Below are 46,531 nucleotides of genomic sequence, written 5' to 3' on the forward strand. Positions count from 1 at the left end.
TACTGTGGGGGATCCTCGGCGAGAAACTGGGCTGGATGAAGGTAGTGCGCTGGTTTGGCTGCATCGGCATGGCGCTGTCGAGCCTGGCGTTTTACTACATCCCGCAGCACTTCGGGCATAACTTTGCCATGGCGCTGGTGCCGGCGATTGCGCTGGGGATTTTTGTGGCGGCGTTTGTGCCGATGGCGGCGGTCTTCCCGGCGCTGGAGCCGCAGCATAAAGGGGCGGCGATCTCGGTCTACAACCTGTCGGCGGGGCTGTCCAACTTCCTGGCGCCGGCGATTGCGGTGGTGCTGCTGCCGTACTTCAGCACGATTGGGGTGGTGGTGGCGTATACCGCGCTGTACGTGCTGGCCTTTTTCCTCTGCGCCTTTATTCGCGTCGAGCAGCCGGGCTTTACCCTGAAGCCTGTGGCTGCCCGCAAAAGCGTTGAGTTTTCCTGACACAGTTCCCGGGCTGACAGGCGAGTCCCGTCAGCCCGGTTTGAGGTAAAAGATGAGCATCAAAGCGGTAATTTTTGACATGGATGGCGTGATTATTGATTCAGAAGCCCTGTGGCGGCAGGCGCAACGGGAGGCGCTGGCCTGCTGGGGCGCAACGGTCAGCGAGGAGGAGTGTGAAACGCTGACGAAAGGTAGACGACTGGACGATATTGCCCGCGTGTGGTGTCGGCACTGCCGGCTGGCGATTGCGCCACAGCAGCTGGAGGCGCTCATTTTACAACGCATCGTTGGATTGATTGCCGTCAAAGGAGAGGCGATGGGCGGCGTCAACGAGACATTGGCGCATTTTCGTCGTCTGGGCTACCGGATTGCGCTGGCGACCTCCTCATCTCACCCGGTGATTTCCGCGGTACTCGATAAGCTCTCTCTGCGGTCCTGTTTTGATGTGATTTCCAGCGCCGATGATGAGGCGTGGGGCAAACCGCACCCGGCGGTCTACCTCTCGACTCTGGACAAACTGGGGCTGAGCGCCGGGGAGTGTCTGGTTATCGAGGACAGTTTTCATGGCTTTTGCGCGGCGCAGGCGGCGGGCATTGCCACGGTCGTGATTGCGCCTGACTGCCAGCATCCGCGTTTTGCCGCCGCCGTCGCCCGCCATCGCTCGTTACCGGAACTGCTGCAGACGCGCGCTGAGCCTGCCCTGGCTCTCGGATAACGACCTTATCGGTGAGCGCAGAAGCCCTGGAGATGTAAACGGTCTTTTAATCTCTTCGTTCTGCGCTCACTTTCCACCAGCTATTATTTCAGCAGAGCGCAGTCCGGCGGCAGGCGGCAGCGCAGGGCGCCAGGAAGAATTTCCATGCGGAAATGTTTACCGCTCAGCGGCTCGCCATCGAGGTTAAAGGTCATCTCGTGCGGCGCGGTGACTTCAAACCACGACGACACGCCGTCCACCAGGTTAGGGGAGTTGTCGGGATTCGCCAGGGTAGTAAACAGCGCGGGGAGCAGCTCTTCGCCGGTAAAAACCCGCAAATGCAGCAGACCGTCGTTAATCAGGGCCTGCGGGCAAAGCTGCTGACCGCCGCCGGCCTGACGACCATTACCGATACCAATAACCAGCGCGTTTCCGCACCAGCTAAAGTTTTCGCCGCGGATTTCGCAGCGGTCGGGTTTCAGGGTGTCCATACGCATCAGGCCATGAATCAGATAGGAGACGCCGCCGAGCGCGGCTTTGAGTTTCTCCGGCGTTTCGGTGGTAATCCGCGTGCCGAAGCCACCGGTCGCCATATTAATAAAGCCGGTTTTGTCATTCACCCGCGCCACGTCGATGGCGATATCGCGGCCGACGATCGCCAGTTTCAGGGCGCTGGCGAGATCTTGCGGGATCCCGACGCTGGTGGCGAAATCATTGGCGGTACCCAGCGGCAGGATACCGAGCGGCACCTGGCTCTCACGTTGGACCAGCGCCGTGGCGACTTCATTGATGGTGCCATCGCCGCCGCCGGCAATCACCGTCCCTACCTTAAGCTGCAGCGCTTCATCGACAAAACGGACGGCATCGCCTTTTTCCCAGGTCACACGGACATGGATGTCGACACCTTCCTCGCGCAACAGCGCGATTGCTTCGCGCAACTGCGGCTCGTTAGCTCCTTTGCCATTGAGAATCAGTAAGCTGGCTGGAAACACGGGCATAGTTATGGCTTCCTTTTTGTACAAGATGCAGAAAGTGTACCCCATGAAGGCGAGGATGGACATTTTGTAAAAGCGGACGGCGACGAGAAGGGGGGAACGCCCAGCGGCGTGAAAAAAATAAGCCCGCGTAAGGGAGATTACGCAGGCTAAGGAGGTGGTTCCTGGTACAGCTAGCATTTATGGGTTATGTTTTTCAGCAGGATGGATGATACCCGCTTCAAACGAAACGGTGTGTGATCCGTTTCTAATATCCGTGCATCCTGAAAAAATAACCCTGATAAACTAGTTACTATGCGGATTTCTGGTCGTCTGACCAGTAAAGTTGCGCATCAGCAGAGCATACTGCAGTTCCATCTCTTCCGGCACCGGTAACCATACTGTATAGCCATCGCCAGGGGCGACCGGCATCGCTTCGCCTTTGGCATTCACCATCTGTTCAAGGGTGAAGTTAACGTTGCCCTGCGGGGTCATCAGCTCAAGGCTGTCGCCGACGGAAAATTTATTCTTCACCGCCACGGCGGCCAGCTGGCCGTTGCGCTCGCCGGTAAATTCACCGACAAACTGCTGGCGCTCGGAGAGGGAATAACCGTACTCGTAGTTCTGATAATCGTCATGGGTATGACGACGCAGGAAACCTTCGGTGTAGCCGCGGTGGGCCAGCCCTTCCAGGGTTTCCAGCAGGCTTTCGTCAAACGGTTTACCCGCCGCGGCGTCATCGATAGCCTTGCGGTAAACCTGAGCGGTGCGCGCGCAGTAATAGAACGATTTGGTGCGGCCTTCGATTTTCAGCGAGTGCACGCCCATCTGCGTCAGACGCTCGACGTGCGCAATGGCGCGCAGGTCTTTGGAATTCATGATGTAGGTGCCGTGTTCATCTTCGAAGGCGGTCATGTATTCGCCAGGCCGTTTGGCCTCTTCAATCATAAACACCCGGTCGGTTGGCGCGCCGATCCCCAGCGTCGGTTCGACGGTCTTGACCGGAATCGGCTGATGCTGGTGGACGATATTGCCGACATCATCTTCTTTGCCTTCCTGGACGTTATATTCCCAGCGGCAGGCGTTGGTGCAGGTGCCCTGGTTCGGGTCGCGTTTGTTGATATATCCCGAGAGCAGGCAGCGGCCGGAATAGGCCATGCACAGGGCGCCGTGGACGAAAATCTCAAGCTCCATCTCCGGGACCTGGCTGCGGATTTCGCCGATTTCATCCAGCGACAGTTCGCGGGAAAGAATGACCCGGCTCAGCCCCATCTGCTGCCAGAATTTAACGGTCGCCCAGTTGACGGCGTTGGCCTGTACCGACAGATGAATCTGCATATCGGGGAAGTTTTCCCGTACCAGCATGATTAAACCCGGATCGGACATAATCAGTGCATCCGGCCCCATATCCACCACCGGCTTCAGATCGCGAATGAAGGTTTTCAGCTTGGCGTTGTGCGGCGCAATGTTGACGACCACGTAGAATTTTTTCCCCAGCTGATGAGCTTCATTAATGCCCTGCTGCAGGTTTTCATGGTTGAATTCGTTGTTGCGCACGCGCAGAGAGTAACGCGGCTGGCCAGCATAAACGGCGTCTGCGCCATAAGCGAAGGCGTAACGCATATTTTTCAGCGTTCCCGCCGGGGAAAGGAGTTCCGGTTTAAACATGATGTTCTCGTTCTGATGACAGGTCAGATTCGCCACACCTGATGCGGCGACTTGGGGAAGCACCGTTATGAACAGTGCCCACACATTAAGGGCGGGCATTGTAGCGCTGTGGGTAAGGAGAGTAAACCTTTCCCCTTACCCCAATCTGCCCTTGTGAAACGAGAAGGGGGCTTACGCCAGACGACAGGCGTCGGCCTCCCAGCGGTAGCCAACGCCGTAGACGGCGCGGATAAAGGACTGCTCGGCGTCCAGCGACTCCAGCTTACGCCGCAGGTTTTTGATATGGCTGTCGATCGTTCTGTCGGTCACCACCCGATAGTCATCATACAGGTGATTGAGCAGCTGCTCGCGGGAGAAAACCTTGCCCGGCTCCTGAGACAGCGTTTTCAGCAGACGAAATTCGGCAGGGGTCAGATCCAGCAGCTTATCGCGCCATGAGGCCTGAAAACGGCCCTCATCGACAATCAGCGGGCTTTCCGCATCCAGCGCCAGCAGATCCCGCCGCGGTCGGCAGCGGCGGAGGATCGTTTTCACCCTGGCGACAACTTCGCGCGGGCTGTAGGGCTTGCAGATATAGTCGTCGGCGCCGATCTCCAGTCCAAGCAGCCGATCGATTTCCTCAATTTTCGCCGTCACCATCACCACCGGAACGTCGGAAAAGCGACGGATCTCCCGGCACAGCGTCAGGCCATCGGTTCCCGGCAGCATCAGATCTAACAAAATCAAATGCGGCGGGGTCTGGCGAACGTAAGGCAGGACCTTGTCGCCGTGATTAATCAGCGTTGGCGCATAACCTGCTGCGAACAGATAGTCGAGCAGCAACTGACCCAGTTTGGGTTCATCTTCCACGACAAGAATGCGTGGGGTATTTTCATCAACAGGTAATTCACTCATACGTCTCTCGGTGTATCACGTTCCAGAGGTAACTCTACTTTAATGCTAACCCCGCCAAAAGGCGAATGGTCGGCCCGTAAGGTGCCGCCGTGGGCAGCCACAATGTTGACACAAATCGCCAGCCCCAGTCCGGAGCCGCCGCTGGCGCGGTTGCGCGAACCTTCGGCTCGATAAAAGCGCTCGCACAGCCGCTCCAGCTGTTGGTCGCTGACGCCCGGACCGCTGTCGGCAAAATCAAGGATGATGCGACGGCCAGTCTGGCTGGCGCTGATCAGCAGACGTCCGCCGCTATCGGTATAGCGGAGACTGTTTTCCAGCAGGTTGTTAAAAAGCTGCATCAGGCGATCGCCGTCGCCAAATACCGTCGCGTTTTCCGGAAGCGAAACGGCGATGGTCAGCCCCCGGCTGGCAAAGCGTTCACGGAAGGCGCCCGCCGCGACTTCCAGCAGCGTAATGATATCCACGGAGGTTTTTTGATAGGCCAATGCGCCTTCGTCGGACATTGATAGCTGGTGTAGATCGTCGACCAGTTTGGTCAGGGTGGCGACCTCCGCCTGTAGCGAGGTGACGGAATCCGGGGTGAATTTACGTACCCCGTCCTGAATCGCTTCCAGTTCGCCGCGCAGCACCGCCAGCGGGGTCCGCAGCTCATGCGAAATATCCGCCATCAGGTCGCGACGCATTTGCTGGTTGCGCTCCAGGGTGCTGGCGAGCTGGTTAAAATCCTGCGCCAGGCGGCCGAGTTCATCGCTGCTACTGACCGCCACGCGGGTGGTGAAATCTCCCGCCGCCAGGCGGTGGGTCCCTTCGACCAGACGTTTGACCGGCGCCAGCAGGCCGCGCGCCAGCGGGAACGTGGCCAGCGCCGCAAGGATCGTCGACAGGGCAACAATCAGCCAGCTGGTGCGCTTTTGCTGACGGTCAAAGTTAATATCGGTGTTGCGCGTCAGACGCTCGACCGGTGACGCGATAACCGCCCCCACCGACACGCCGTTCACCACAATGTTGCGACGGCTGCCATCTTCAGGCACCCGCTCGCGGGGGCCAACCAGCACCCGTCCTTTCTGATCAACAACCCAGAAAAGCGTGCGCCAGCCGTGCGGGGGCATATCCGGGCCGGGGCCGCGTGGACCGTTTGGCGGAGGACCATCCGGCGGGGGGCCATCGGTGTCAGGGGGGCCGAGGTCCAGACGGCCGTCAGGCATGCCGCCGGCGTTTGTTTTGCGCCCGCCGGGGAAGCGATCGTCGTTATCGCGATCGAACGACTTTAACAGCTGGAAAATAAACCGATCGTTATTGCGCAGAAATTTCCAGTTGCCGTGCAGGGCATACTGCTCGCTCAGCGCATCGCCCAGCATCGTCAGCCGCTGTTCATTTCCGCGCTTGATATAATCGATAAATCCGCGTTCAAAACTGATGCGCACCGCCCAGTGCATGCTGATGAGCAGCACGATGCAGGTGGCCAAAATAGCCAGGAACAGCTTGCCGGTAATACCGGGACGCCATAGCTTCACGGTTCACTCCTGTTATGTCGGGCGATAGCGGTATTGCTGGCAGTATCATCCGGAACGCGGGAAAAAAGGCATGCCGGCAGCGCGATAATCACCGCCATGCTCAGGTAGGTATAGAGAAAGACCTGATGGGTGGCGGCGGCATCGGCGCTGATATGCTGTTGACCGAACAGGCCGAGCAGCATCCCGGCGAGGGTCACGCCAATACTCATCGACAGCTGCATGACCATCGACAGCATGCTGTTGCCGCTGCTGGCGAGATCATCCGGCAAATCTTTCAGCGTCAGGGTATTCATTGATGAAAAGCGGCTGGAGTTGATCATCCCCTGCACAAACAGCACCACCGGCAGCAGCCAGTACCAGCCCGCCAGGGCGACGGCCATAAACAGCAGGCTAACCAGCGCGAGGCCCACGGTCGCCACCATTAAGACGCGGCGGTAGCCAAAGCGGTTCACTACCTGCACCACGATACGTTTCATACCCATACTGCCAAGCACCATCGGAATCATCATCATCCCGGCGTGAAACGGCGTAAAGCCAAGGCCAATTTGCAGGAATACCGGCGTCATAAAGGGCAACATACCGCTGCCGATGCGTCCGGCAAAGCTGCCGCCGAGCCCGAGAGAGAAGGTGCGGTTGCGAAACAGGTTCAGGCTGAACAGGGCGTTGTCGTTGCCCCGGGCGTACCATAAATAGAGCAGAATCGAGGCCACGCCAATGACCACCAGCGCGCTCAGCAGCAGCGGGGATATCCCCAGCCCTTTTTTACCGTCGAGCGCGAGGGTTAAGGTCGCCATCCCCAGCGCCAGCAGGATAAAGCCAAACATATCGAAGCGCCGGGTCTGCAGCGTGTAGTTCGGCATCAGCCACAAGGTGGCGATGGCGCCGATAATGCCCACCGGAATATTGATTAAGAAAATCCAGTGCCAGGAGGCGTATTCCACCAGCAGGCCGCCGAGTGCCGGACCAAGCAGCGGGCCGACCTGGCCGGGGAGCGTCACAAAGGTCATCGCCGCCATATACTGGGCGCGCGGAACGATTTTCATCACCGTCAGGCGACCGACAGGCACCATCATGGCGCCGCCGACGCCTTGCAGTACGCGGGCCAGCACCAACTGATCGAGGGTTGCCGCCTGGGCACAAAACAGCGACCCGAGCGTAAACAGAATGATGGCGCTAAAGAAGATATTGCGTACCCCCACCCGGTCCGCCAGCCAGCCGCTGGCGGGCAGCATAATCGCCACCGTCAGGACGTAGGAGACGATAACCATATGCATGTGCAGGGGGCTCTCCCCAAGGCTTTTAGCCATCGAGGGGAGGGCGGTATTAACGATAGTGGTGTCCAGCGACTGCATAAAGAAGCCGAAAGCCACTATCCATAATTGCCAGCGGACGCTGGAGGGCAGTTCTGTCATATTATTCGCTTACCGGTTGGCTGAGTTTTCGCGAAAAACGCAACCGCAGACGGTCAAAGAACAGATAGACCACCGGCGTCGTGTAGAGGGTTAACAGCTGACTCATCACCAGCCCGCCGACAATGGTGATCCCCAGCGGCTGACGCAGTTCCGAGCCGTCGCCGCCCGAGAGCACCAGCGGCAGCGCGCCAAACAGCGCCGCTAAGGTGGTCATCATTATCGGGCGGAAACGCAGCAGGCAGGCCTGGAAGATCGCCTCTTCCGGCGGCAGATTGCCGTTGCGCTGCGCCTCGAGGGCAAAGTCGACCATCATGATGGCGTTTTTCTTCACTATCCCAATTAATAGCATGATGCCGATCAGCGCAATCAGGCTAAACGGCGCGCCAAAGAGCTCCAGCGCCAGCAGTGCCCCCACCCCTGCCGAGGGGAGGGTGGAGAGAATCGTTAACGGATGCACATAGCTTTCGTAGAGGATCCCCAGCACGATATAGACCGTCGCAATGGCGGCCAGAATCAAAATAACCTGCGAATTCATGGTCTGCTGGAAGACCTGCGCGGTACCGGCATAGGAGCCCCGGACGCTGGAAGGCACTCCAAGCTGCGTCATCGCGCGGTTGATGGCATCGCTGGCTTCCGACAGCGATTTACCGGTCGGCAGGTTAAAGGAGATCGTCGACGCCGCCGACAGCCCCTGGTGGTTGACCGACAGCGGCGCGTTAGCCGGCTGCCATCGGGCGAAATAGGCGAGGGGGATCGGCTTACCTTCACTGTTGATCACAAACATTTTATCCAGCGCGCTGACGTCCTGGGTATACACCGGATCGACCTCCATCACCACTTTATACTGGTTCAGCGGCTGGTAAATCGTCGAGATCTGCCGCTGACCGAAGGCGTTATTCAGCAGATTGTTGGCATCCTGAACGCTGATCCCGAGGCGCGACATGGTATCGCGGTCGTAGATGAGATCCATTTCGGCGCCGTTATCCTGTTGGTCAGAGTTGACGTCCGCCAGCTCCGGCAGCGCGGCCAGCGCTTTACGAATCTTCGGTTCCCATTCGCGCAGCGCCGAAAGATCGTCTGACAGCAGGCTGTACTGATAGCTGGCGTTGGCCTGGCGGCCGCCGACGCGGATATCCTGCACCGCCATTAAGAACAGGTTGGCGCCTGGTTCTTTCGCCAGTTTTTTACGCAGCCGGTCAATAATCTGCTGCGCCGTTTCATGCCGCTGGTCGCGAGGTTTGAGGGTGATAAACATCATCCCGCTGTTCACCCGTGAGCCGCCGGTAAAGCCGGTGACGTTATCTACCGCCGGATCTTCGCGGATGATTTGCATAAAGTCCTGCAGTTTGCCGCGCATCGCCTGGAAAGAGATGCTCTGGTCAGCCTGAATGCCGCCCATCAGCACGCCGGTATCCTGCTCCGGGAAGAAGGTTTTTGGAATCGAGATATAGAGCCAGACGCTGAGCGCCATGGTCCCCAGCAGCACCAGACCGGTGATGCGGCTATGTTTGAGCACCCACTTCAGCGATTTACCGTAGCCGCCCTGCACGGCGACCAGCAGGCGGCCGAAACCGCGGTTGCGCGTGGGTTCAGAAGGTTTACCGCTCTTCAGCAGCCAGCCGCACATCATCGGCGTCAGGGTAAGGGAGACCGCCAGCGAGATGCCGATCGCTACCGACAGGGTGACGGCGAATTCGCGTAACAACCGCCCCGGCAGGCCGCCCATCAGCAGCAGCGGTAAAAAGACCGCCACCAGCGAGAGACTCATCGACAGCACGGTGAAACCGACTTCACGGCTCCCCTGCAGCGCCGCCTGCAGCGGCTTCATTCCGGCCTCAAGATGACGGGAGATATTCTCCAGCACCACGATAGCATCGTCGACCACGAAACCGGTGGCGATGGTCAGGGCCATCAGCGACAGGTTGTTGAGGCTGAAATCGCAGAGATACATCGCCGCAAAGGTGCCAATCAGCGAGACCGGAACGGCCACCGCCGGGATCAGCGTCGCCCGCCCGGAGCGCAGAAACAGGAACACCACGAGGATCACCAGCGCCACCGAGATCACCAGCGTCTGCTCGACTTCCTCCAGCGAGGCGCGGATGGTCGGCGAGCGGTCCTGGGCGATTTGCAGGTCGATAGCCGCCGGAATGGTTTTTTGCAGCTCCGGCAGGCGGGCGCGAATGCTGTCGACCGTCTGGATGATATTGGCTTCCGGCAGCTTGCGGATCATCAGCAAAATGGCTGGCTTTGCGTTGGTCATCCCGGCGTTGCGCACATCCTGCACCGAATCGCTGATCTGTGCGACGTCGCCAAGACGCACCGCCGCGCCGTTGTTGTAGTGCACGATCAGCGGCTGGTATTCCGCGGCGGTTTTGAGCTCATCGTTAGTTTGTACCTGCCAGCGCGAGCTGTGATCCTCCAGCGCCCCCTGCGGCTTGCGGACGTTGGCGTTATCGATAGCGGTGCGCACGGCGTCCAGCGACACGCCCTGGTTAAACAGCGCCTGCGGGTTGAGGTCGACGCGCACCGCGGGCAGCGAGCTGCCGCCCACGTCGACGTCGCCGACGCCGTCAATTTGGGCGATGGTTTGCGCCAGTTGAGTCGAGGCAAAATCGTACAGCTCGCCCTGGGAGTAGGTATCCGAGGTGAGCGTGAGGATCATAATCGGCGCATCGGAAGGGTTGGCCTTGCGATAGGTCGGGCGACTTGGCATGCCGCTCGGCAGCAGGCTTTGCGCGGCGTTGATCGCCGCCTGTACATCGCGGGCGGCGCCGTTGATATCGCGGTCGAAATTGAACTCCATAATAATGCGCGTGCTGCCCAGCGAACTGGTGGAGGTCATTTCCGACACCCCGGCGATCCGGCCGAGCGAGCGTTCAAGCGGCGTGGCCACCGACGAGGCCATGGTTTCCGGCGATGCGCCGGGTAGCGAGGCGCTGATCATGATCACCGGGAAATCCACCTGCGGCAGCGGGGCGACCGGCAGCAGACGGAAACCGAGTACCCCGCACAGGGTGATGGCGAGCGAAATCAGAATCGTCGCCACCGGGCGGTAAATGAAGAGGGCGAAAAACTTCATTTACGCCTCCTCCTCATGCCGTGGGAAGCGGCTCTTGATATACAGCGACAGGCGGTCGAAGAGCAGATAGATAACCGGGGTGGTGAACAGCGTCAGCACCTGGCTTAACATCAGACCGCCCACCATCCCGATACCCAGAGGACGGCGCAGCTCGGCGCCGACGCCGGTGCTCAGCATCAGCGGCAGCGCGCCGAGCAGAGCGGCGAGCGTGGTCATCAGAATCGGGCGAAAACGCAGCAGACAGGCCTGATAAATCGCCTCACGTGGCGGCATGCCCTGTTCGCGTTCAGCGGCCAGCGCAAAGTCAATCATCATGATGGCGTTCTTCTTGACGATACCAATCAGCAGGATAATCCCGATAATGGCGATAACGTCCAGCTCGCTGCCCGCCAGCCACAGCGCCAGCAGCGCGCCGACGCCGGCGGTCGGTAAGGTCGACAGAATGGTAATCGGGTGGATAAAGCTTTCATACAGTACGCCGAGCACGATATACATCGCCACCACCGCCGCTACCACCAGCCAGACGGTGTTGCCGAGCGCCGACTGGAAGGCGAGGGTGCTGCCCTGGAACTGGGTGCGGATATCGGTCGGCAAATCCAGCGCCTGTTCGGCGGTGAGGATAGCGTCGACCGCATCGCCCAGCGAGTAGTTATCCGGGACGTTGAACGAAATGGTGGTCACCGGGAACTGATCGAGATGGTTAATCGACAGCGGCGCGAAGCGCTGCTCGACGCTGGCGATGGATTTCAGCGGCACGATGCCGCCCCCGCTGCTGGTCAGGCGAATGTTGTCCAGCGCCGCCAGCCCCGGCGTCGCCCGGGTGTCATGCTCCAGCACCACGCGATACTGATTGGCCTGAGTGTAGATGGTCGAGATCAGCCGCTGGCCGAAGGCGTTATACAGCGCATTATCGACATCGGCCATGCTGATGCCGAGACGGCTGGCGCTGTCGCGATCGACTTTGATATAGGCGGCGAGGCCCTTATCCTGCCAGTCGCTGCTGACGTCGGAGAGCTGCGGAAGCGCCTGGAGACGCGTCAGCAGCTGCGGCACCCAGTTACTGAGGGCATCCAGCGAGTTCGCCTGTAAGGTGAACTGATACTGGGTCCGGCTGACGGTGGTATCGATAGTCAGATCCTGGGTCGGCTGTAGGTAGAGCTCGACGCCGGGAATCCCGTCCACCGATTTCTGCAGGCGACTAATCACGGTCTGCACGCGGTCATCGCGTTCATCCAGCGGTTTGAGGTTAATCTGCAGGCGGGCGCTGTTCAGCGCCGGGTTGGTGCCGTCCACTCCGACGTAGGAGGTCAGACTCTCAACGGCCGGGTCTTTGAGGATCGCCGCGGAAACCTGCTCCTGGCGCTGCGCCATATTCGCAAACGAAGCGGACTGCGGAGCCTGTAATGTCCCCTGAATAATGCCATTGTCCTGAATCGGGAAGAAGCCTTTCGGAATGAAGACCCACAGCATAATGGACAGCACCAGCGTGCCTAAGGCCACGCTCAGGGTCAGCCACGGGTGATTCAGCACCCGGCTGAGCATCCGACCATAGGCGGCGATGACCCGCTCGAAGAAGCGCTCGCTGGCTCGCGAGAAGCGGTTTTGCTTACGCAGCGACTCGTGGCTGAGCATGCGCGCGCACATCATTGGCGTCAGCGTCAGCGAGACGACGGCGGAAATCAATATCGCCACCGCCAGGGTAATGGCGAACTCGCGGAACAGCCGGCCGACGATATCGCCCATAAACAGTAGCGGGATCAGTACCGCAATCAGCGAGAAGGTCAACGAGATGATGGTAAAGCCGATTTCTCCGGCGCCCTTTAGCGCGGCGGCGAGCGGCTTTTCGCCCTTTTCGATATAGCGCGAGATGTTTTCGATCACCACGATGGCGTCATCGACGACGAAGCCGGTGGCGATGGTGAGCGCCATCAGCGTCAGGTTGTTGATCGAGAAGTCGAGGAACACCATCACCGCGAAAGTGCCCACCAGCGACAGCGGCACGGCGACGCCCGGGATAATGGTCGCCGGTACGTTGCGCAGGAACAGGTAGATGATCATCACCACCAGCGCAATTGCCAGCATCAGCTCAAACTGGGTATCGCTCACCGACGCGCGGATGTTGGTGGTGCGGTCGGAAAGTACCTGCACCTTGACCGATTTCGGCAGACTTTCCGTCAGCTGCGGCAGCATCTGACGCACGCTATCGGCGGTGGCGATGATGTTCGCTCCCGGCTGGCGTTGGACGTTCATGACGATCGCCTGCTGGTTGTTTGCCCATGCGCCGAGCCAGCTGTTTTCCGCCCCTTGCTCAATGGTGGCGACATCGCCGAGACGAATCGGCGCGCCGTTCTGGTAGGCGATGATCAGGCGGCGATAATCTTCCGCCGACTGCATCTGGTCGTTAGCGGAGAGGGTCACGGCGCGAGAAGGGCCGTCAAGGCTGCCTTTCGCCGAGTTGACGTTGGCGCTGGTGATGGCGGTGCGAATGGTTTCGCTGGTCAGCCCGAGGGCGGCAATCGCCTCGGCATTGAGCTTCACCCGCACCGCCGGGCGTTGACCGCCCGCGAGGGTTACCAGCCCGACGCCGGAGACCTGGGAAATTTTCTGCGCCACGCGGGTCTCCACCATATCTTCCACCTGGGTCATCGGAATGGCGGACGAGGTGACCGCGAGGGTCATGATTGGCGGATCGGCCGGGTTAACTTTACTGTACACCGGCGGGTTCGGCAGGTCGGACGGCAGCAGGTTGGTGGCGGCGTTGATCGCGGCCTGGACCTCCTGTTCGGCCACGTCCAGCGGCAGGGTCAGCTGGAACTGGAGCGTGACCACCGAGGCGCCGCCGGAGCTTTGCGACGACATCTGCTTCAGGCCGGACATCTGGCCAAACTGGCGTTCCAGCGGGGCGGTAATCGCCGAGGTGACGACGTCCGGGCTGGCGCCGGGATAGAGGGTGACCACCTGAATGGTCGGATAGTCCACTTCCGGCAGGGCGGAAACCGGCAGGAATCGATAGCCGATGATCCCCGCCAGCATAATCGCCACCATCAGCAGCGTGGTGGCGACCGGGCGCAGAATAAACAGTCGGGAAGGGCCGCCCGTACTGCCTGGGGGTAATACCTGCATCAGGAGCGCGCTCCCTGGTGGCCGTATTCACGGCTGGTGGCCTTCTCCGCTGCGGCGGCCGGCGCGTTGTGCGGGTCCACCACTTCCACTTTCGCCCCTTCGGTCAGACGATCGATACCGTCAGTGACCACCCGGTCACCTGCCGACAACCCGGCGGTAATCACCACCTTCAGGCTGTCCTGAATACCCGGCGTGACGGTGTGCTTGCTGACTTTATTCTCATCGTTCAGCACCCAGACGAAGTGGCCTTCATTGCCCATTTGCAGTGCGGCAGTCGGGATGACGATGGCGTTCTGTTGCGTGTCTACCAGCATACGGGCGTTCACGAACTGATTCGGGAACAGGGCATCGTCCTGGTTGTTAAAGCGCGCTTTCAGTTTGATGGTCCCGGTGGTGGCGTCAATCTGGTTATCCAGACTCAGCAGCGACCCTTCGCTGATTTTTTGTTTGTTGGTCCGGTCCCAGGCCTCAACCTGCAGCGTTTTCCCGGCCTTCTGCGCCTGGACAACGGTGGCGATGTCATTTTCCGGCAGCGTGAAGACCAAATCGATCGGGTGGGTTTGGGTTAACACCACGATGCCAGTGGTATCGCTGCTTGAAATCTGATTGCCGATATCCACCTGTTTTAAGCCAACGCGGCCGTCAATCGGCGCGGTGATGCGGCTCCAGTTCAGCTGCAGTTGGGCGCTGGCCACGGCGGCCTCGTCGGCTTTGATGGTGCCTTCCGTTTCGCTGACCAGCGACTGCTGGGTATCCAGCTCCTGGCGGGAAACAAGATTGCTCTTCACCAGCTGTTGATAGCGGGCGAGATCGCGTCGGGCGTTAGCGAGCGTGGCTTTATCTTTCGCCAACTGGCCCTGGGCCTGCGCCAGCGCGACTTTAAACTGGCTGGGGTCGATTTCGGCGAGCAGATCGCCCGCTTTGACCTGTTGACCTTCCTGGAAGTGGATAGCTAACAGCTGGCCATCCACTCGGCTGCGCACGGTCACCGTATTGGCTGCCGTCACCGTACCGAGGCCGCTGAGATAGCGAGGCACCGATTCGCTGGTGGCCGTCGCCGCCTGAACCGGCGCCAGGGCCGCGCCGAAGCGACCGTGACGAGCGCCGCCTGGCGCCTGCGGCTGTGAGCCATTCGCTGCAGCAGGCGCCGCATTTGTCGCTTCACGACTCTGCCAGAACCAGTACCCGGCACCGGCAATGACGATGACCGCCAGCGCGATGCCCCAACGGAGTGTATGACTGCCTTTCATTAATTTGCTATCTCATCCTGAAACGTTTCGCGAAATGATACTAGTTTAGTGACCAAACGCCCCGCAAAAATGGAGGAATTATGAAAAGACTGTTGAGATATGTCTGGATAAAACGCTTTTCGATGAGCCGGTTAGGCTAAAAAAAAGCGGGGTAACTGGCCAGTCTTCGCCGTGGCCCGCTCGGTTGCTCCCGGTTCTGGCTGGACGGGGCGACTTATCAAGCCTGGTATAACCGCCCTGACGCCATTACTATCAAGATTATAGGTCTGTACTGCAGGGACGGGTACGTCGGGTGTCCGGATTGGTAACGCGAATGCCGGCATCCATCAGGAGTTGTGCAGCGACGATGAAATTTTTCCAGAAGACAAAATGGCTGTTGACGGGCGGTGGTATTGCCGTGCTCTTTTCCGTTTTGCTGACCAACGTTGTCATGTTAAATAATCAGCGCGCTCAGCTTGATACGCTGAGCCATGAACTTCTCGCTCACGCCGAAGAGGTGACCACGCAAATCATCTCTTCTATTCATCACGCGCAGATGCGACAGCTTGATGGCTGTAACAAGCAGGCGATCGCGGCCTTGCGGGAGGTTATCTGGAAGTATGCCAGGGTGGAAGACATTGGCATCGTGGAGAACGGTAAGCTGGCCTGCACCGCCAACTGGGGCATGCTGGATAAACCGCTGCCGCTTCCCGCCGAAAAATATGTCGTGCCAAATGGCTATAGTATTTACAAAGGAGTTAAAAATTATCTCCCGTACGGAGTGGTTCTCGATATGAGCCAGCAAGGCAATATCGTTTCTTTTACGTCCTCATTTGCTTTTAGCGCATTTTCCCGGCAGCACCACGGCTTTAATTTTTCTTTAACCAGCTTAAACGGCGAGCACGTTTTTCTTAATGATGTGAAATCCGCAGTCGGGACAGGGGCGTCGGTAAGCGTGAGCTTATGCAGCGGTAAATATGATATTTGCAGCCATCTGACGGAACGAAAACAGGGCTTTTTCTCACTCTCTGCGCTCCTTATCGCCCTTATTGTGAGCGCGGCTTTTATTCTCGGCGCCGCTATCTTCTATTCTATTCTGAGCTATCTCAGCGAACGGCGATCGCTGGAGTTTCGCTTAAAAAAAGCGATTATGAATCAGCGTCTTTACATGGAATATCAGCCGTTGGTGTGCGCTAAAAACGAACGGGTGGTCGGCGTCGAGGCGCTGGTTCGCTGGCATGATCCGCTCTATGGTCACATCTCCCCGGAGCTGTTTATTTCAATGGCCGAACAGCTGAATCTTTATCCCGATATCTCTAAGCTGGTAATGGAGAAGGCCACCCGCGAGTTGAAACCGCTTCTGCTCGCCGACGCGCAGTTTACCCTCGCGATTAATATCGGCAAATATGAAATTAATGACCCGTTTTTTTTAGATAACCTCCTGCGGGTTTTGCAACATAATGCGATTCGCCCTCAGCAGATTAAAATTGAGATTACCGAAAGAAGCGGCGAATACTATAAAAAAATCGCCGCCTTTTCCTTACAGGCGAGGAACCGCGGATTGCGCATCGCCCTCGATGATTTCGGCACGGGCTCTTCAAACCTGCAGTGGTTAACCGAAGTGTTTTATGATGAGATAAAACTGGATAAATTTTTCGTTAACGGACTTAAGAATGAGTATAAACGAGCTATTCTGACCTCGCTTCTGGATGTCGTCTGCAGGTTGAATAAGCAAATCGTTTTTGAAGGCGTAGAAAGTAAAATTGATTTTGAGTTCGTCAAATCCTTCGATGAAGATGCTTTAATTCAGGGATGGTATTTTTACAAGTCGATGCCAATCGAAAAACTCACCGCGCTACTCCTGCCCGTCACTCCCTCTCATCTGGCGGCAAACGCGCCGCTCTAGCCTTTGCCAGGGGCCCGTCATCCGACAGCGGAATGCGTCGTTTCCCCGGCAATATACAGCGTAAATTGACCGCTGTGGCCGGCTATTCAGCCGGACTGGTGACAACATCTGTTTGATAATCAAGAAAACCCGTTGCTTTACCGGCATGTCGGGAACAATAACGATCACTAGTCACCTGAGGGTTCTCTATGCATTTTAACCAGGCTATCGCCCGCCTGCCGGCCGCAACCTGTGCCGCCGGTCAAACCACCGCCCGGCTCGGCGCGCCGGATATTGCCGGCACCACACGTCAGTTCCTCGCTTATGTGGAAACCTTGCTGCAACTCGGCCTGAAAGTGACCGTATTGCCTGCGGCTGCGGACTATCCGGATGCCCATTTTGTTGAAGATACCGCCGTGGTCATGCCGGAACTGGCGGTCATCACCCATCCCGGCGCGCCGAGTCGCCAGGGAGAAGTGGCCTCGATAGCGCCGGTACTGGCCGGTTTTCGTTCACTGGTGCACATGAGCGAGCGGGGTCATATGGATGGCGGCGACGTGCTGCTGGTTGGTAAGCAGTTCTTTGTTGGCCAGACGGCGCGTACGGATGAGCAGGGGATCCGCGAGTTTGCCGCCGCCGTTGAACCGCATGGCTATCAGGTGACATCCATTGAAGTGAGTGCCGGGCTGCACCTGAAGTCCATCGTCAACTATGTCGGACGCAATACGCTGCTGCTGACGGAAGGGTACGTCAATCACCCGGCGTTTAGCGGGTTCAATACCATTGTGATCCCGCAAGAGGAGTCGTACGCCGGGAATACGCTCTGGATCAACGACACATTAATTACGCCTCAGGGGTACCCCTATACCCTGGGCGAAATCAGCAAGCTGGGGATGCCGGTTGTGCAACTCGACACCAGCGAATTTAAGAAAATGGATGGCGGCCTGACCTGCCTTTCACTGCGTTTTTAGCCACGTCGTTGACATCAGGGGTAACAGAATATGAAAACACGTATTGCCGCTTTACTGGCCTGTATGGCGCTGAGCGCGCCGCTGGCCGCCCAGCAGTTTGACACCATCAGCTTCGGCGTTGACGGTGGCTATCCGCCCTTTGACGTGTTGGCGCCCAGCGGCGAGATCACCGGCTTTGATATCGATATTGCCAATGCGCTCTGTACGCAGCTGAAAGCGAAGTGCGTCTTCGTGAAGCAGCCGTTTGAGAGCATGATCGCCGCGCTGAATGCGCATAAATTTGATGCAATCATTGCTTCGCTGAATATTACCGATGAACGTAAGAAGGAAGTGGATTTCACCGACCGCTACTATCGCAGCGCGGCGCAGCTGGTGGCGCGCAAGGGGAGTCCGCTGCTGCCGGAGGCCGCCAGTCTTAAGGGCAAGACCGTCGGCGTACAAACCGGCTCAACGCATGAAGCCTACGCCAGAACCCACTGGGCCAGTCACGGCGTGAAGATCGTGGGTTACGCCAACCAGGACAACGTCTATCTGGATCTGCTCTCCGGGCGTATCGATGCCTCCTTACAGGACAATATCCAGGCGGCGACCAGCTTTGTCGACACGCCGCGCGGGCAAAAATTCGCCTTCGCCGGCCCGGTCATCAGCGACGGCAGCATCTCGTCTGATGTCGGCATTGCGGTCAATAAAGACAATCCGGCATTGCGCGACGCCCTCAACGGGGCCATCAAGCAAATCCGCGCCGACGGCACCTACGCCGCGATTGAGAAAAAGTACTTTAGCTTCGATATCTACGGCAATTAAGCCGTAAAGGGGAGGGCGCGGTCGGCGACCGGCGCCCCTTTACGCAACGGGTGGAAGACAGAATATGGTTGCAGATTATTTACCGCTACTGTTACGCGGCGCGGGGGTGTCGTTGTGCGTGATGCTGGTCTCACTGCTGGTGGCGCTGCTGTTGGGGTTGGTGAATGCGCTGATTAAGCTGTTCGGACCGCGCTGGCTGCGTTGGTTTTCCACCGGCTATACCACGCTGGTGCGCGGCATCCCGGAGCTGGTGATTATGCTGCTGCTGTTTTTTGGCGGCGAGATGCTGGTCAACGCGCTGCTGTCGCTGGTGGGACTTGGGCCGGTGCGCTTTAATACCTTTATTTCCGGCGTGCTGGCGATTGGCTTCGTTTTTGGCGCCTATTACACCGAGACGTTTCGCGGCGCGTTTCTCACCGTCGATCGCGGACAAACCGAGGCGGCTGAAGCCTACGGTATGCGGCCGTGGCTGGTCTTCCGGCGTATTATGCTGCCGCAGATGCTGAGCTTTGCCATTCCGGGCATCAATAATAACTGGCTGGGGCTGATGAAAGCGTCGGCGCTGGTCTCCATTCTCGGTTTAGAAGATATGGTGTGGCTGGCGGAACAGGCCGGACGCGCCACGCAGAAACCCTTTTTGTTCTACTTCCTGGTCTCGCTGATTTATATGGTCATCACCGCCTTGTCCAGTTGGCTGTTTAGCCTCCTGGCGAAGCGCTACGCGCTGCGTTCATCAACGGCGGGGGCGACACAATGAATCTGCAGACCTTTATCGAGGCAGTACCGGGCTATCTGTGGAGTGACGGCAACGGTTCCACGAGCGGGCTGGCGATGACGGCGGAGCTGTTTTTGCTCTCCCTGGTGCCCGGAATGGCGCTGGCGGTGCTGTTGGCGATTAGCCAGGCCTACGGTCCGCGTCTGCTGGCCTGGCCCGTCCGCGGCTTCACCTGGTTTTTCCGCAGCACCCCGCTTTATCTGCAGCTGATGCTGATCTATTACGGGCTGTCTCAGTTCGACATCGTCCAGCTGGGCTGGCAAAACGATCGGCCGTTCTGGCTGCTGTTCCGCGACGCAACCTTCTGCGCCACGCTGGCGCTGGTGCTGAATACCGCGGCGTACGTCGCGGAATTGCTGGCGGGGATGATGGCGACGTTTCCGCGCCAGGAGTGGGTGGCCGGGGAAGCCTATGGCATGACTAAGTGGCAGATTATTCGCCGACTGGTCCTGCCCGCTACGCTGCGGCGGGGGATCCCGGCGCTGAACAATGAGATGGTATTTTTACTCCACGCCACTTCGCTGGCCAGTACCGTGACGTTGCTGGATATCACCGGCGTGGCGCGCGCCTTCTACGCCATTACCTACTCGCCGTTTATCCCGTTCCTGATGGCCGCCGCGCTCTATTTAGTGTGCACCTTTTTGCTGATTTTCGTCTTTTCGCGGGCGGAACGACGCTGGCTGGCGTTTATCAAGCGCCCCTGATCAGGAGCGTTTGATGGACTGCAGTTCCGTCAGGGTGACGATTTTATCGACGCGAAATTTTTTGCTGGTCAGCCAGCTGTCGGCCAGCTGGCAGTAGTGCGCCATGCTGCGACAGCCGATCCGCACCAGAAAGTCAAAGCTGCCGCTGACCAGCCAGCAGTCGAGCACCTCCGGCGTCTGGCGCATCTCCTGTTCAAATACCGGCTGTGAGCGGCCGTGGTCGGCCAGCGCAATTTGCGCCTGCACCACGAAAGCATGCTCCGGCTCGGGGAGTTCAATCACCGCGCTGTAGCCACGGATAATGCCGTCACGCTCAAGGCCACGTACGCGTTCCAGGCAGGGACGGGCGGTGAGGTTTACCTGCTCCGAGAGCTTTTGATAAGAAATGCGGCCATCCCGGCGCAGGATTTCAAGGATCTTATGATCGATACGGTCAAGCCGGGCTTTCTTTTCCACAGATAGGATGTCCAATGAAAATTAAACACTATACCTTACCCGAACATGCGTTGAGTGGGCAGCGGCAATTAATCCATTTTCACTTTGGCGAACCCGGCCGCGGAGAGAAAATTTATCTGCAGGCGGGACTGCACGCCGATGAAATCCCGGGCATGCTGGTGCTGCATTATCTTAAAAGATTACTCAACCAGGCGGAACGGCGCGCCGAGTTGCGCGGTGAAATTATTCTCGTCCCGGTGGCTAACCCGCCGGGCCTGGCTCAGGTCGTGCTCAACGGCGGTATCGGGCGATTTGACCTGACGAGCGGTCGCAACTTCAATCGCGATTTTCCCGATCTGGCCCACCTTGCACAGCAGTATCTCTGCGCCGATGTACCGCTGACCCGTGAAGCGTACCTGCAGCAGGTCCGCGGGGCGATGCGCGAGGCGCTGACCGCCGAACCGCTGCGCAGCGAAGTTCAGGCGCTACGTCACCATCTGCTGACTCTGGCCTGTGATGCCGACGTGGTGCTGGATCTGCACTGCGACGATCGGGCCATTTTGCACCTGTATGCCGATCCGGTCTGGCAGGCGGAGGCCGGTGTGGTGGCCGCCTTTTTAGGTATTGGAACGGTACTGCTGGCGCAAGAGAGCGGCGGTAACTCGTTTGATGAGGCCTGCGGACTGCCCTGGCATCGCCTGGCAGCGCGCTTTCCGCAATGGCAGCAGGGCCAGCCTGGCTGTATGGCGGTGACCGTGGAGCTGCGCGGTCAGCAGGATGTGAATCACGCGCTGGCCCGCGAGGATGCCGAACGTCTGTACCGTTATCTGCAATACCGCGGCGTGCTGGCGGGCGCATGCCCGTCTGTCCCGCAGCAGGAGACGCTGATGCTGCCGTTTGCCGGGGGAGAGATCGTCACCGCGCCAGCCAGCGGGATCCTCGTACCGTTGAAACAGCCCGGCGAGTGGGTCAGCGCCGATGAGGTGGTCGCCGAGATTATCGATCCTCTCACCGATATGATTCAATCGGTCCGTCCGCAGGCCGGCGGGTTAATTTACGCCAGCCGTCGGGCGCCATTTGTCACCTTCGGCGCCGAGGTGATGAAAATAGTCGGCAAGCAGCCTTATGCCGGCGGCGGCGGGCTGGCGATGTAATCCGTGCGGCCGGGGGACCTCAGCCGTCGGGCGCCCGAATGCGCGGCCGCCGCGGAGCGGGTGAGGATTGATATGCATCAAGAGTTTTATCAACTGCAGAGATAAATAACTAAAAAAGAGTTGTAACCCTTGCGTCTTTTATTCAATTTATGTGGTGAATGTTTAATGCATACGGATAAAAAAACATATGTGCATTAAAATCAATACATTAAATAAATCAGGGGTTCATTGTTGTGGCAAGTGCAAACAAACTCACGCTGTTTATCGTTATTTTCATGCTGTTGGGGATCCTCTCCGGCGCGGTGATTCATGCGTATGCCTCTCCGGGCACAATTACGTCATGGGCAGAAAATATTACGCTCTTTACCGACATGTTCTTGCGGCTGATTAAGATGGTCATTGCGCCATTAGTCTTCAGTACGCTGACGGTGGGCATTATGCGTCTGGGAGAAACCGCGACTATCGGGCGAGTGGGCGGCAAGGCGATGGTGTGGTTCATCACCTCCTCAATCCTCTCTATTCTGGTCGGGCTGGTGATTGTGACTCTTGAACATCCCGGCGCAGGCTTAAACCTGGCGATTCCAAAAGAGTCGGTGGATACCGGCCTTGCGGTCAGCGGAATGAGCTTAAAAGGATTCCTGTCTCATACCATCCCGACCAGTATTACCGAGGCGATGGCGAACAACGAAATTCTGCAAATCGTGGTGTTCTCGATGTTCTTTGGTATCGCCGGGGCCTCGTTGGGGGAGAAATTCAACGCGCCGCTGGTCGCCGCGCTGAACGTCGTCTCTCATATCATGCTGAAGGTCACCGGATATGTGATGTACGTGGCTCCGTTGGCTATTTTTGCCGCGATTTCATCGGTTATCGCCTCGCAGGGGATGGGCATTTTGCTTAACTATGCCTCCTTTATCGGCGGCTACTACATTGCGGTGCTGCTCACCAGCGCGGTGCTGCTGGCGGTAGGCTATATGGTGCTGAAAAAAGAGGTCTTCCGCCTGCTCAACATGCTCAAAGATCCGGTGCTGGTGGCGTTTACCACCAGCAGCTCTGAGGCGGCGTATCCGAAGACCCTGGAGCGGCTGGTCAGTTTTGGCTGCTCGCGCAACATCGTCTCCTTCGTGCTGCCGATTGGCTACTCCTTTAACCTGGTGGGGTCGATGGTCTACTGCTCGTTTGCCTCGATGTTTATTGCCCAGGCTTATAACATCCAGCTGAGTTTTAGCGAAATTACCGTCATGATGCTGACCTTGATGCTGGCATCAAAAGGGATTGCCGGGGTCCCGCGTTCTGCGCTGGTGGTTCTGGCCGCCACGATCCCGAGTTTCAATATCCCCGTTGCCGGGATTCTGCTGTTGATGGGCATCGACCATTTCCTTGATATGGGCCGTTCGGCGATCAATGTGCTGGGCAATGGGATTGCCACGGCGATGCTGTCGAAAAACGAGGGGCTGCTGCAGGAAGAGGAGCCGGAAGTGGAACCTCAGCAGGTACAGGCCTGATCGCTCAACGCCCTCTTCGCGGAGGGCGTATTTCCCGTATGTTGTGAAAGTGTTGTGGAAAAAGAGGCCCCCAACAGGCACGCAAGGGGCAATGTGACGAAACGAACTCACCCCGATTAACCTATTATTTTCATGGTACAAAAATACGCGGCAGTATCTTTATACCCGGGTGGCGAATAATTTTATCGGTTAGCTACGGTGGATGAGAAGTTATTTCCCGCTGACACGCTTCTTTTCAGAATGGATAACCTGAGCAACCCGTTGAATTCCTAATTTTCCCTGTTTCAATGGTGTGTTCAGTCGCGCTGATTGATCTTATCCGCGTTCTTTTAACACGCTAATGAACTGAAAGAAGTCATAATGATTATTCAGTCCGTATTTTTCCATGATCTGATTTTTATGATAAATCACGGTCTTCGGGCTGAGCTGATGAAGTGCAGAAATTTTACCAATATCAAAGCCATTCATCAGGCCATGGGCAACGACGACCTGCGAAGGCGACAGGATTTTGTGCGGGCAGTTGGCGCATATGGATGCTGAGTCGAGCGCCCGTTTTGACTCCGGCTGTTCACTCTTCGATAGCGCCCGGCTAATCATCTCGCGCAGGCTGTCAACATTGACCGTTCTGACGGGAACGAAGGTGACATCTTTCAGGCAGTTGACGATCCGCGTCTTTTCCGGCAGCTCATCATAGCGATGCAAAATGATCACCGAACTGTTTTTCTTACGGTTTTTAATACTGGTGTTACACAGGTGAATCTCACCCGGGAGAATCTCAGCGATGATGATGTCCTGAGCGGACAACTCGCTTGAGTGGCCGCTGAACTCAATCGTCAGGGCGTCGCTGACCCGGGTGAGATCGTGGATTATTGCCATTAGCGACGCCCTAAGGAAGGTGTTGCGGCTGATAATCGCGATACTTATTTTTCTCATGACGTGACTATCCTGCGGCACTGGCATCATGCCAGGCTGCGAGCAACCTTACGGGCGTTTACGGCAATTGCCGTGTCTCGGGAATATCGTATTTATGAACGGAAGCATGACCTTTCATAACTACGATAGCAGTAACAGGCGCCTGCCAGGATTATTTTCTGCGCATTTTTCTGTCTGCAAAGGGAATACGCTCTTTTCTCCTGTCTTTTATATAAGAAATAAGGCTGTAAACGGAGACCGCGAAGAAAAACAGGCATAGCAATAAGGCCAGCCACGTTTGTAAGGCCATAATGAATAATCCTTAACTGAGTTTTATGCTGTGATAAATACGCAACAGTGCGCATGCGAATATTATTATTCTGTTATTCAGCGTGAAGCTGCTACCGTCGCGGCGTCTGCCGCATAGAATATTCGCGTAACGTCGCCGCCTTGAACGCAACCCTGGCAGAGTGAAACCCGGTCTGTCCGCAGGTTGGCTAGAGCGAAAGGGGGGCGCGTTCCCCTCCCGCAGCATGGCTGATTTCGGTCACGACATTTGCGGCATGAGGTCAATGTAAGAAAATTCTTAATTCTCTGTCAGTCTCATTTCTCTCATTTCTCTCAAAAAATAAGAAAAATTAACAACAACAGATAAATGAATAACTTATGGATAATAAAACGGGTGGAGAGCGCATCAGGTCGCTTGCACGGCGGCGATGAGAAACCTCAGGGAATAAACGCCAGGCCTTTGCCAAAAATTGCCCGGATGGGCAAGGTCATGCCGTGCAGCCGCGCTTTGTTGCGCAGTCGGCTGATCACGACGTCAATGCGGTGTAGCTCCGCCTCAACTTCATCGGGGAAAAGATGCGCGTGCAGATCAACTTTGCGACAGACTTCACTTGGATTGCGCATTAAGCGCGCCATCAGCCGGTGCTCCTGCTGCGTCAGCGGCAGCGCGGTACCGGACGGCGCCACCAGACTTTCCGGCTGCAGAATCCAGGATGAAGAGGCTAATTTCTCGGCTACGGGGGGCGCGGCCGGGGAGCGGGGGTTTTGCTGCATCAGCCGGGCGCCCAGCGCATGGATGGTCTCCGCCAGCACGGAAAAATTGACCGGCTTGATGAGATAGAAATCTGCGCCAAGATTGAACGCCTGCAGTTTATCCTGCTCATGCCCCCTGGCCGTCATCACAATCAGCCCGTATTCGCCAATCTCATGCAGATAATCCAGAACGCTGAAGCCGTCTTCGCCAGGTAAGCCAATATCAACCAGTACAATATCCACCGGGTCGCGATGCAGCTGCCGCCAGAAGGCTTCCGCGCTGTGCACCCCCCATGCGTCGAAGCCGCGAAAGCGCAGGAAGGCCAGCAGTTCATCGAGGAGATCGGCGCTATCTTCAATGATGGCCACGCGTAATGTCATGATTTACCCTTCTGCTGTGGTAGGTCATCCTGGGGCAGCGTGAGCGCAAATTCGCATCCCGTCGGACCGTTGATTGCCAGCCAAAGCTCACCGCCGTGAGCTTGTATGATTTGCCGGGCGACATACAGCCCAAGACCGGTGCCGGCGGGCGTCGCGGTGCGGACTGCGCCGCGCCGGTAACGCTCAAAGATCTGGTCGACATGATCAGCGGCAATACCGGGCCCCTGGTCACGAATCCCAATCTCGCAGCAGTTTGCCTTTGGGCGAATCGCAATTGCAATCTCGCCGGACGGCGTGTACTTCACCGCATTGTCCAGGAGGTTGGCCAGCGCAATGCACAGCAGTGCGCTATCGGCAAAGAGTGGAGGCGAGCGGGTCGTGGCGTCGACGCTGTGCCCGGCCAGCGTGATCGTCAGATAATGATTTGACGAGAGTTCAACCACTGTTGCCGCCATGCGAATGATCGCTAGCAGGTCGGCATTTTGTTTATCGACATGCAGCGCGCTGGATGAGAGCCGGGCATCGGCCAGACAGTTATCGGTTAACTGGACCAGACGTGTGGTGGCGCGCTGCATGCGGTCCAGGCGCGGCCGTTGCGCCGGATCCGGAGAGCATAAGCGCAGGTTCTCCAGCGCGGCCTGAATAACCGAGAGCGGCGTTCTGAATTCGTGCGCCACCATCCCCATAAACTGACGTTGATGAAAGCTTGCTTCGCGTTCGATCTGCAGTTCTCGCGTCAGCTGTTGTTTTTGCACCAGCCTGCGATTTTCGGCCCGTACTCGCCGGACCGCAATGATGAGGACGGTGACAATATGAACAATCAGCGCGTACTGCCAGGCGGAATAGATGGTGTTATGAAAAGGGATCACCCCGTGAATGGAGAGCAGCACCAGCGCGGCGGAGGCCACGTAGACCGGCGGAAGCAGTCCTAACAGCAGCGTATTCAAATCAATGGCTTTGCGTCGCCAGAGCAGCCATGAGGTGATCAGCAGAATCGGAGCGGCAATAAAGAACATCGCCGCCTCGATCTGCATGGCCTGCCCGTAAAAGCCGAGGGGAACGCTGGCGAGAAGCACAATATTGACGCCAATAGCAACGAGCAGCAGCCGGTGCAAGCGCGGCATATTGGTTTTAAGATCAAAAACCTCGCTATGCAACCACAGCGCCGTGGCGTAGCTGAGCAATGACAGGTAGCTGATCATCGCATCCTGCACGGGGAGAACGGCATCGCCAAAAAACCACTCCGGGTAGCCGTGTAGCGCCGCCACCAGCGGATAGTTGAGGGAAAACAGGCAAATTCCCCACAGCAGGCGGCGACGTAACAATAAGGCAAGCCACAGGGCAATTCCGCTGGCAATCGCCGCCAGGCCAAAATAAAAGCTCCAGAATGCGGTATCCCGGGTTGCAGTGCGGACAAACTCCTGGGGGGAAGAGAGCGTCGCCAGCAGGATCAGGGTACTGCTGCTGCGCAGGCGAAAGACCATATCGTATCCCGCGTCGTCAGGGGGCGGCGCTAAAATCAGTACGCTTTCGCGGTAGTCCAGGTCGCTATCGCGGGTCGAGGCATGGTCGCCAAACTCTTTATGCGTCCACGGGAGATTGCTGCCGGCAGGACGGTAGAAAACGCTGAGGTGATCGATAAAGGAGGGGCCGAGCTGCAGCCAGCGAGGTTCACCGTCAAAATCGGCCGCCGGCAGGTGGCTCTTAAACCAGTACGTTTTTGCTGAGTAGCCAAATGACGGGATGCGCTGCCCCGTAGTGAGCGCACTCTCCGGCAGGGCGAGAAATGTCTCCAGCGTCATCGAACCGTCAATGTCGGCAACCCACTGCACGGGAATATCAATGCCAACCTGACGACTTTGCGCCGCAGCGGGGGAAGAAAACATCAGGCTGGTCGCAATGCCAAAGCCGATCCAAAAGAGCACTCTGTAGCTCCAGGCGAGCGAAGCGGCGAGGCCAGGAACGGCGCGTAGATGATTCAAATCTCCCCCTGCGGCATGGATGAATAATGGTGACAGGAATAATCAATCATGTCTGCGACATGCACAGGCGGTCCCCCCGGATGTCGGGAAATAAATGCGAAGTTTCAGACGGCACAGCATTCTGCAGGGGGCGAGGAGATTGTACCAGCGTTATTTGTAACAGGTCATACTGGCCAGACCTGTCCTCTACGCCGCGTCAGACAAGGCATGCGTCGTGATGGTATCCGGCATGACGAGCTCAAAACGGCGTAACATGATGTCGCTTTGGCCATGCGGCGATATAAAACGCTACTGCCGGGGAAACCAGGACGATGATAAAACCGGGGGAGTGCATGTTCGCCTGGCGAGAGTCCATTCCAGGGAAGCTGATTTATGCCATGACGCGATTTTGGGCAGTGGCGTTCCGGGAGGGGGAGCCGCAGGAGAAAACGGGGCAGGGCTGCCCCGTGAACGTTAAGCGAAAACGACCTGCGCCCAGCGGGCCAGACCGGCGGTAACGGAGCCAAAATCATCTCCGCCAGCGATCGGTATACCCGGCAGGTGGGCTGCCAGCGCTTTCTTAATCAGCGGTGAGCGGGCGCTCCCCCCGGTCAGGTAGATCACATCCGGCGTTTCGCGGCTGTTGTCGAGCGCCAACTGAACCTGTTCCATAATACGCGTCAGCGGCTGATTCAACGCGGCTTCCAGCCCCTGTTGGCTGATAGCCGTGGCCAGTTCATTGCCGATAAACGGTAGTCCGGCGGTCACCTGCTCTTGCGCGGAGAGGGCGATTTTACTCTCCTCCGCACTGCGTACCAGGCGATAGCTCAGACGCTGGCGCCAGACTTTCAGCAGCAGCGCGACTTTATCGGCGTCGCGGGCATCACGCAGTAAATCATTGAGCAAGCGACCGTTGGCGCTGCTGTAGAAATCGGTTTGCGCCGGCACATCGTTGATCGCGACGGCGTTCCACCACGGCAGTACCGGTAAGGCGATCCCTTTTTCAGTTTCGCCACCCATCCCCAGCAGCGGCATCAGGCATTTAAAGGCCAGAGCGATGTCGAGATCGTTCCCGCCGACGCGGCAGCCGCTGTGGCCGAGTAAACTTTGCTGGCGATCGGCTTTCTGCCGCCACTGCGGCCCCATCAGCAGCAGCGAACAGTCGGTGGTGCCGCCGCCGATATCGACGACCAGCACCCGTTTTTCTGCGTTGAGCGTCGCTTCGAAATCCAGCCCGGCGGCAACCGGTTCAAACTGGAAAACGACGTCGCGGAAACCGGCGCGCTTCGCCGCGCGCTCGAGGATCCCCTGCGCCTGGGCATTGGCGTCATCGCCACCCAGCCCCTGGAAGTTGATCGGCCGGCCAATTACCGCCTGATCAATGGTTTCCGGAAGCTGCGTCTGCGCCTGCTGTTTAATATGCAGCATCATGGCGCACACCAGATCTTCAAACAGCGCAACCTGCTGCGGCTTCAGGCCGCTGGCGCCGAGGAACGATTTCGGGGATTTAACGAAGTACACTTCTTCCGGATCGTCGACATATTGATGCAGCGAGGCCAGACCAAACTGGACGCTGTTGCCGAGGACATCGATGTCTTCATCGCGGTTATAGTTGATGGCGCGACGCAGCAGCGCCTGGTTTTCAGCGCCGTTGGTCGGCACGTCATGATGGCGATAGAGCCATTCGCTGACCGCTTCGCGGGTTGGCGCCGACAGCATTGACGGCAGCAGCTTGCTGCCGTTTTCCAGCGTTAACAATTGCGGAAGATTATCGCGCATTACGGCAACCGAACAGTTGGCGGTTCCGTAGTCAAAACCAATAAACATGACCTGAAAAATCCCCATGCCAGTGAAGAAGGGGGGCGACTTTAGCGGATTGCCGCCACGGCGACAACTGGAATTTAAAAGCAAGGTATGTCGGACGTGGAGCGTCTATCATTGAGGCAATTAAAGAAGGAGAAATGATGACGCTGTTACCCTGGCACCCCCCCTACGACCCGCAATGGATATTCGGTTTTCTACGCGCCCGTGCGGTGGCGGGTATTGAAACGTTCAGCGAGGGGCGTTACACCCGCAGCTTTTCCCTGGCGGGCCATCGTGGCCTGATCGCGGTTGAGCCCGATATGGCGGCGCAGGGATTACGCGTGACCTTATCTGCCGGCCTGCTGCCGGTGGCCGATGCGTGCCACGATCGGGTTGCGCGCTTGTTTGATTTAGCCTGCGACCCGCATCGGGTGGCCCGGACGCTGGGCACGCTGGCCAGCGCGCGTCCTGGGCTGCGGCTACCGGGATCGCTTGATGCCTTTGAACAAGGGGTACGCGCGGTGCTGGGGCAGCTGGTCAGCGTGGCGATGGCGGCGAAGCTGACGGCAAAAGTGGCGGCGGCTTACGGGGAACCGTTGGCGGAGGCGCCGGAATACCGGCTCTTTCCTGAACCACAAACCCTGGCGCGAGCGGATCCATTAGCGCTTAAAGCTCTGGGGATGTCGCTGCGGCGCGCCGAGGCCCTGATCCATCTGGCGCAGGCGGTGATTGACGGTCAGCTGCCGCTGACGGCGCCGGACGACATTGAGGCCGGGATGAAACAGCTGCAAACGCTGCCTGGTATCGGCCGCTGGACCGCCAGCTATTTTGCCCTACGCGGCTGGCAGGCGAAGGACATTTTTCTGCCGGATGATTACCTGATTAAGCAGCGGTTTAGCGGCATGACCCCGGCGCGTATTGCCCGTTACGCCAGCCGCTGGCAGCCGTGGCGTTCCTATGCGTTATTGCATATCTGGTATAGCGAAGGATGGGCGCCGACGGAGGAATAGCCATGCAGGGCGCATATCACTGGTATCGACGCGCTGAAATCCCTATAATTGCCGCGTTTGACGGTCAAACGTCACCCTTCCAATACATGAAATTATTCGAGATGCGCCTCAAAACTCGTTAGCGTTTTGAACAAACCCCACAGGGGCGAGGCTGCAAGCCGAGTCACGCGGCGGCAGCTCGAAGGGTTATGTGTATATACATCCAGGTTAATCAGGTCGCAAAAAAGTTATGACTGATACGTCTCATCAGTGCGTCATTATAGGTATCGCCGGCGCATCGGCTTCGGGAAAAAGTCTTATCGCCAGCACGCTGTATCGCGAATTGCGCGAACAGGTTGGTGATGAACATATTGGCGTTATTCCGGAAGACAGCTACTACAAAGATCAAAGTCATTTGTCGATGGAAGAGCGTGTTAAAACGAACTATGACCATCCCAGCTCGATGGATCACAGTTTACTGTTTCAACATTTGCAGATGTTGAAAAGCGGCCAGCCGATTGAATTACCGGTTTACAGCTACGTTGAACATACGCGTATGCCGGAAACGATCCACATCGAACCGAAAAAAGTGATCATCCTCGAAGGAATTTTATTGCTGACGGATGTTCGCCTGCGCAATGAGCTGAGCTTCTCTATCTTCGTTGATACGCCGCTGGATATCTGCCTGATGCGCCGCATCAAGCGCGATGTGAATGAACGCGGGCGCTCGATGGACTCAGTGATGGCGCAATATCAGAAAACGGTTCGTCCGATGTTCCTGCAGTTTATTGACCCTTCCAAGCAGTATGCCGACATTATTGTGCCGCGCGGCGGTAAAAACCGCATCGCGATTGATATTCTGAAGGCAAAAATCAGTCAGTTCTTTGAATAACACAGACGAATTGTGTAACGTGCAAAGAGAACCCAAATTGCCCTTAGCCCCGGAAGGTGTAGGGGCGCGATGCCATAAAGGAGAGAGCTCATGCGTCTGTGCGACCGAGATATAGAAGCCTGGTTGGATGAGGGGCGGCTATCTATCAGCCCGCGCCCGCCCATTGAACGTATTAACGGCGCGACCGTCGACGTTCGGCTGGGGAATAAATTCCGCACGTTTCGCGGCCACACGGCGCCCTTTATCGATCTGAGCGGGCCAAAAGCAGAAGTGACCGCGGCGCTGGATCGGGTGATGAGCGAAGAGATCGTGCTGCCGGAAGGCGAAGCCTTCTATCTGCATCCGGGAGAGCTGGCGCTGGCGGTGACCTATGAGTCGGTGACGCTACCGGCCGATCTGGTCGGCTGGCTGGACGGACGCTCCTCTCTGGCGCGTCTGGGACTGATGGTGCACGTCACCGCTCACCGTATCGATCCCGGCTGGTCTGGCTGCATCGTGCTCGAGTTCTTCAACTCCGGCAAGCTGCCGCTGGCGCTGCGTCCGGGGATGCCGATCGGCGCACTGAGCTTTGAACCGCTGTCAGGCCCTGCGGCACGGCCCTATAACCGCCGTGAAGACGCCAAATATCGCGACCAGCAGGGCGCGGTGGCGAGTCGAATCGACAAGGATTGATAACGTAAGCGGTGTACTGAGGGTGCCATGAGACGAATTCTGACGACGCTGATGATCTTGCTGGCGGTGGTTGTCGCCGGGCTGACCGCGTTGGTATTGCTGGTCAATCCCAACGATTTTCGCGCCTATATGGTGCATAAGGTGGCGGAACGTAGCGGTTATCAGCTCGAACTCGATGGCCCGCTGCGCTGGCACGTCTGGCCGCAGCTGAGTATTCTTTCCGGCCGCATGACGCTGACGGCACCGGGGGCGGCTGAACCGGTGGTGCGCGCGGACAATATGCGTCTTGATGTCGCCCTTATGCCGCTGATTTCTCATCAGCTGCAGGTCAAACAGGTGATGCTCAAGGGAGCGGTCATTCAGCTGACGCCGAAGACCGAAGCCGTACGCGGCCAGGATGCGCCGGTGGTTCCTCACGACAATTCGCTGCCGCTGGTGGCGGAAGACAGCGGCTGGTCCTACGACGTGCGGCAGCTGCAGGTGGTGGACAGCGTCCTCTTTTTCCAGCATGAAGATGGCGAACAGGTGACCGTGCGCGATATTCGCCTGCAGATGGATCAAGATGAACATCATCACGCGACGCTCGACTTTGCCGGGCGAATCAACCGCGACCAGCGCGATCTGGCGCTCTCTTTCACCGCCGAGGTTCAGGGCGGTGACTATCCACACTCTCTGAAGGCTGACATCTCCCGGCTCGACTGGCAGCTGCGCGGCGCCGAGCTGCCGGCTGACGGCGTGAGCGGGCAGGGCAGTATGCAGGCGAACTGGCAGGAGGACGAGAAAAAGCTGAGCTTTGATAACCTCAATCTGACGGCGAACGGCAGCACGATTGCCGGCAGCGCCAGCGTGATTTTAGGTGACCGGGCCGACTGGAACCTCAATCTTCATGCCACGACTCTTGACCTCGACACTCTGCTGACGCACGGTTCTCCGGCAACGGATTCTGGCGCCAGCCAGCAGGGACAAAGCCAGCCGAGGCAGCTGCGCCCGGTGATTGCCGACAGCGATATTCAGGAAGATTACAACAGCCTGCGCGGATTTACCGCCCATATGGCGCTGACGGCCGACCAGCTTCAGTGGCGTGGGATGACCTTTACTCAGGTGAAAAGCGACATCAGTAACCAGCTCGGACTGCTGACCATCAACCAGCTTCAGGGCGAACTGGATGGCGGCCTGATATCGTTGCCCGGCACCCTTGACGCGCGGGGAGAGACATCGCAAGCCTCCTTCCAGCCCAAACTGGATAACGTTGAGATTGCCACCATCCTGAAAGCATTTAACTATTCGCTCAATCTGACCGGTAAGCTCTCGTTAACCGGGGATTTCTCCGGTGAAAAAATTGATGCCGACGATTTCCGTCGTCGCTGGCAAGGAGATGCGCAGATACAGATGGCGAATACCCGCACCGAAGGGCTTAACTTCCAGCAGCTCGTGCAGCAAGCCGTTGAGCGCAGCACCAATGTGCAGGCGCAGGAAAATTACGACAACGCGACCCGCCTCGACTCCATGAGCAGCGAGCTGCAGCTGGCGCAGGGACAGGTCACGTTGCAAAGCCTGCAGGGGCAATCAGAGATGATGGCGCTGACCGGGCAGGGCGACCTGAATTTATTGAAAGAAGAGTGCGATATGCGCTTTAACGTGCGCGTGCTGGGCGGCTGGAAAGGCGAAAGCAAGCTTATCGACAAGCTCAAACAGACCGCGATTCCGCTACGTATCTACGGAAAATGGCAGGCGCTGAGCTATAGCCTGCAGGTCGACCAGGTGCTGCGTAAACAGCTGCAGGATGAAGCTAAACAGCGGCTTAATGACTGGATTGAGCGCAATAAAAACACCCAGGACGGGAAAGAAGTGAAGAAGCTGCTTGAGAAACACTAACCAGGATTGACCGGCGGAGCGACTTTACGGGCCCGGATGGCGGCGCAAACGCCTTATCCGGGCGACCTGAACGCACTCTCCCTGTAGCCCCGGTAAGCGTAGCGCCACCGGGGGCAAGCAGACAGATGCAGGTTGAAAGGTTATCGCGGTGGTTTTCCCGGATAGCGGCGCAAACGCCTTATCCGGGTTACCCGAGCGGACTCTCCCTGTAGCCCCGGTAAGCGTAGCGCCACCGGGGAAGCAGTCTGATGCAGGTTGAAAGGTTATCACGGTGGTTTTCCCGGTTAGCGGCGCAAACGCCTTATCCGGGCTACCCGAGCGGACTCTCTCTGTAGCCCCGGTAAGCGTAGCGCCACCGGGGAGTATCTGCCGACTGCGGGGATTACACTTCGTAGCTCAGCTCATCTTCCCGCGGCGGCGGGATAATCTGCACTTTCTGTACCCGGTGACTCTCGACCTGCAGCGTGCGTACGATGTAGTCGCCGATTTTCACCTCTTCACCCGCTTCAGGGACATGCTGCAGATTTTCCATTAACAGACCGGCAATCGTGTGATACTCGCGTTTATCATCGAGCGGCAGGGGAATGTACTGCACTAAATCTTCCAGCGGCATATGCCCATTGGCGGTCCAGCTGCCGTCAGGATTTTTCGCGATATCGTGGCGGGCATCAATCTCTTCAGCCTCGTTGGGTAAATTGCCGGCGATGGTTTCCATGACATCGCTCAGGGTCACCACCCCCTCAACGGAACCAAACTCGTCCACCACAAAGGCGAAATGGGTCCTGGCATGGCGGAACTGCTCCAGTGCCGGCAGCAGAGGCAACGTCTCAGGGAACACCAGCGGCTGACGCAGCAGGACGCGCAGGTCGAGCGGTTCATGGCGCAGCGATTGCTGTAACAGGTCGATGACGTGAACCACGCCGAGCAGATCTTCATCATCATTTCCGCCGGTGACGACCAGCCGGGTGTGCTGGTTTTTCTCCAGCAAGGCGCGGATTTCCTCCTCCGGTGCGCTAAGGTCTATATGCTCGATATCATGGCGCGAGGTCATAATACTGCTGACGGTGCGCTGGTTGAGATTAAGCACCCGCCCAATCATCCGGCGTTCCTGGGGGTTGAACAGCGGGTTATCGGCCTGGCTGTCGATCAGCGCGGCCGTATCGCTACTGAGCTCGGCATGTTCTTTATGCCCACTGAGTAAATTCATCACCGCTTCGGTCGTGCGCTGGCGTAGCGTGAGATTGGCGGAGAGGAAGCGACGGCGGTTGAACAGCGCCAGCTGGTTCAGCGACTCAATGATGACGGAGAAGCCGATGGCCGCATACAGATAACCTTTCGGGATGGGGAACCCAAACCCTTCGGCAATCAGGCTGAAACCAATCATCAGCAGGAAACTCAGACAGAGAATAACGATAGTCGGGTGGCTGTTGACAAACCGCGTCAGCGCTTTGCTGGCGAGCAGCATCAAACTCATGGCAATAACCACCGCCGCCATCATCACCGCCAGATGGTCGACCATGCCTACGGCGGTGATCACCGAATCGAGGGAGAAAATGGCATCCAGTACCACAATCTGAGCGACCACCCCCCAGAACCTCGCGCCCTTGCGCTGAACCGGATTATCGCTGTCTTTGCCCTCCAGCCGTTCATTCAGCTCAACGGTGGCTTTAAACAGCAGGAATAACCCACCAGACAACATAATCAAATCTCGCGCGCTAAAGCTGAGGTCGTGGTAGGTGAACAGCGGTGTGGTCAGGGTGACCAGCCAGGATATCGAGGCGAGCAGCAGCAGACGCATCAGCATCGCCAGCAGCAGGCCAATCACCCGCGCGCGGTCACGCTGAGTCGGAGGGAGTTTTTCCGCGAGGATCGCGATAAAAACAAGGTTATCAATACCGAGGACCAGCTCTATAACCACCAACGTTATGAGACCGGCCCAAATTGAGGGGTCGGCAATCCATTCCATCATTAGTTAAAACCTATACTACCTGAGAGTGCCATCCGACGATCATGGATAAGCGACAGATAAATTGCAATATATTCTCGTCTTATGACGTCGGGCGGGTACAGCTGCGGGAGAAATGCTGCGGATCGCAATATTAGACTGCATGAATTATAGACGCGCGAGCTTATTTTTTATGCAAATAAGCTTATTAATAAAAGGCATGACTGTGGACGACTGAATATAAACTTGCAAAAAGTGTACTGGATCAATAATGCCGGTTATTGCTCTCTCTGGTCGCATAGCGGTATGAAAATCAGACGGATTCAGACGCCGGGGGTAAACGCCCAATTCAATTACTTAATCGTAGCGATCCAGTTTTTGATACTACTGAATGTCGTGGCTTGCAAAATATCTTGTTTAATCAGACGATATCAGTAGCTTTTAATCAGGTGTAAAAGTCAGTGCCGATGGATGATATGGATAGCGGGCAAGAGGCGAAGGAGGGCATGATGAGCGCAGCGGTGAGCTTTCTGCGCTATTTTCTATTGAAAATAGCGCCTGAAGATTATTTTTATGAATTATGGACCGGCGATCATAAGAATAAATCCTCTTTTTCCCTACGTTTTGAGAATTATCCAGATGTATCCTCTGCAGTATTCTCTACCGGGAATGCAGCGATAAGTCCTGCTGGTGGTACGAGAACAGAAGAAAATCCTGAGGCAGGGCGCTATATGGTATCTGTGTCATCAGAATTTTCTTAAACCGCTCTGTCGGACCTAATACTTTGCGTGTATTCTCTGATGAAACATGTAGTTTCGGAATTTTGCTGGAAGTCGGACTGAGAGCAAAACGGTAATATCACAGATTGATACCAGGAGAACCTGTAATCAGGTGGGTATCGAAGATTTATCACTATATGGGTGGATATGAGAATGGCAAGTTTGAAAGCAGTTATTCCGGTAGCCGGATTGGGGATGCATATGTTGCCGGCCACCAAGGCGATTCCGAAGGAGATGCTGCCAATCGTTGATAAGCCAATGGTTCAGTATATCGTCGACGAGATTGTGGCTGCAGGCATCAAGGAGATTGTACTGGTTACCCACTCGTCTAAGAATGCCGTGGAAAACCATTTCGATACCTCCTATGAACTGGAAGCGCTGCTTGAGCAGCGTGTCAAACGTCAGTTGCTGGCTGAGGTACAGGCAATCTGCCCGCCGGGCGTGACCATCATGAACGTACGCCAGGCGCAGCCGCTGGGACTGGGACACTCCATTCTCTGCGCGCGCCCGATCGTCGGTGATAACCCGTTTGTTGTGGTGCTGCCGGACATCGTTCTGGATGATGCCAGCGCTGACCCGCTGCGCTATAACCTGGCAGCCATGGTGGCCCGCTTTAACGAAACCGGGCGTAGTCAGGTGCTGGCCAAGAGAATGGACGGCGACCTGTCGGAGTATTCGGTGATCCAGACCAAAGACCCGCTGAATGTGGAAGGGCAGATTGGCAGAATCGTTGAGTTTATCGAGAAGCCTGACGAGCCGCAGACGCTGGATTCCGATCTGATGGCCGTAGGGCGCTATGTTCTTTCCGCCGATGTGTGGGCTGAGCTGGAACGCACTCAACCTGGCGCATGGGGACGTATTCAGCTGACCGATGCGATCGCTGAACTGGCGAAGAAGCAGCCCGTTGACGCCATGTTAATGACCGGCGAAAGCTACGACTGCGGGAAAAAAATGGGCTATATGCAGGCCTTCGTAAACTACGGGCTGCGTAACCATAAAGAAGGCACGAAATTCCGCGAGAGCATTAAGAAGTTACTCGCGTAAATAGGCTCTACCGGATTTCAGAAGTATGAAAATGTAGGGTTTACAGAAGTATGTGGCATAAGACCGCGATGTTGCATGCTTCTGTAGACAGCCCTGCTGATTAAAACAGCATATTTTAGACAAATATTAATCAATATAAATCAGATGGTTATGCTGATTTGCTGAAACACACTTAATGTGTAAACAAAAAGCGACTTCAGAGACATCTGGTTGTTGTGCTGGCCCTCCTGTGATGGAATGGTCGGAGTAGCATAATTTTATGTTTGCTAATAATGAGTTAGTCAGAATCTTCTTAAAAAAATATGCATGTCGCTGGCTGTCATAAAAAAATAAAACTTGACTGAGATCATGCTTACGCATTAAACAACAGTGATGCATGCATAAAAATGTGAAGTTATCGGATGTGTATGCCCATAACAACGTCATGGACAAAGGCGCTGCGAACTGGAAAATCGTCAAAGGATGAAAAATAAATGAACTGGCAGTGGGTCTCTTTTTTTGGCGATAGTACCGTGCTGTTACCCAGCGCGGCAGCAGTGTTCATGGTTTTATTTCTGCGCAGGCCTTCCAGACAGATTGCCTGGCAGTGGGGATTGCTGTTTGGTATTACCGGCGCCATCGTCAGTGCGTCAAAACTGGCTTTTATGGGCTGGGGCATCGGCATCCGTGAGCTCGATTTCACTGGTTTTAGCGGGCACACCGCTTTATCTACCGCCTTCTGGCCCATTTTCTTATGGCTGCTCTGTGCCCGCGGTAGCGTTGCTTTACGCCGGGCTGCCATGGTTATAGGGTATTTGCTGGCTATCCTCGTGGGGTATTCCCGTCTGGCGATTCATGCCCATTCCCCATCTGAAGTGATTGCCGGGCTGCTGCTTGGCGCCTGCGGTAGCGCGCTGTTTCTGCTGCTGCAGCGGAATTCGTCGCGCGTGGCCGATGTGCAACTCTCCTGGAGCGGGGTGCTCAGTCTGATTATCATCCCCGTCGTGCTGCTAAATACCGGCGCTAAAGCGCCAACTCAGTCTCTGCTGGGTGAAATAGCCGTTAAGCTGGGTCCGCTGGAAAAGCCTTTTACCCGCGCGGATTTGCATAAGCGTTTTTACTGAGTGTGCTGCTGACGATGAATAAGTCCAGAGAAAATAATAGAATCAGTCCCGGTTTCGTACATTCATATTCGTGAAATAAATAGTTGCTACTACATTCTGCAGCAATATTTTTGCTGACACAGGAAATAACGTGGCTGAGAACAATCCTAAATAGGCAGGCCGCCCCTTATTCTTGAAATTAAATTATGTTTGTCAAGTATAAAAAATGAATGGCAGGTATTAATTTTTGTAGTTGACGGAAGTGACGAGAATTAGCGTGGTTAATATACTCATCCAATAAAAGTCTTAAAAAACATAGTCTTGCTTTGGTTTTGGTGCGTGATTATGCATCTTGAGCTGGATCGATGAGATATTATTAAACAATCTTATTGAGGTGTCGTCCGCTTGTCGGAGGAGTCAGATTAGGTTGCTTTGATAAGCGAATAGTTGTCATTTTTACTCCCATTTGCCGGCAGAATCTCGTAAACTTGATGCCGCAAAAAATATTGTCAATGACTAATAATCACGCGGGCACTGTGCCAGCAAAAATGTATAAATGAAGTACAGTGCATTGGTAGCTGTTAAGCCAAGGGCGGTAGCGTATCGAAACCGTCAGCGTCAATTCTGCAGTCATCTTCTATATGTTCGAAATTCCTAAAACCGGCTGCGACGGATGATTATCCGCAAGCACCGTATATAATCGGCAATCTTTCTGACTCTACAGCGTGTTATCCCTCTGGCCAACTTGAGATAGCTCATGTCCATGGTGGGGTGGTGATCGGTGTGAGGGGCGTCGCTGGCGTTGTGACTGTTGCACTGATAATTCAAATAGTGCGTGGCTGATTACGTTCAAAGGTACTGCTTATTGCATCATCACTGCTGAACAAACATACTACGACTGGCGTCTGCGTGCGCCCTCTAAACTCATATTTCCCCATGACTCGCCAGCTTGCGGAAACGGGGCTAAAAATGGATCTTGTATAATGATGAAAATCGCGCGTCTTGCACTTGCTTTGGGGCTGTTGACATCGGTGAGTGCGCAGGTTTATGCCTCTGGTCTGGTACTCAATGATAACGAACTGCGTAACGATCTCTCCTGGCTTTCTGACCGGGGAGTTATCCAGCTTAGCCTTTCGACCTGGCCCCTGAGCCAGGAAGAGATTACCCGGGCGTTAAAAAAGGCTAAACCCTCCTATTCTTCTGAACAGGTGGTGCTGGCGCGTATTAATCAGCGGCTTTCCTCATTGAAGGCTGATTTCCGCGTCAGCGGCTACACCTCTACCGATCAGCCGGGAACCCCGCAGGGCTTTGCGCAAAGCCAACCGGCGGATAACTCGCTATCGCTGTCCTTTAATAACAGCGGCGACTGGTGGGATGTTCATCTGCAGGGCAATGTGGAAGGCGGTGAGCGTATCAGCAACGGCTCCCGGTTCAATGCCAACGGCGCGTACGGCGCGGTGAAGTTCTGGAACCAGTGGCTGTCGTTCGGCCAGATGCCGCAGTGGTGGGGGCCTGGCTATGAAGGAAGCCTTATCCGCGGCGATGCTGCGAGGCCAATGACCGGATTCCTGATGCAGCGCGCTGAACAGGTGGCCCCGGAAACCTGGTGGTTGCGCTGGATTGGCCCCTGGCAGTACCAGATTTCCGCCAGCCAGATGAACCAGTACACGGCGGTACCGCATGCCAAGATTATCGGCGGCCGTTTGACCTTCTCCCCGTTCCAGTCTCTGGAACTGGGGGCTTCACGTATTATGCAGTGGGGAGGAGAGGGGCGCCCTCAATCATTTAGCAGTTTCTGGGATGGTTTCACTGGGCATGATAATACCGGTACTGCTAATGAACCCGGTAACCAGCTGGCGGGATTTGATTTTAAACTGAAGCTCGAGCCAACCCTGGGCTGGCCGGTGAGCCTGTATGGCCAGATGATTGGGGAAGATGAATCCGGCTATCTGCCTTCAGCTAATATGTATCTGGGCGGAATTGAAGGGCACCACGGCTGGGGGAAAGATGCGGTCAACTGGTATGTAGAAGCGCATGATACACGCTCAAATATGAGTAGAACAAATTATAGTTATAACCACCATATTTATACCGATGGTTATTATCAGCAGGGTTATCCGCTAGGCGATGCTATGGGGGGCGACGGTCAGCTGTTTGCCGGTAAAGTTGAACTGGTTACCGAAGATAATCAGCGCTGGAGCACACGCCTGGTCTATGCCAAGGTGAATCCTAAAGATCAATCAATTAATAAAGCATTCCCGCATGCAGATACATTGAAAGGTGTACAACTGGGCTGGAGTGGGGATGTCTATAAGACTGTCCGCCTGAACACCTCGCTGTGGTATACCAATGCTGACCATAGCGATAGCGATGATGTTGGCGCAAGCGCCGGGATCGAGATCCCATTTAGTCTATAGGCTGAATGCTACAGCAAAATCAGAGAATGGACTTCAGTCTACCATTGTCTGCATGAAGCCAGCCGGGGACAAACTGGCGGATGCTATGTAGCTCAGAAATAAGAAATTTTAGTTTACTGATGATGTGACACTATGAAGAAAAAAATGGTTAGATTTTCGGCTTTAGCATTGGCAATAGGGCTGTTAGCGGGTTGTACTATTATGCCAGGACAGGGGTTAAATAGCCTGCGTAAGAATGTTGTTGAGTTACCCGATAGCGATTACGATCTGGATAAGTTGGTCAATGTTTACCCGATGACACCAGGGCTGATCGATCAGCTACGTACGCCTACGGTGATGGCGCAGCCAAATCCGCAACTGGATAATTTACTCAAAAGCTACGAGTATCGTATCGGCGTTGGCGATGTACTAATGGTGACAGTGTGGGATCATCCAGAACTTACGACTCCGGCAGGGCAGTATCGTAGTGCGAGTGATACCGGCAACTGGGTAAATGCGGATGGTACTATTTTCTATCCGTATATCGGCAAAGTGCAGGTGGCAGGCAAAACATTAAGTGAAGTCAGACAAATCATTGCCAGCCGTTTGACAACATATATTGAAAGTCCTCAGGTGGATATCAGTGTAGCTGCTTTCCGTTCGCAAAAAGCATATGTTACTGGCGAAGTTATCAAATCTGGGCAGCAGCCAATTACTAATATTCCTTTAACGGTAATGGATGCTATTAATGCGGCAGGTGGGTTGGCTCCTGATGCTGATTGGCGAAATGTTGTTTTGACGCATAATGGTAAAGATACCAAAATTTCTTTGTATGCATTGATGCAGAAAGGTGATTTGACACAGAATCATCTCTTGTATCCCGGAGATATCCTGTTCATACCTCGTAATGACGACCTTAAAGTCTTTGTTATGGGCGAAGTTGGCAAACAAAGTACCATGAAAATGGACCGCAGTGGCATGACGCTGGCTGAAGCATTAGGCAATGCTGAAGGTATATCCCAGGCAATGAGTGATGCAACTGGAGTCTTTGTTGTTCGCCAGTTAAAAGGAGATAAGCAGGGAAAAATTGCCAATATATACCAGCTTAATGCACAGGATGCTTCTGCTATGGTGTTAGGTACTGAATTCCAGTTACAACCATATGATATTGTCTACGTTACTACTGCACCATTGGTTCGTTGGAATCGTGTTGTGTCTCAGTTGGTACCGACAATTACTGGAGTCCATGACATGACAGAAACTGCACGCTTCATTAAATCGTGGCCATAATTATGTTTGAATCAATTTTAGTAGTTTGTACCGGTAACATATGTCGTTCTCCTATCGGAGAACGATTTTTACGCCGAGCATTACCTAATAAAAAAATAGATTCGGCGGGTACGGGAGCTCTTGTTGATCATATTGCTGATTCTAGTGCTATTAAAGTTGCTGCGATGCATGGTCTCTCATTAGAGGGACATAGGGGGCAACAGTTTACTGCTCGACTTGGTCGACAATATGATTTAATTCTTGTAATGGAACGATCACATATAGAACAAATAGGGCATATTGCACCTGAGGTCAGGGGTAAAACAATGTTATTTGGTCATTGGCTTAATCAAAGAGATATACCTGATCCATATAGGAAGAGTGAAGAGGCCTTTTTATCTGTATATAAGCTAATAGAGCAGGCCGGAAAACTTTGGACACAAAAGTTAGGTGCATAATTCAGGAAAATTAGAATGACATCAGCTATTAACAAAACGACATCTAAAGATGATGAAGGGATCGACTTAGGTCGTCTTTTGGGTGAGCTAATTGATCATCGAAAACTCATCTTATCAGTAACTTCACTTTTCACATTGTTTGCTTTATTGTATGCAATTTTCGCTACACCAATATATCAGGCGGATGCTCTTGTTCAGGTTGAACAGAAGCAGGCTAATGCTATACTGAGCAATCTCAGCCAAATGTTGCCAAACAGTCAACCACAATCTGCACCAGAGATAACATTACTTGGTTCGCGGATGATACTAGGAAAAACAGTGGATGACCTTAATTTGCAAATAAGAGTCAAACAGGAGTTTTTCCCTATTTTTGGTCGTGGTTTAGCAAGATTTATGGGGGATAAACCAGGTGTTATATCAATTTCACGATTATATATTCCGCAGGTTGATGGTGATGAAGCTCCGAAAATTAAACTCACAGTAAAAGATGAAAATAATTATATTATAGACATTGGTGATAAAACATTTAATGGGAAAGTCGGTGTTCTTTTTGAAGCATCAGGAGTTACACTGAAAGTTGATGAAATAAAAGCCAGTCCAGATTCTGAGTTCTCGATTGTATATATTAGCAGATTAAAAGCTATAAGTGATTTGCAAGAATCATTGGAAGTGGCAGATCAAGGAAAAGATACAGGAATGCTTGGTATTTCTTTAACAGGAGATAATCCAGAGTTAATAGAAAAAATTGTTGACAGCATTAGCAATAATTATTTGGCACAAAACATCGCTCGTCAAGCAGCCCAAGATGCCAAAAGCCTAGATTTTCTAAATCAACAATTACCGCAAGTGCGTAGTGATCTTGATATGGCTGAAGGTAGACTAAATAAATATCGTCAGCAAAACGATTCCGTCGATTTATCACTTGAAGCCAAATCTGTACTTGATCAAATAGTAAATGTTGATAATCAGCTTAATCAATTGACTTTTCGTGAGTCAGAAATTTCACAGTTGTATACTAAGGAGCATCCAACTTATAAGGCTTTAATGGAGAAAAGGAAAACATTACAGGACGAAAAAGCAAAGTTAAACAAAAGAGTGTCGGCAATGCCTGAAACTCAACAAGAAATATTAAGATTAAGTCGAGATGTTGAATCTGGACGTGCAGTATATATGCAGTTATTAAATCGTCAACAAGAGTTAAGTATTTCCAAATCTAGCGCGATTGGTAATGTTAGAATAATTGATAATGCAGTAACAGAACTAAAACCTGTAAAACCGAAGAAAGTATTAATTGTTCTAATTGGAATTATATTTGGCGGAATTGTATCAATTGGATTAGTGTTATTACGAGTCTTCTTAAGAAGAGGCATTGAAACACCTGAGCAGCTAGAAGAGCTTGGTATTAATGTTTACGCAAGTATTCCGGTTGCAGAAGCTTATAGTAATAATATAGTTCAACCGAAATGGTCAAAGAAAGTACAAAATGAAATACAGGGTTTTCTGGCAGTAGATAATCCAGCGGATTTAGCAATTGAAGCTATACGAGGTTTACGTACAAGTCTTCATTTTGCAATGATGGAAGCCAGAAATAATGTTCTTATGATCTCTGGTGCTAGTCCAAATGCAGGTAAAACATTTGTAAGTTCAAATTTAGCAGCAGTAATTTCCCAGACTGGGAAAAAAGTGCTATTTATAGATACTGACATGAGAAAAGGATATACTCATAAGTTATTTAATCAAAACAATGAAAACGGTCTGTCAGATATTTTGGTCGGAAACATAGAGTCAAGCAAAGCTATTAAAAGGATCATTTCGGCTGATTTTGATTACATTTCAAGAGGTATGGTGCCTCCGAATCCAGCAGAGTTGTTAATGCATCGCCGGTTTGGTGAGTTAATTAGTTGGGCAAGTGCAAACTATGACATTGTAGTATTAGATACTCCACCTATACTTGCAGTAACTGATGCTGCCGTAATTGGTCATTACGTCGGTACTACGCTGCTAGTTGCGCGCTTTGAGGAAAATACTGTCAAAGAGATAGACGTTAGTATTAAGCGCTTTGAAAACGCAGGCATAGCTGTAAAAGGGTGCATTTTGAACGGTGTTGTAAAAAAAGCAAGTAGCTACTATGGCTATGGATATAGCCATTATGGCTATTCATATAAAGACAATAAATAGAATTCACTTCGATATAAACAGGGAAGTTTTCCCTGTTTATATCGGTCTACATAAATATAAATAAAAAACAAACAGGTTAAATATAAATCTCAAGAGAGGGGATTATGACGCTCTTTGTCAGGAATATTATCGTCAGTATTGCATTAGCAGTATCTGATTTCCTTGCTTTTACAATATCACTATATATATCAGCTGGATTATTATCTGTTACAGTAAATAATTATGAAGAATATTTCCCGGAAAATCAGATAGAAGGATGGATTGCCTTACATTGGTTACTAGCATTCTGCTGTGTTGGCTGGTATTCCATGAGGCTTAGACATTACTTTTATCGTAAGACTTTCTGGTTTGAACTAAAAGAAATACTGCGGACGCTTGTTATTTTTGCAATAATTGAAATTGCAGTTATGGCATTTACAACGTGGACATTCTCACGCTTATTATGGCTTTTAACATGGATTTTAATTTTAATATTGGTTCCTATAGCGCGGATGGGAATAAAACGAGTTTTGGACTTTTTTAATCTATGGCAGCGTGATACTTGGATTATTGGTAGTGGTGAGAATGCAAAAGAGGCATACAAAGCAATAAGCAGCGAAAGGAATTTAGGATTGGAAGTTGTTGGGTTTATCTCTAGTCCAGGGGGAGTGGTTTCAGGTGAAAAAATAGATGGAATATCTGTTTTGCCAAATGATATAAATTGGCTGTCAACCAAAGATCCCAAAACACAATTTATCGTAGCAGTAGAATCTGATCAAAGCGAAATAAGAAATACGTGGTTGCGTAATTTTATGATTAAGGGCTATAGATTTGTTTCTGTGATTCCTACATTACGCGGAATGCCGTTAGATAGCACAGATATGTCATTTATCTTTAGCCATGAAGTTATGATTTTTAGGGTTCAACAAAATCTCGCGAAATGGTCTTCAAGAATTTTAAAACGTATCTTTGATATAGTCGGCTCGCTGTCTATTATTATTATTTTATCGCCGATGCTAGTATATATAAGTAGTAAAGTTAAAAAGGATGGGGGGCCGTCAATATATGGGCATGAGCGAATTGGTAAAGGTGGGAAATCATTTAAATGCTTAAAATTTCGTTCAATGGTCATAAACTCTAAAGAAGTTCTGGAGGAACTTTTATCTCACGATGCTGAAGCAAAAAAGGAGTGGGATGCAACATTCAAACTAAAAAATGATCCACGAATTACTAAAATTGGAAGTTTCTTACGTCGGACTAGTCTCGATGAGTTACCTCAACTATTCAATGTGTTGAAAGGTGAAATGAGTTTGGTTGGCCCACGGCCTATTATTACTGCTGAACTCGAAAGATATAACGATGAAGTTGATTATTACCTCCTAAGTAAACCTGGGATGACTGGCTTGTGGCAGGTGAGTGGTCGTAGCGATGTAGACTACGAGACTCGAGTATACCTTGATGCATGGTATGTTAAAAACTGGTCTATGTGGAATGATATCGCCATTCTCTTTAAGACTATTGGTGTTGTATTGAAAAAGGATGGTGCGTATTAAGCATATCCTTAAGAATAGTAGATAAAGAGTTTTTATATGAGATACTATGTTGCAATACCTAC

Annotated in this window: 36 protein-coding genes; 21 read left to right on the forward strand and 15 right to left on the reverse strand. The window is 54.4% G+C overall.

Annotated elements, in window-relative coordinates:
* The coding region (locus GRPL_RS13465) for an MFS transporter (RefSeq protein ID WP_032699156.1) at positions 1 to 443 on the forward strand (443 nt) is incomplete at its 5' end.
* Between the two features lie 52 nt (positions 444 to 495).
* Entirely contained in the window at positions 496 to 1,158 is a 663-nt protein-coding gene (locus GRPL_RS13460) for an HAD family hydrolase (protein ID WP_032699157.1), read from the forward strand.
* 83 nt (positions 1,159 to 1,241) lie between these two features.
* On the opposite strand, the gene yegS is transcribed toward GRPL_RS13460, so the two are convergent.
* The 8 genes from yegS to GRPL_RS13420 form a co-directional block, all read right to left on the reverse strand.
* Entirely contained in the window at positions 1,242 to 2,135 is an 894-nt protein-coding gene (yegS, locus tag GRPL_RS13455; RefSeq protein WP_004864639.1) for a lipid kinase YegS, read from the reverse strand.
* Positions 2,136 to 2,417: 282 nt separating this feature from the next.
* Positions 2,418 to 3,779 carry a prephenate-dependent tRNA uridine(34) hydroxylase TrhP gene (gene trhP / locus GRPL_RS13450; RefSeq protein WP_032686771.1) on the reverse strand — a complete coding sequence of 454 codons (1,362 nt, stop codon included), beginning with the start codon at positions 3,777 to 3,779 and terminating at the stop codon, positions 2,418 to 2,420.
* 171 nt (positions 3,780 to 3,950) lie between these two features.
* Positions 3,951 to 4,673, reverse strand: coding sequence for an envelope stress response regulator BaeR (gene baeR / locus GRPL_RS13445; RefSeq protein ID WP_004864635.1), 723 nt, complete (start codon positions 4,671 to 4,673; stop codon positions 3,951 to 3,953).
* Complete coding sequence (gene baeS, locus GRPL_RS13440; protein ID WP_004864633.1) at positions 4,670 to 6,187, reverse strand: envelope stress sensor histidine kinase BaeS; 1,518 nt, start codon at positions 6,185 to 6,187, stop codon at positions 4,670 to 4,672. Before baeS ends, baeR begins: the two co-directional genes overlap by 4 nt.
* Positions 6,184 to 7,599 (reverse strand): MFS transporter, encoded by a 1,416-nt coding sequence (locus tag GRPL_RS13435; protein ID WP_004864631.1) that lies wholly within the window; start codon positions 7,597 to 7,599, stop codon positions 6,184 to 6,186. The genes baeS and GRPL_RS13435 overlap by 4 nt, the downstream gene beginning before the upstream one ends.
* A 1-nt stretch (position 7,600) precedes the next feature.
* Positions 7,601 to 10,678 (reverse strand): multidrug efflux RND transporter permease subunit MdtC, encoded by a 3,078-nt coding sequence (mdtC, locus tag GRPL_RS13430; RefSeq protein WP_032699159.1) that lies wholly within the window; start codon positions 10,676 to 10,678, stop codon positions 7,601 to 7,603.
* Positions 10,679 to 13,801 carry an MdtB/MuxB family multidrug efflux RND transporter permease subunit gene (locus GRPL_RS13425; RefSeq protein WP_032695409.1) on the reverse strand — a complete coding sequence of 1,041 codons (3,123 nt, stop codon included), beginning with the start codon at positions 13,799 to 13,801 and terminating at the stop codon, positions 10,679 to 10,681. It abuts the gene before it with no gap.
* Complete coding sequence (locus GRPL_RS13420; RefSeq protein ID WP_032686755.1) at positions 13,801 to 15,051, reverse strand: MdtA/MuxA family multidrug efflux RND transporter periplasmic adaptor subunit; 1,251 nt, start codon at positions 15,049 to 15,051, stop codon at positions 13,801 to 13,803. The genes GRPL_RS13425 and GRPL_RS13420 overlap by 1 nt, the downstream gene beginning before the upstream one ends.
* A gap of 346 nt (positions 15,052 to 15,397) precedes the next feature.
* On the opposite strand from GRPL_RS13420, the gene GRPL_RS13415 reads away from it, so the two are divergent.
* The 5 genes from GRPL_RS13415 (at position 15,398) to GRPL_RS13395 (ending at position 20,169) form a co-directional block, all read left to right on the forward strand.
* On the forward strand, positions 15,398 to 16,936 hold the full coding sequence (locus GRPL_RS13415; protein ID WP_032699161.1) for an EAL domain-containing protein: 1,539 nt from the start codon (positions 15,398 to 15,400) through the stop codon (positions 16,934 to 16,936).
* Between the two features lie 188 nt (positions 16,937 to 17,124).
* Positions 17,125 to 17,886 carry a dimethylarginine dimethylaminohydrolase family protein gene (locus tag GRPL_RS13410; RefSeq protein ID WP_004864620.1) on the forward strand — a complete coding sequence of 254 codons (762 nt, stop codon included), beginning with the start codon at positions 17,125 to 17,127 and terminating at the stop codon, positions 17,884 to 17,886.
* 30 nt (positions 17,887 to 17,916) lie between these two features.
* Positions 17,917 to 18,690 (forward strand): ABC transporter substrate-binding protein, encoded by a 774-nt coding sequence (locus GRPL_RS13405; RefSeq protein ID WP_004864618.1) that lies wholly within the window; start codon positions 17,917 to 17,919, stop codon positions 18,688 to 18,690.
* A gap of 64 nt (positions 18,691 to 18,754) precedes the next feature.
* Positions 18,755 to 19,447, forward strand: coding sequence for an ABC transporter permease (locus GRPL_RS13400; protein ID WP_004864616.1), 693 nt, complete (start codon positions 18,755 to 18,757; stop codon positions 19,445 to 19,447).
* On the forward strand, positions 19,444 to 20,169 hold the full coding sequence (locus GRPL_RS13395) for an ABC transporter permease (RefSeq protein WP_004864613.1): 726 nt from the start codon (positions 19,444 to 19,446) through the stop codon (positions 20,167 to 20,169). The genes GRPL_RS13400 and GRPL_RS13395 overlap by 4 nt, the downstream gene beginning before the upstream one ends.
* Here the strand turns inward: GRPL_RS13395 and GRPL_RS13390 are convergent, their stop codons facing one another.
* Positions 20,170 to 20,625: an Lrp/AsnC family transcriptional regulator gene (locus tag GRPL_RS13390; RefSeq protein ID WP_004864612.1), complete on the reverse strand. Its 456-nt coding sequence runs from the start codon at positions 20,623 to 20,625 to the stop codon at positions 20,170 to 20,172. It abuts the gene before it with no gap.
* 14 nt (positions 20,626 to 20,639) lie between these two features.
* Here GRPL_RS13390 and GRPL_RS13385 point away from each other — a divergent pair, with 14 nt between their 5' ends.
* Positions 20,640 to 21,758, forward strand: coding sequence for a succinylglutamate desuccinylase/aspartoacylase family protein (locus GRPL_RS13385; RefSeq protein WP_032699163.1), 1,119 nt, complete (start codon positions 20,640 to 20,642; stop codon positions 21,756 to 21,758).
* A gap of 233 nt (positions 21,759 to 21,991) precedes the next feature.
* Complete coding sequence (locus GRPL_RS13380) at positions 21,992 to 23,260, forward strand: dicarboxylate/amino acid:cation symporter (RefSeq protein ID WP_032686759.1); 1,269 nt, start codon at positions 21,992 to 21,994, stop codon at positions 23,258 to 23,260.
* 315 nt (positions 23,261 to 23,575) lie between these two features.
* Here the strand turns inward: GRPL_RS13380 and GRPL_RS13375 are convergent, their stop codons facing one another.
* From GRPL_RS13375 to yegD, 5 genes are all read right to left on the reverse strand, one after another.
* Positions 23,576 to 24,193: a LuxR C-terminal-related transcriptional regulator gene (locus tag GRPL_RS13375; RefSeq protein ID WP_032699164.1), complete on the reverse strand. Its 618-nt coding sequence runs from the start codon at positions 24,191 to 24,193 to the stop codon at positions 23,576 to 23,578.
* A 151-nt stretch (positions 24,194 to 24,344) separates the two neighbouring features.
* Positions 24,345 to 24,482 carry a small membrane protein gene (locus tag GRPL_RS27740; RefSeq protein ID WP_004864603.1) on the reverse strand — a complete coding sequence of 46 codons (138 nt, stop codon included), beginning with the start codon at positions 24,480 to 24,482 and terminating at the stop codon, positions 24,345 to 24,347.
* Positions 24,483 to 24,898: 416 nt separating this feature from the next.
* Positions 24,899 to 25,594, reverse strand: a complete 696-nt coding sequence (locus tag GRPL_RS13370) for a response regulator transcription factor (RefSeq protein ID WP_032686761.1) — start codon at positions 25,592 to 25,594, stop codon at positions 24,899 to 24,901.
* Entirely contained in the window at positions 25,591 to 27,480 is a 1,890-nt protein-coding gene (locus GRPL_RS13365; RefSeq protein WP_032699172.1) for a sensor histidine kinase, read from the reverse strand. Before GRPL_RS13365 ends, GRPL_RS13370 begins: the two co-directional genes overlap by 4 nt.
* Positions 27,481 to 28,029: 549 nt before the next feature.
* Positions 28,030 to 29,382, reverse strand: a complete 1,353-nt coding sequence (gene yegD / locus GRPL_RS13360; RefSeq protein WP_004864597.1) for a molecular chaperone — start codon at positions 29,380 to 29,382, stop codon at positions 28,030 to 28,032.
* Between the two features lie 137 nt (positions 29,383 to 29,519).
* On the opposite strand from yegD, the gene alkA reads away from it, so the two are divergent.
* The 4 genes from alkA (at position 29,520) to asmA (ending at position 33,786) form a co-directional block, all read left to right on the forward strand.
* On the forward strand, positions 29,520 to 30,368 hold the full coding sequence (alkA, locus tag GRPL_RS13355; RefSeq protein WP_032699165.1) for a DNA-3-methyladenine glycosylase 2: 849 nt from the start codon (positions 29,520 to 29,522) through the stop codon (positions 30,366 to 30,368).
* 229 nt (positions 30,369 to 30,597) lie between these two features.
* A complete protein-coding gene (udk, locus tag GRPL_RS13350; protein ID WP_004864593.1) occupies positions 30,598 to 31,239 on the forward strand; it encodes a uridine kinase in 642 nt (213 codons plus the stop codon).
* Positions 31,240 to 31,329: 90 nt separating this feature from the next.
* Positions 31,330 to 31,911: a dCTP deaminase gene (gene dcd, locus GRPL_RS13345; RefSeq protein ID WP_004864592.1), complete on the forward strand. Its 582-nt coding sequence runs from the start codon at positions 31,330 to 31,332 to the stop codon at positions 31,909 to 31,911.
* A 27-nt stretch (positions 31,912 to 31,938) separates the two neighbouring features.
* Positions 31,939 to 33,786: an outer membrane assembly protein AsmA gene (asmA, locus tag GRPL_RS13340; protein ID WP_032686763.1), complete on the forward strand. Its 1,848-nt coding sequence runs from the start codon at positions 31,939 to 31,941 to the stop codon at positions 33,784 to 33,786.
* 382 nt (positions 33,787 to 34,168) lie between these two features.
* Here asmA and GRPL_RS13335 read toward each other — a convergent pair whose 3' ends face one another.
* Positions 34,169 to 35,752 (reverse strand): TerC family protein, encoded by a 1,584-nt coding sequence (locus GRPL_RS13335; RefSeq protein WP_032699174.1) that lies wholly within the window; start codon positions 35,750 to 35,752, stop codon positions 34,169 to 34,171.
* 440 nt (positions 35,753 to 36,192) lie between these two features.
* Between GRPL_RS13335 and GRPL_RS27745 the strand changes: the two genes are divergently transcribed.
* The 8 genes from GRPL_RS27745 to wbaP all read left to right on the forward strand — a co-directional run bounded on the left by GRPL_RS27745 (position 36,193) and on the right by wbaP (position 46,469).
* Positions 36,193 to 36,492 carry a hypothetical protein gene (locus GRPL_RS27745; RefSeq protein ID WP_152631961.1) on the forward strand — a complete coding sequence of 100 codons (300 nt, stop codon included), beginning with the start codon at positions 36,193 to 36,195 and terminating at the stop codon, positions 36,490 to 36,492.
* Positions 36,493 to 36,657: 165 nt separating this feature from the next.
* On the forward strand, positions 36,658 to 37,554 hold the full coding sequence (galF, locus tag GRPL_RS13330) for a UTP--glucose-1-phosphate uridylyltransferase GalF (RefSeq protein WP_071999960.1): 897 nt from the start codon (positions 36,658 to 36,660) through the stop codon (positions 37,552 to 37,554).
* 473 nt (positions 37,555 to 38,027) lie between these two features.
* The gene (locus GRPL_RS13325) at positions 38,028 to 38,657 is read left to right on the forward strand and encodes a phosphatase PAP2 family protein (RefSeq protein ID WP_032699166.1); all 630 of its coding nucleotides are present in this window, start codon (positions 38,028 to 38,030) and stop codon (positions 38,655 to 38,657) included.
* Positions 38,658 to 39,619: 962 nt separating this feature from the next.
* Complete coding sequence (locus GRPL_RS13320) at positions 39,620 to 41,053, forward strand: capsule assembly Wzi family protein (RefSeq protein WP_032699168.1); 1,434 nt, start codon at positions 39,620 to 39,622, stop codon at positions 41,051 to 41,053.
* 132 nt (positions 41,054 to 41,185) lie between these two features.
* Complete coding sequence (locus GRPL_RS13315) at positions 41,186 to 42,322, forward strand: polysaccharide export protein (RefSeq protein ID WP_032699169.1); 1,137 nt, start codon at positions 41,186 to 41,188, stop codon at positions 42,320 to 42,322.
* 2 nt (positions 42,323 to 42,324) lie between these two features.
* The gene (locus GRPL_RS26825; protein WP_072010673.1) at positions 42,325 to 42,759 is read left to right on the forward strand and encodes an arsenate reductase/protein-tyrosine-phosphatase family protein; all 435 of its coding nucleotides are present in this window, start codon (positions 42,325 to 42,327) and stop codon (positions 42,757 to 42,759) included.
* 15 nt (positions 42,760 to 42,774) lie between these two features.
* Entirely contained in the window at positions 42,775 to 44,937 is a 2,163-nt protein-coding gene (locus tag GRPL_RS13310; RefSeq protein ID WP_032699170.1) for a polysaccharide biosynthesis tyrosine autokinase, read from the forward strand.
* 104 nt (positions 44,938 to 45,041) lie between these two features.
* Positions 45,042 to 46,469, forward strand: a complete 1,428-nt coding sequence (gene wbaP / locus GRPL_RS13305; protein ID WP_032699171.1) for an undecaprenyl-phosphate galactose phosphotransferase WbaP — start codon at positions 45,042 to 45,044, stop codon at positions 46,467 to 46,469.
* Positions 46,470 to 46,531 lie beyond the last annotated feature (62 nt).

This window comes from Klebsiella planticola ATCC 33531 (assembly GCF_000735435.1).
Classification (GTDB): domain Bacteria; phylum Pseudomonadota; class Gammaproteobacteria; order Enterobacterales; family Enterobacteriaceae; genus Klebsiella; species Klebsiella planticola.

Bases quoted from the DNA above. Each gene is read 5' to 3' on its own strand.
- GRPL_RS13420 (WP_032686755.1), bottom strand. From the start codon at position 15,051: ATGAAAGGCAGTCATACACTCCGTTGGGGCATCGCGCTGGCGGTCATC.
- GRPL_RS13320 (WP_032699168.1), top strand. From the start codon at position 39,620: ATGATGAAAATCGCGCGTCTTGCACTTGCTTTGGGGCTGTTGACATCG.
- GRPL_RS13400 (WP_004864616.1), top strand. From the start codon at position 18,755: ATGGTTGCAGATTATTTACCGCTACTGTTACGCGGCGCGGGGGTGTCG.
- GRPL_RS13310 (WP_032699170.1), top strand. From the start codon at position 42,775: ATGACATCAGCTATTAACAAAACGACATCTAAAGATGATGAAGGGATC.
- yegS (WP_004864639.1), bottom strand. From the start codon at position 2,135: ATGCCCGTGTTTCCAGCCAGCTTACTGATTCTCAATGGCAAAGGAGCT.
- GRPL_RS26825 (WP_072010673.1), top strand. From the start codon at position 42,325: ATGTTTGAATCAATTTTAGTAGTTTGTACCGGTAACATATGTCGTTCT.
- GRPL_RS13405 (WP_004864618.1), top strand. From the start codon at position 17,917: ATGAAAACACGTATTGCCGCTTTACTGGCCTGTATGGCGCTGAGCGCG.
- yegD (WP_004864597.1), bottom strand. From the start codon at position 29,382: ATGTTTATTGGTTTTGACTACGGAACCGCCAACTGTTCGGTTGCCGTA.
- GRPL_RS13370 (WP_032686761.1), bottom strand. From the start codon at position 25,594: ATGACATTACGCGTGGCCATCATTGAAGATAGCGCCGATCTCCTCGAT.
- GRPL_RS27740 (WP_004864603.1), bottom strand. From the start codon at position 24,482: ATGGCCTTACAAACGTGGCTGGCCTTATTGCTATGCCTGTTTTTCTTC.
- asmA (WP_032686763.1), top strand. From the start codon at position 31,939: ATGAGACGAATTCTGACGACGCTGATGATCTTGCTGGCGGTGGTTGTC.
- alkA (WP_032699165.1), top strand. From the start codon at position 29,520: ATGACGCTGTTACCCTGGCACCCCCCCTACGACCCGCAATGGATATTC.
- GRPL_RS13395 (WP_004864613.1), top strand. From the start codon at position 19,444: ATGAATCTGCAGACCTTTATCGAGGCAGTACCGGGCTATCTGTGGAGT.
- GRPL_RS13365 (WP_032699172.1), bottom strand. From the start codon at position 27,480: ATGTTTTCTTCCCCCGCTGCGGCGCAAAGTCGTCAGGTTGGCATTGAT.
- GRPL_RS13325 (WP_032699166.1), top strand. From the start codon at position 38,028: ATGAACTGGCAGTGGGTCTCTTTTTTTGGCGATAGTACCGTGCTGTTA.
- GRPL_RS13410 (WP_004864620.1), top strand. From the start codon at position 17,125: ATGCATTTTAACCAGGCTATCGCCCGCCTGCCGGCCGCAACCTGTGCC.
- wbaP (WP_032699171.1), top strand. From the start codon at position 45,042: ATGACGCTCTTTGTCAGGAATATTATCGTCAGTATTGCATTAGCAGTA.
- mdtC (WP_032699159.1), bottom strand. From the start codon at position 10,678: ATGAAGTTTTTCGCCCTCTTCATTTACCGCCCGGTGGCGACGATTCTG.
- GRPL_RS13460 (WP_032699157.1), top strand. From the start codon at position 496: ATGAGCATCAAAGCGGTAATTTTTGACATGGATGGCGTGATTATTGAT.
- trhP (WP_032686771.1), bottom strand. From the start codon at position 3,779: ATGTTTAAACCGGAACTCCTTTCCCCGGCGGGAACGCTGAAAAATATG.
- GRPL_RS13415 (WP_032699161.1), top strand. From the start codon at position 15,398: ATGAAATTTTTCCAGAAGACAAAATGGCTGTTGACGGGCGGTGGTATT.
- baeR (WP_004864635.1), bottom strand. From the start codon at position 4,673: ATGAGTGAATTACCTGTTGATGAAAATACCCCACGCATTCTTGTCGTG.
- GRPL_RS13335 (WP_032699174.1), bottom strand. From the start codon at position 35,752: ATGGAATGGATTGCCGACCCCTCAATTTGGGCCGGTCTCATAACGTTG.
- udk (WP_004864593.1), top strand. From the start codon at position 30,598: ATGACTGATACGTCTCATCAGTGCGTCATTATAGGTATCGCCGGCGCA.
- galF (WP_071999960.1), top strand. From the start codon at position 36,658: ATGAGAATGGCAAGTTTGAAAGCAGTTATTCCGGTAGCCGGATTGGGG.
- GRPL_RS13385 (WP_032699163.1), top strand. From the start codon at position 20,640: ATGAAAATTAAACACTATACCTTACCCGAACATGCGTTGAGTGGGCAG.
- GRPL_RS13435 (WP_004864631.1), bottom strand. From the start codon at position 7,599: ATGACAGAACTGCCCTCCAGCGTCCGCTGGCAATTATGGATAGTGGCT.
- dcd (WP_004864592.1), top strand. From the start codon at position 31,330: ATGCGTCTGTGCGACCGAGATATAGAAGCCTGGTTGGATGAGGGGCGG.
- GRPL_RS13375 (WP_032699164.1), bottom strand. From the start codon at position 24,193: ATGAGAAAAATAAGTATCGCGATTATCAGCCGCAACACCTTCCTTAGG.
- GRPL_RS13425 (WP_032695409.1), bottom strand. From the start codon at position 13,801: ATGCAGGTATTACCCCCAGGCAGTACGGGCGGCCCTTCCCGACTGTTT.
- GRPL_RS13315 (WP_032699169.1), top strand. From the start codon at position 41,186: ATGAAGAAAAAAATGGTTAGATTTTCGGCTTTAGCATTGGCAATAGGG.